61 protein-coding genes (1 of these 61 running past the window's edge) are annotated in these 54,998 nt (G+C 70.9%); 13 read left to right on the top strand and 48 right to left on the bottom strand.

Translation table 11 applies throughout. The annotated features are described in order from the left end of the window. From WMR31_RS18885 to ftsE, 3 genes are all read right to left on the bottom strand, one after another. On the bottom strand, nucleotides 1-358 hold the 5' portion of the coding sequence (locus WMR31_RS18885; protein ID WP_340540443.1) for a M23 family metallopeptidase. 914 nt of this gene lie to the left of the window's left edge; 358 of the gene's 1,272 nt are visible here — the first part of the coding sequence; it begins with the start codon at nucleotides 356-358; the stop codon falls past the left edge of the window. 54 nt (nucleotides 359-412) lie between these two features. Then, nucleotides 413-1,333: a permease-like cell division protein FtsX gene (gene ftsX / locus WMR31_RS18880; protein WP_340540442.1), complete on the bottom strand. Its 921-nt coding sequence runs from the start codon at nucleotides 1,331-1,333 to the stop codon at nucleotides 413-415. 84 nt (nucleotides 1,334-1,417) lie between these two features. Next, nucleotides 1,418-2,107, bottom strand: a complete 690-nt coding sequence (gene ftsE, locus WMR31_RS18875) for a cell division ATP-binding protein FtsE (RefSeq protein ID WP_340540441.1) — start codon at nucleotides 2,105-2,107, stop codon at nucleotides 1,418-1,420. Between the two features lie 60 nt (nucleotides 2,108-2,167). Between ftsE and WMR31_RS18870 the strand changes: the two genes are divergently transcribed. Continuing rightward, nucleotides 2,168-2,974, top strand: a complete 807-nt coding sequence (locus tag WMR31_RS18870; RefSeq protein WP_340540440.1) for a hypothetical protein — start codon at nucleotides 2,168-2,170, stop codon at nucleotides 2,972-2,974. A 321-nt stretch (nucleotides 2,975-3,295) separates the two neighbouring features. Here WMR31_RS18870 and prfB read toward each other — a convergent pair whose 3' ends face one another. Then, nucleotides 3,296-4,414, bottom strand: coding sequence for a peptide chain release factor 2 (gene prfB / locus WMR31_RS18865; RefSeq protein WP_340540439.1), 1,119 nt, complete (start codon nucleotides 4,412-4,414; stop codon nucleotides 3,296-3,298). Nucleotides 4,415-4,553: 139 nt separating this feature from the next. Between prfB and helR the strand changes: the two genes are divergently transcribed. The 3 genes from helR (at nucleotide 4,554) to WMR31_RS18850 (ending at nucleotide 8,151) form a co-directional block, all read left to right on the top strand. Then, on the top strand, nucleotides 4,554-6,731 hold the full coding sequence (gene helR / locus WMR31_RS18860; protein WP_340540438.1) for an RNA polymerase recycling motor ATPase HelR: 2,178 nt from the start codon (nucleotides 4,554-4,556) through the stop codon (nucleotides 6,729-6,731). Nucleotides 6,732-6,820: 89 nt separating this feature from the next. Then, nucleotides 6,821-7,348 (top strand): SigE family RNA polymerase sigma factor, encoded by a 528-nt coding sequence (locus tag WMR31_RS18855; protein WP_340540437.1) that lies wholly within the window; start codon nucleotides 6,821-6,823, stop codon nucleotides 7,346-7,348. After that, on the top strand, nucleotides 7,345-8,151 hold the full coding sequence (locus tag WMR31_RS18850) for a hypothetical protein (RefSeq protein WP_340540436.1): 807 nt from the start codon (nucleotides 7,345-7,347) through the stop codon (nucleotides 8,149-8,151). Before WMR31_RS18855 ends, WMR31_RS18850 begins: the two co-directional genes overlap by 4 nt. A 15-nt stretch (nucleotides 8,152-8,166) precedes the next feature. On the opposite strand, the gene WMR31_RS18845 is transcribed toward WMR31_RS18850, so the two are convergent. From WMR31_RS18845 to WMR31_RS18815, 7 genes are read right to left on the bottom strand one after another with little or no spacing between them, the layout of a single operon-like run. After that, entirely contained in the window at nucleotides 8,167-8,622 is a 456-nt protein-coding gene (locus tag WMR31_RS18845; RefSeq protein WP_340540435.1) for a pilus assembly protein TadG-related protein, read from the bottom strand. After that, nucleotides 8,606-9,061 carry a TadE/TadG family type IV pilus assembly protein gene (locus tag WMR31_RS18840; RefSeq protein WP_340540434.1) on the bottom strand — a complete coding sequence of 152 codons (456 nt, stop codon included), beginning with the start codon at nucleotides 9,059-9,061 and terminating at the stop codon, nucleotides 8,606-8,608. The genes WMR31_RS18845 and WMR31_RS18840 overlap by 17 nt, the downstream gene beginning before the upstream one ends. Continuing rightward, the gene (locus WMR31_RS18835; protein WP_340540433.1) at nucleotides 9,058-9,453 is read right to left on the bottom strand and encodes a TadE/TadG family type IV pilus assembly protein; all 396 of its coding nucleotides are present in this window, start codon (nucleotides 9,451-9,453) and stop codon (nucleotides 9,058-9,060) included. The genes WMR31_RS18840 and WMR31_RS18835 overlap by 4 nt, the downstream gene beginning before the upstream one ends. Beyond that, nucleotides 9,453-9,671 (bottom strand): hypothetical protein, encoded by a 219-nt coding sequence (locus WMR31_RS18830; RefSeq protein ID WP_340540432.1) that lies wholly within the window; start codon nucleotides 9,669-9,671, stop codon nucleotides 9,453-9,455. The genes WMR31_RS18835 and WMR31_RS18830 overlap by 1 nt, the downstream gene beginning before the upstream one ends. A gap of 31 nt (nucleotides 9,672-9,702) precedes the next feature. After that, entirely contained in the window at nucleotides 9,703-10,644 is a 942-nt protein-coding gene (locus WMR31_RS18825; protein WP_340540431.1) for a type II secretion system F family protein, read from the bottom strand. Continuing rightward, on the bottom strand, nucleotides 10,641-11,501 hold the full coding sequence (locus WMR31_RS18820) for a type II secretion system F family protein (protein WP_340540430.1): 861 nt from the start codon (nucleotides 11,499-11,501) through the stop codon (nucleotides 10,641-10,643). The genes WMR31_RS18825 and WMR31_RS18820 overlap by 4 nt, the downstream gene beginning before the upstream one ends. Before the next feature lie 2 nt (nucleotides 11,502-11,503). Beyond that, complete coding sequence (locus tag WMR31_RS18815) at nucleotides 11,504-12,241, bottom strand: TadA family conjugal transfer-associated ATPase (RefSeq protein WP_445321653.1); 738 nt, start codon at nucleotides 12,239-12,241, stop codon at nucleotides 11,504-11,506. A 315-nt stretch (nucleotides 12,242-12,556) separates the two neighbouring features. Here WMR31_RS18815 and WMR31_RS18810 point away from each other — a divergent pair, with 315 nt between their 5' ends. Beyond that, nucleotides 12,557-13,030, top strand: coding sequence for a hypothetical protein (locus WMR31_RS18810; protein WP_340540428.1), 474 nt, complete (start codon nucleotides 12,557-12,559; stop codon nucleotides 13,028-13,030). A gap of 82 nt (nucleotides 13,031-13,112) precedes the next feature. On the opposite strand, the gene WMR31_RS18805 is transcribed toward WMR31_RS18810, so the two are convergent. The 18 genes from WMR31_RS18805 to WMR31_RS18720 all read right to left on the bottom strand — a co-directional run bounded on the left by WMR31_RS18805 (nucleotide 13,113) and on the right by WMR31_RS18720 (nucleotide 28,732). Next, on the bottom strand, nucleotides 13,113-13,853 hold the full coding sequence (locus tag WMR31_RS18805) for a hypothetical protein (protein ID WP_340540427.1): 741 nt from the start codon (nucleotides 13,851-13,853) through the stop codon (nucleotides 13,113-13,115). Further along, the gene (locus WMR31_RS18800; protein WP_340540426.1) at nucleotides 13,853-15,814 is read right to left on the bottom strand and encodes a tail fiber protein; all 1,962 of its coding nucleotides are present in this window, start codon (nucleotides 15,812-15,814) and stop codon (nucleotides 13,853-13,855) included. Before WMR31_RS18800 ends, WMR31_RS18805 begins: the two co-directional genes overlap by 1 nt. A gap of 140 nt (nucleotides 15,815-15,954) precedes the next feature. Further along, complete coding sequence (locus tag WMR31_RS18795; protein WP_340540425.1) at nucleotides 15,955-19,767, bottom strand: phage tail tape measure protein; 3,813 nt, start codon at nucleotides 19,765-19,767, stop codon at nucleotides 15,955-15,957. 132 nt (nucleotides 19,768-19,899) lie between these two features. Next, entirely contained in the window at nucleotides 19,900-20,217 is a 318-nt protein-coding gene (locus tag WMR31_RS18790) for a hypothetical protein (RefSeq protein WP_340540424.1), read from the bottom strand. A 14-nt stretch (nucleotides 20,218-20,231) separates the two neighbouring features. Continuing rightward, a complete protein-coding gene (locus tag WMR31_RS18785) occupies nucleotides 20,232-20,558 on the bottom strand; it encodes a hypothetical protein (protein ID WP_445321652.1) in 327 nt (108 codons plus the stop codon). A gap of 77 nt (nucleotides 20,559-20,635) precedes the next feature. Continuing rightward, nucleotides 20,636-21,067, bottom strand: coding sequence for a hypothetical protein (locus WMR31_RS18780; RefSeq protein WP_340540422.1), 432 nt, complete (start codon nucleotides 21,065-21,067; stop codon nucleotides 20,636-20,638). Nucleotides 21,068-21,098: 31 nt separating this feature from the next. Then, entirely contained in the window at nucleotides 21,099-21,440 is a 342-nt protein-coding gene (locus WMR31_RS18775; RefSeq protein ID WP_340540421.1) for a hypothetical protein, read from the bottom strand. Next, complete coding sequence (locus tag WMR31_RS18770; protein WP_340540420.1) at nucleotides 21,437-21,700, bottom strand: hypothetical protein; 264 nt, start codon at nucleotides 21,698-21,700, stop codon at nucleotides 21,437-21,439. The genes WMR31_RS18775 and WMR31_RS18770 overlap by 4 nt, the downstream gene beginning before the upstream one ends. 26 nt (nucleotides 21,701-21,726) lie before the next feature. Beyond that, on the bottom strand, nucleotides 21,727-21,909 hold the full coding sequence (locus WMR31_RS18765; protein WP_340540419.1) for a hypothetical protein: 183 nt from the start codon (nucleotides 21,907-21,909) through the stop codon (nucleotides 21,727-21,729). Then, a complete protein-coding gene (locus tag WMR31_RS18760) occupies nucleotides 21,906-22,118 on the bottom strand; it encodes a hypothetical protein (protein WP_340540418.1) in 213 nt (70 codons plus the stop codon). Before WMR31_RS18760 ends, WMR31_RS18765 begins: the two co-directional genes overlap by 4 nt. Nucleotides 22,119-22,129: 11 nt before the next feature. Continuing rightward, nucleotides 22,130-23,860, bottom strand: a complete 1,731-nt coding sequence (locus WMR31_RS18755; protein ID WP_340540417.1) for a hypothetical protein — start codon at nucleotides 23,858-23,860, stop codon at nucleotides 22,130-22,132. Further along, the gene (locus WMR31_RS18750; RefSeq protein ID WP_340540416.1) at nucleotides 23,853-24,989 is read right to left on the bottom strand and encodes a phage portal protein; all 1,137 of its coding nucleotides are present in this window, start codon (nucleotides 24,987-24,989) and stop codon (nucleotides 23,853-23,855) included. The genes WMR31_RS18755 and WMR31_RS18750 overlap by 8 nt, the downstream gene beginning before the upstream one ends. Before the next feature lie 176 nt (nucleotides 24,990-25,165). Then, on the bottom strand, nucleotides 25,166-27,007 hold the full coding sequence (locus WMR31_RS18745) for a terminase large subunit domain-containing protein (protein ID WP_340540415.1): 1,842 nt from the start codon (nucleotides 27,005-27,007) through the stop codon (nucleotides 25,166-25,168). Next, complete coding sequence (locus tag WMR31_RS18740) at nucleotides 27,004-27,180, bottom strand: hypothetical protein (protein ID WP_340540414.1); 177 nt, start codon at nucleotides 27,178-27,180, stop codon at nucleotides 27,004-27,006. The genes WMR31_RS18745 and WMR31_RS18740 overlap by 4 nt, the downstream gene beginning before the upstream one ends. After that, a complete protein-coding gene (locus tag WMR31_RS18735; RefSeq protein ID WP_340540413.1) occupies nucleotides 27,177-27,434 on the bottom strand; it encodes a hypothetical protein in 258 nt (85 codons plus the stop codon). The genes WMR31_RS18740 and WMR31_RS18735 overlap by 4 nt, the downstream gene beginning before the upstream one ends. 344 nt (nucleotides 27,435-27,778) lie before the next feature. Next, nucleotides 27,779-28,093, bottom strand: coding sequence for a hypothetical protein (locus tag WMR31_RS18730; RefSeq protein ID WP_340540412.1), 315 nt, complete (start codon nucleotides 28,091-28,093; stop codon nucleotides 27,779-27,781). Beyond that, nucleotides 28,086-28,535, bottom strand: coding sequence for a hypothetical protein (locus WMR31_RS18725; RefSeq protein WP_340540411.1), 450 nt, complete (start codon nucleotides 28,533-28,535; stop codon nucleotides 28,086-28,088). Before WMR31_RS18725 ends, WMR31_RS18730 begins: the two co-directional genes overlap by 8 nt. Then, the gene (locus WMR31_RS18720; RefSeq protein WP_340540410.1) at nucleotides 28,532-28,732 is read right to left on the bottom strand and encodes a helix-turn-helix transcriptional regulator; all 201 of its coding nucleotides are present in this window, start codon (nucleotides 28,730-28,732) and stop codon (nucleotides 28,532-28,534) included. Before WMR31_RS18720 ends, WMR31_RS18725 begins: the two co-directional genes overlap by 4 nt. 92 nt (nucleotides 28,733-28,824) lie before the next feature. Here WMR31_RS18720 and WMR31_RS18715 point away from each other — a divergent pair, with 92 nt between their 5' ends. Both WMR31_RS18715 and WMR31_RS18710 read left to right on the top strand, forming a co-directional pair. Then, the gene (locus tag WMR31_RS18715; protein WP_340540409.1) at nucleotides 28,825-29,295 is read left to right on the top strand and encodes a helix-turn-helix domain-containing protein; all 471 of its coding nucleotides are present in this window, start codon (nucleotides 28,825-28,827) and stop codon (nucleotides 29,293-29,295) included. After that, on the top strand, nucleotides 29,292-30,386 hold the full coding sequence (locus WMR31_RS18710) for a tyrosine-type recombinase/integrase (protein ID WP_340540408.1): 1,095 nt from the start codon (nucleotides 29,292-29,294) through the stop codon (nucleotides 30,384-30,386). The genes WMR31_RS18715 and WMR31_RS18710 overlap by 4 nt, the downstream gene beginning before the upstream one ends. Nucleotides 30,387-30,398: 12 nt before the next feature. On the opposite strand, the gene WMR31_RS18705 is transcribed toward WMR31_RS18710, so the two are convergent. The 5 genes from WMR31_RS18705 to WMR31_RS18685 form a co-directional block, all read right to left on the bottom strand. Further along, nucleotides 30,399-30,944, bottom strand: a complete 546-nt coding sequence (locus tag WMR31_RS18705; protein WP_340540407.1) for a hypothetical protein — start codon at nucleotides 30,942-30,944, stop codon at nucleotides 30,399-30,401. Nucleotides 30,945-31,262: 318 nt separating this feature from the next. Then, the gene (locus WMR31_RS18700) at nucleotides 31,263-32,201 is read right to left on the bottom strand and encodes a DUF6282 family protein (RefSeq protein ID WP_340540406.1); all 939 of its coding nucleotides are present in this window, start codon (nucleotides 32,199-32,201) and stop codon (nucleotides 31,263-31,265) included. A 39-nt stretch (nucleotides 32,202-32,240) separates the two neighbouring features. Then, nucleotides 32,241-33,605 (bottom strand): MFS transporter, encoded by a 1,365-nt coding sequence (locus WMR31_RS18695; RefSeq protein WP_340540405.1) that lies wholly within the window; start codon nucleotides 33,603-33,605, stop codon nucleotides 32,241-32,243. A gap of 39 nt (nucleotides 33,606-33,644) precedes the next feature. Further along, entirely contained in the window at nucleotides 33,645-34,406 is a 762-nt protein-coding gene (locus WMR31_RS18690; protein WP_340540404.1) for an HpcH/HpaI aldolase family protein, read from the bottom strand. After that, nucleotides 34,403-35,317 (bottom strand): cupin domain-containing protein, encoded by a 915-nt coding sequence (locus WMR31_RS18685; RefSeq protein ID WP_340540403.1) that lies wholly within the window; start codon nucleotides 35,315-35,317, stop codon nucleotides 34,403-34,405. The genes WMR31_RS18690 and WMR31_RS18685 overlap by 4 nt, the downstream gene beginning before the upstream one ends. Nucleotides 35,318-35,562: 245 nt before the next feature. Here WMR31_RS18685 and WMR31_RS18680 point away from each other — a divergent pair, with 245 nt between their 5' ends. Continuing rightward, on the top strand, nucleotides 35,563-36,336 hold the full coding sequence (locus tag WMR31_RS18680; protein WP_340540402.1) for an IclR family transcriptional regulator: 774 nt from the start codon (nucleotides 35,563-35,565) through the stop codon (nucleotides 36,334-36,336). A 106-nt stretch (nucleotides 36,337-36,442) separates the two neighbouring features. Here the strand turns inward: WMR31_RS18680 and WMR31_RS18675 are convergent, their stop codons facing one another. The 7 genes from WMR31_RS18675 to WMR31_RS18645 form a co-directional block, all read right to left on the bottom strand. Further along, nucleotides 36,443-37,696: an MFS transporter gene (locus tag WMR31_RS18675; protein ID WP_340540401.1), complete on the bottom strand. Its 1,254-nt coding sequence runs from the start codon at nucleotides 37,694-37,696 to the stop codon at nucleotides 36,443-36,445. A gap of 171 nt (nucleotides 37,697-37,867) precedes the next feature. Further along, on the bottom strand, nucleotides 37,868-38,629 hold the full coding sequence (locus tag WMR31_RS18670; protein ID WP_340540400.1) for an SRPBCC domain-containing protein: 762 nt from the start codon (nucleotides 38,627-38,629) through the stop codon (nucleotides 37,868-37,870). Next, nucleotides 38,626-38,949 carry an ArsR/SmtB family transcription factor gene (locus WMR31_RS18665; protein WP_340540399.1) on the bottom strand — a complete coding sequence of 108 codons (324 nt, stop codon included), beginning with the start codon at nucleotides 38,947-38,949 and terminating at the stop codon, nucleotides 38,626-38,628. Before WMR31_RS18665 ends, WMR31_RS18670 begins: the two co-directional genes overlap by 4 nt. Before the next feature lie 66 nt (nucleotides 38,950-39,015). Then, nucleotides 39,016-40,086: a helix-turn-helix transcriptional regulator gene (locus tag WMR31_RS18660; RefSeq protein ID WP_340540398.1), complete on the bottom strand. Its 1,071-nt coding sequence runs from the start codon at nucleotides 40,084-40,086 to the stop codon at nucleotides 39,016-39,018. 43 nt (nucleotides 40,087-40,129) lie between these two features. Then, nucleotides 40,130-42,817: a M4 family metallopeptidase gene (locus tag WMR31_RS18655; protein WP_340540397.1), complete on the bottom strand. Its 2,688-nt coding sequence runs from the start codon at nucleotides 42,815-42,817 to the stop codon at nucleotides 40,130-40,132. 216 nt (nucleotides 42,818-43,033) lie between these two features. After that, on the bottom strand, nucleotides 43,034-43,531 hold the full coding sequence (locus WMR31_RS18650; protein ID WP_340540396.1) for an acyl-CoA thioesterase: 498 nt from the start codon (nucleotides 43,529-43,531) through the stop codon (nucleotides 43,034-43,036). 23 nt (nucleotides 43,532-43,554) lie between these two features. Then, nucleotides 43,555-45,204 (bottom strand): lysozyme family protein, encoded by a 1,650-nt coding sequence (locus tag WMR31_RS18645; protein WP_340540395.1) that lies wholly within the window; start codon nucleotides 45,202-45,204, stop codon nucleotides 43,555-43,557. Between the two features lie 181 nt (nucleotides 45,205-45,385). Between WMR31_RS18645 and WMR31_RS18640 the strand changes: the two genes are divergently transcribed. Further along, nucleotides 45,386-45,655, top strand: a complete 270-nt coding sequence (locus WMR31_RS18640; protein WP_340540394.1) for a hypothetical protein — start codon at nucleotides 45,386-45,388, stop codon at nucleotides 45,653-45,655. A gap of 34 nt (nucleotides 45,656-45,689) precedes the next feature. Here WMR31_RS18640 and WMR31_RS18635 read toward each other — a convergent pair whose 3' ends face one another. Next, a complete protein-coding gene (locus tag WMR31_RS18635; protein ID WP_340540393.1) occupies nucleotides 45,690-46,193 on the bottom strand; it encodes a gluconokinase in 504 nt (167 codons plus the stop codon). Nucleotides 46,194-46,406: 213 nt separating this feature from the next. Between WMR31_RS18635 and WMR31_RS18630 the strand changes: the two genes are divergently transcribed. Beyond that, a complete protein-coding gene (locus WMR31_RS18630) occupies nucleotides 46,407-47,132 on the top strand; it encodes a peptidoglycan-binding protein (protein WP_340540392.1) in 726 nt (241 codons plus the stop codon). Between the two features lie 13 nt (nucleotides 47,133-47,145). Here WMR31_RS18630 and WMR31_RS18625 read toward each other — a convergent pair whose 3' ends face one another. Genes WMR31_RS18625 through ligD (WMR31_RS18615) form a run of 3 tightly spaced genes read right to left on the bottom strand, consistent with a single transcriptional unit; the run spans nucleotide 47,146 to nucleotide 49,697 of the window. Further along, complete coding sequence (locus tag WMR31_RS18625; RefSeq protein ID WP_340540391.1) at nucleotides 47,146-47,835, bottom strand: response regulator transcription factor; 690 nt, start codon at nucleotides 47,833-47,835, stop codon at nucleotides 47,146-47,148. Between the two features lie 30 nt (nucleotides 47,836-47,865). Continuing rightward, nucleotides 47,866-48,777 carry a non-homologous end-joining DNA ligase gene (gene ligD, locus WMR31_RS18620; RefSeq protein WP_340540390.1) on the bottom strand — a complete coding sequence of 304 codons (912 nt, stop codon included), beginning with the start codon at nucleotides 48,775-48,777 and terminating at the stop codon, nucleotides 47,866-47,868. Then, nucleotides 48,774-49,697, bottom strand: a complete 924-nt coding sequence (ligD, locus tag WMR31_RS18615) for a non-homologous end-joining DNA ligase (protein WP_340540389.1) — start codon at nucleotides 49,695-49,697, stop codon at nucleotides 48,774-48,776. The genes ligD (WMR31_RS18620) and ligD (WMR31_RS18615) overlap by 4 nt, the downstream gene beginning before the upstream one ends. 91 nt (nucleotides 49,698-49,788) lie before the next feature. Between ligD (WMR31_RS18615) and ku the strand changes: the two genes are divergently transcribed. Beyond that, a complete protein-coding gene (ku, locus tag WMR31_RS18610) occupies nucleotides 49,789-50,757 on the top strand; it encodes a non-homologous end joining protein Ku (protein WP_340540388.1) in 969 nt (322 codons plus the stop codon). 38 nt (nucleotides 50,758-50,795) lie between these two features. Here ku and WMR31_RS18605 read toward each other — a convergent pair whose 3' ends face one another. Next, nucleotides 50,796-51,239 carry an FHA domain-containing protein gene (locus WMR31_RS18605; RefSeq protein WP_340540387.1) on the bottom strand — a complete coding sequence of 148 codons (444 nt, stop codon included), beginning with the start codon at nucleotides 51,237-51,239 and terminating at the stop codon, nucleotides 50,796-50,798. Further along, nucleotides 51,236-52,558, bottom strand: a complete 1,323-nt coding sequence (locus tag WMR31_RS18600) for a protein kinase domain-containing protein (protein ID WP_340540386.1) — start codon at nucleotides 52,556-52,558, stop codon at nucleotides 51,236-51,238. Before WMR31_RS18600 ends, WMR31_RS18605 begins: the two co-directional genes overlap by 4 nt. Nucleotides 52,559-52,636: 78 nt before the next feature. Between WMR31_RS18600 and WMR31_RS18595 the strand changes: the two genes are divergently transcribed. Then, complete coding sequence (locus WMR31_RS18595; RefSeq protein ID WP_340540385.1) at nucleotides 52,637-53,335, top strand: vWA domain-containing protein; 699 nt, start codon at nucleotides 52,637-52,639, stop codon at nucleotides 53,333-53,335. Then, on the top strand, nucleotides 53,332-54,348 hold the full coding sequence (locus WMR31_RS18590) for a PP2C family serine/threonine-protein phosphatase (protein ID WP_340540384.1): 1,017 nt from the start codon (nucleotides 53,332-53,334) through the stop codon (nucleotides 54,346-54,348). Before WMR31_RS18595 ends, WMR31_RS18590 begins: the two co-directional genes overlap by 4 nt. 308 nt (nucleotides 54,349-54,656) lie before the next feature. On the opposite strand, the gene WMR31_RS18585 is transcribed toward WMR31_RS18590, so the two are convergent. Next, on the bottom strand, nucleotides 54,657-54,998 hold a 342-nt coding region (locus WMR31_RS18585; protein ID WP_340540383.1), incomplete at its 5' end, for an HNH endonuclease signature motif containing protein.

The following is a 54,998-nucleotide window of genomic DNA, read 5'->3' as shown; positions in this document are numbered from 1 at the left end:
CGTAGGCGGCGTTGGCCGCTACCAGGGCAGCCTCGGCCCGGTCGAGCTCGACCTGGAGCTGGGCGTCACGCTCGCGCGCGTCGGCCAGGCGACCGCGGGCCGCGCGCAGGTCGGCGCGCGCGGAGGCCAGCTGCTCGCGCACCGCGGTCAGGTGGCGGTTGGCCCGGGAAGCCTGCTTGCTGGCCTCGTCGAGGGCGTGGCTGGCGTCGTCGATCTGGCTCTCGACGTCGCGATGGCGTTTCTTGAGGTCGTCCTCGTCGGCGGCGTGGGCCAGGGGGACGGTGAGGACCGCGAGCGAGACGAATCCGGCCGCGGCTGCGGCCAGGCGTCGACGCGCGGCGCTGGGGAAGGAGCGCACGTGGGGAGCCAAACTATTCGGGGAAGCGAACGACTCGACCGTAGGGGACGAGAGTCAGAATCTGAGGTATTTCCGGGTCAGTAGGAGTGTCGGAATGATCGTGAGCAGCGGACCCACGACCGCCAGCACGGCGACGGTGTAGCCCCACTCCGGCCATCCGACGAACGGGAACCCGTCGAACTTGGGGTCGATGCCCTTGATGATCCCCCAGCGGGTGAACGCCGCGAGTGCGCCGGCGGCGAGCGCGACGCCGACGATCGCGTTGAACAGCGCCTCCAGCACGAAGGGCAGGGCGATGAAGATCCGGGAGGCGCCGACCAGGCGCATGATCTCGATCTCCTTGCGCCGCGCGAGGGCGGCGAGGCGGATCGTGTTGGCCACCAGCATCACCGCGGCGAGCACCAGGATCGCGGCCGCACCCCAGGCGGCCCACTTGATGGCGTCGATCGTGGCGAACACGGGGCCGACCAGCTCGCGGGCGGTGGTGATGTCGCGGACGCCGTCGAGGTTCTGGATCGCGCTGACGACCCCGGCGTACTCGTCAGGGTCCTTCAGGGTGATCCGGATCGTCTTCGGGACGTCGGCAGCGGTGAAGATCGGGTTGTCGCCCTCGAGCTGCTTCTCGTCGATGACCCCGAGTTCCTTGATCTTCTCGAATCCCTCCTCCTTGGAGATCACCTCGTAGCTGCGCGCCTCGGGGTTCTCCTTGATGGCGGCGATGATGGCCGCCTCCTGCTCGGGTGTGACCTCGGCGACGCACTGTGGGAAGTCGGACTCGTTGGGCACGCAGAGGGTGACCGAGATCTGCAGCTCGTTGCCGATCGCCTCGGCGGTGAGGTCGGCCTGCTTGCTGAACATGATGCCGATGCCGGCCAGGCTCAGCGAGACGAACAGGGTGAGGATGACGGCGGCGTGCATCGACAGGTTGCGACGCAGGCCCTGGCGCAGGTTGGTGCTGACATGGCGCAGCTGCATGGAACCGGGTACTCCTGGAGCTCGGTGCGGGGAAGTGTGCGTTCGGTGTGGGTCGGTCGGGCCGGGTGGGAGGTCCCCGGTGCCTCAGTGCTCGAAGCCGTAGGCGCCGCTGGCCTCGTCGCGGACGACGGTGCCGTGGTCGAGCTCGATGACGCGCTTGCGCATCCGGTCGACGACGCCGTGGTCGTGGGTCGCCATCAGCACGGTGGTGCCCGAGGCGTTGATGTGCTCGAACAGGGTGAGGATGCCGACCGAGGTGGCGGGGTCGAGGTTGCCGGTGGGCTCGTCGGCGACCAGGATCATGGGGTCGTTGACCATCGCCCGGGCGATGGCCACGCGCTGCTGCTCACCACCGGAGAGCTCGTCGGGCATCCGGTTGCCCTTGTCGGCCAGTCCGACCAGCTCGAGGGTCTCGGGGACGGTCTTGCGGATGTCGCGGCCGGAGCGTCCGATCACCTGGAGGGCGAAGGCGACGTTCTCCGAGACCGACTTGGTCGACAGCAGGCGGAAGTCCTGGAACACGGTGCCGATCTGACGGCGCAGCCGCGGCACCTTCCAGGCGGCGAGGCGGTTGATCTCCTTGCCCGCGACGTAGACCCTGCCCGAGGTGGGTCGCATCTCGCGCATCACGAGCTTGAGCGCGGTCGACTTGCCCGATCCGGACGCGCCGACGAGGAACACGAACTCGCCCTTGTCGACGTTGATCGAGACCTCGTCGAGGGCGGGGGCGCCGGGTCCTGGATAGGACACGGTGGTCTTCTCGAAGCGAATCACTGACCCGACGGTACGCCACCGGCCCATGCGGCCCACGGACCTCCTCCGTATCGTGGCGGGGTGTCGTCCCGCGTCCGCCTGCTCCTGCTCGCCCTGGTCACCACTGCCGCGGTGGTGGCAGCGGGCGCCTGGTTCATCGTCGGCGGCGGGGACGACGAGGACTCCTCGAGCCCGCCCCCCACGCCGACCCCCTCGACGCCGACGAGCACCCCGCTCGCCGACGTCGACACCCGCACGCTCGCGGTCCCACGCACGTCGTTGTGCGCCGTCGCACCGCCGGAGGCACTCGAGCAGGCGCTGGGCGCCGCGCCGTCGGACCAGACCGAGTACGGCGACGGCCAGCCGGCGGTGGTGGCGCCCGGCGTCCGCGACGTCGTGCACGAGTACGGCTGCTCCTGGACCGCAGGGGGTACGACGGCGCGGGCCTGGGTCTTCGGGCCCCCGGTGACCGTGGCCGAGGGCCGCGGCCTGGTGAAGGCGGCGCGCTCGACCGAGGGCTGCACCGCGGTCGCCAAGGCACCGGCGTTCGGGCGGCCCAGCGCCGCGCTGACCTGCGCGAAGGGCAAGCGCACCGAGGTTTCTTTCCGCGGACTCTTCGGCGACGCCTGGCTCACCTGCACCCTGGAGGAGCGCGTTCCGCGCGCGGCTCGGGCCGAGGTGATCGACCGGGCCGGCCGCTGGTGCGGTGCGCTCGCGGTGGCTGCCTCCGAGCTGGCGGCCGAGCTGCCCGAAGCCCCGGCTACCGAGCAGCCGACCAACTCGACGCCGAGCGAGCCGACCTCCCCCACCGACGCTGCCACCGACGCCCCCACCGACGCCCCCACCGACGCCCCGAGTGAGCCGGCGTCGTCGTCGGAGACACCCTGACGCCGGTCCGGCCTGCACCGTTCGGCGCAATTGCGCCGTTCGGGTCACCCACCAGCCGCCCGACTGCACCATTCCGCGCAATTGCACCGTTCGGGTCACCCACCAGCCACCCGACTGCACCGTTCGGCGCAATTGCGCCGTTCGGGTCACCCACCAGCCGCCCGACTGCACCGTTCGGCGCAATTGCGCCGTTCGGGTCACCCACCAGCCGCCCGACTGCACCATTCCGCGCAATTGCACCGTTCGGGTCACCCACCAGCCACCCGGCTGCACCATTCCGCGCAATTGCGCCGAACGGGTCGGTGGGAAGGCGGCGGAAGACTAGTTGGCCTCGGCCTTCTCCGACCCGCGCCGCCAGCGGATGCCGGCCTCGAGGAAGCCGTCGAGCTCGCCGTCGAAGACCGAGGACGGGTTGCCCTCCTCGTAGCCGGTGCGCAGGTCCTTGACGATCTGATACGGGTTGAGCACGTAGTTGCGCATCTGGTCGCCCCAGCTGGCCTGCACGTCGCCGCGCATCGAGTCCAGGTGCGCCTTCTCCTCGGCCTTCTTCAGCGCGAGCAGCTTGGCCTTGAGCACCACCATGGCGCTGGCCTTGTTCTGCAGCTGGCTCTTCTCGTTCTGGCACGAGACCACGGTCCCGGTGGGGATGTGGGTGAGCCGCACCGCGGAGTCGGTGGTGTTGACGCTCTGGCCGCCGGGCCCGCCGGAGCGGTAGACGTCGACGCGGATCTCCTCATCGGGCACGTCGATCTCGTCGGTCTGCTCCAGCACCGGCACCACCTCGACGGCGGCGAACGACGTCTGGCGGCGGCCCTGGTTGTCGAAGGGGCTGATCCGCACCAGCCGGTGCGTTCCGGCCTCGACCGACAGCGTGCCGTAGGTGTAGGGCGCGTGGATGGCGAAGGTGGCCGACTTCAGGCCGGCCTCCTCGGCGTAGGAGGTCTCGAACACCTCGACCTTGTAGTCGTGCTGCTCGGCCCAGCGGATGTACATCCGCATCAGCATCTCGGCGAAGTCGGCGGCATCGACGCCGCCGGCGCCGGAGCGGATCGAGACCAGCGCCTCACGGGCGTCGTACTCGCCGTTGAGCAGGGTGCGGACCTCGAGCGACTCGACGGCCTTCTTGACCCGCTCGAGCTCGCGGTCGGCCTCCTCCAGCGACTCGGTGTCGCCCTCCTCCTGGCCGAGCTCGGCCATGATGCCGACGTCCTCGATGCGGGTGTTCAGCTCGTGGTAGCGGTCGAGCTGGCCCTGGAGCTCGGAGAGCCGGCCGGTGATGCGGGTGGCGCGGTCGACGTCGTCCCAGAGGTCGGGCGCGGCGACCTGCTCCTCGAGGTCGGCGATCTCGACGCCCATGGCGTCGAGGTCGAGCACCTGGCCGATGGTGCCCATCGTTGCCTGGAGCTGCTTGATCTCGGAGTCGAAGTCGGTGCCTGCCACAAGAGGCAAGGCTACTAGGCGTGGCTCGAGCCCCGAAGACGCCGATGGAGGCCCGGCCAAGGCCGTTCCTCCACTTCTAATCTATAGCCGACCCGGGGGCTTGCGGCAAGGCCCCGGTGAGGGCTCACAATCTCCGGCGATGACGACCTCCGCCTTCCCGCACACCTCCGCCTTCGCCCTTCCCGACCGCCTCGCCGCCAAGGCGGCCCCTGCCCTGATCGCCGCCGACGACGAGCACTTCCGCGCCATCGCCCACACCCTGGAGACCTCGATCGCCGACCTCGAGGAGCGGCTCGCTGCCACCCGCAAGGAGGCCGGCGGCATCGGCCAGGCCGCCATGGACCGCGACGCCGAGATCCACCGGCTGACCGCGCGACTGAAGACCCTGCGTCGCTTCGGGCTCGACCTGTGCCTGGGCCACCTGGTCACCACCGACGGCCACTCCCGGCAGTACGTCGGGCGCCTCGGCCTCACCGACGACGACGGCGACCGGCTGCTGCTCGACTGGCGCTCCCCTGCCGCCGAGCCGTTCTTCGCCGCCACCCACGCCCATCCGGCCGGGCTGGCGAGCCGGCGGCGCTACCGCTGGACCGGCGGCCGGATCACCGACTACTGGGACGAGGTGTTCACCGAGGACGAGCTCGCCGACCACGCCGCCTCCCTCGACGACCAGTCGGCCTTCATCGCCAGCCTCGGCGGCAGCCGCTCGGGCCGGATGCGCGACGTGCTGGGCACCATCCAGGCCGACCAGGACGCGATCATCCGCGCCGGCTCGCGCGGCGCCCTGGTGGTCGACGGCGGCCCCGGCACCGGCAAGACCGTGGTGGCCCTGCACCGCACGGCCTACCTCCTCTACTCCGACCCGCGGCTGGGGCACCAGCGCGGCGGCGTCCTGTTCGTCGGGCCGCACCGGCCCTACCTGGCCTACGTCGACGACGTCCTGCCGAGCCTGGGCGAGGAGGGCGTGCAGACCTGCACCCTGCGCGACCTGGTGCCCGAGGGCGAGGCGGCCGGACCCGAACCCGACGAGCGGGTCGCGGCGCTGAAGTCGACCGTGGCGATGGTCGAGGCGATCGAGCCCGCGGTGGCGCTCTACGAGGAGCCGCCGACCGAGGGCCTGGAGGTGGAGACGCCGTGGGCCGACGTGTGGGTCAGCACCGCCGACTGGGCCGAGGCGTTCGACGCCCCGGAGCCCGGCACGCCCCACAACGAGGCCCGCGACCAGGTGTGGGAGGCGCTGGTCGAGATCCTGTACGACAAGCTCGACGACGAGGAGGTCCCGTTCGACCGGTTCCGCCGGGCCCTGGCCCAGCACGCGGAGCTGACCGAGACCCTCACCCGCGCCTGGCCGCTGCTCGAGCCGACCGACCTGGTCGGCGACCTCTGGTCGGTACCGGCCTACCTGCGTCACTGCGCGCCGTGGCTCGAGCCGGACGACGTCAGGGCTCTCCAGCGCAGCGACCCGCACGCCTGGACCACCGCCGACCTGCCGCTGCTCGACGCCGCGCGGCGACGCCTCGGCGACCCGGAGGCCTCGCGGCGGCGTCGCCGTCAGGAGGCCGAGATCGCGGCCCAGCGCAAGGAGATCGGCGAGGCGGTCGACCGGATCCTCGAGGCCGGCGCCGACGTCGACGCATTGTCGATGCTGCACCAGAAGGATCTGCACGACCGGCTGCTCGACGGAGACGCCGTCGCGCCGGCCGTCAGCCCCGACGCGCTGGCGGGACCCTTCGCGCACCTGGTGGTCGACGAGGCCCAGGAGCTCACCGACGCCGAGTGGCGGATGCTGCTGGCCCGCTGCCCCTCTCGCAGCCTCACCATCGTCGGCGACCGGGCACAGGCGCGGCACGGCTTCACCGAGTCGTGGGAGGAGCGACTGGCCCGGGTCGGGCTCGACTGCATCGAGCTGGCCTCGCTCACGATCAACTACCGCACCCCGGAGGAGGTGATGACCGCCGCGGCGCCGGTGATCCTGGCCGCGATCCCGGATGCCAACGTGCCGACGTCGGTGCGCTCGACCGGCGTGCCCGTCGCGCGCCGCGCGGTCGACGACCTCGACCGGGTGCTCGAGGACTGGCTCGCCGAGCACGAGGAGGGCACCGCCTGCGTGGTCGCTACCGGGGCACTCGACAGCCGCGTGCTCGCCGACCCCGCGCAGACGCGGGTACGTCTGCTCACCCCCGAGCTCACCAAGGGCCTGGAGTTCGATCTGGTGGTGCTGGTCGATCCTGAGACGTTCGGGGAGGGTGTGGAGGGCGCCGTCGACCGCTACGTCGCCATGACGCGCGCCACCCAGCGCCTGGTGGTGCTCGACTGACTTCCTGAGGTTCTGGGGCGAACCCTCCAACCCTTTGCCCACGGCGTCCGGTCAGGTAGGTGTCAGGGCAATCCGGGGAGGAGCACCAGGTGAGCACACCGAGCAGGAGTCGCGTCGGGTTCGTCGAGTACGTCGAGGCACGCCGCCCACACCTGCAGCGTTCGGCGTACCTGCTGTGCGGCGACCCCGGGCGCGCCGAGGACATCGTCCAGGTGGCGTTGACCCGGCTCTACCTCAACTGGCCGAAGGTCCAGCGCGCCGACTCCGTCGACGCCTACGTACGCCGCTCGCTGGTGAACACCTTCATCAACGAGTCCAAGCGGCCGTGGCGACGGGAGCGGTCCGGGCTGGACGGCGTCGCCGATCCGATGGTTCCCGGGCCGAGCGAGCACGGCGAGCACGACGACGACCTGTGGTCGGCTCTCGGCGCGCTCTCCCCCGGCCAACGCCAGGTGGTGGTGCTGCGGCACTACTGGGGGCTCTCGGTCGAGGAGACCGCGGCCGACCTCGGGATCTCCACCGGCACGGTGAAGAGCCAGACCCACCTCGCCCTGACGCGACTGCGCGCGGCCCTCACGGGGCCCCCCGATACCGAATCGACGAGGAGAACCTCATGAAGCAGGACGACATCGAGAACTACCTGGAGCGCACCTCGGCCCAGGCCCACTGGGCCGGAAGCTCCGAGGACGACGTCCGCCGCGGCGCCCGCGCCCTGCGACGTCGGCGGCTGGCGACCGGCGGGGCCGCAGCCCTCGCGGTCGGTGCCATCGCCGGGGGTCTGGCGGTAGCCCAGCCGTGGGACGGCGACGGCGCAGGCGACGGCGGCACCGGCTTCGCGGGCCAGCCCACGGCGTCCGACTCCACGGCGGCCTCCCCGGCAACACCCGACGCGCCCGAGTCGGTCACCGAACCGCCCCCCTCACCCGACCCCGAGCCGACGGCCCAGGCCAACCCGTACGGCCCGCGGATCCCCGGGATGAGCCCGAAGTGGGGACGTCCGACCGAGGACCTGGTGCTGCACACCTTGGACCCGGACGCCGAGTTCGCCGGCTACGGCAGCAGCTATGGCTCCAGCTGGGGCACCGACGGCCGCCTCAACGAGTACGGGCCCGAGATCAACTGGCAGGCGCCGGGCATGAAGCGCCCCGGCTTCGTCGAGGTCCGCATCATCGCCGTCGAGGACCCGAGCTCGTCGGGCTGGCAGTGCTCCTCGCAGTGCGACACCTACAACCTCGACGGTCGTGAGGTGAACGTCGGTGTCACCGACGCCGGGGACTTCGCCTACCGCTACGTCCAGGCCGACGGCGAGATCATCGAGATCCACGCGAAGGAGTTCCCCGACGGCGTCGAGCTTCCCCGCCCGCGGGTGAACGAGCTGCTCACCAGCCCGGACCTGAACGTCCCCGACGTCACTCGCTGAGCGCCCGCGGGCCGGCTACTCGGGGTCGGCGATCGCCGACCCCGAGCCGGTCACGGTGGCGTGACCGTCGGTGCCGGGGAAGGTCAGCGGCAGCTCGACCCGCGCGGTGATGCTGACCTCGACCCGGTCGCCGCTCACCGTGACCGAGTAGCGCAGGCCGGGGTGCTCGGAATAGGCGCCGACGTCGGCGAGGTAGCCGCGCACGGCGGCGCGAGCGCGGCCCGGGGTGAGTTGGAGCGGGTCGGTGCCGAAGCCTCCGGAGTAGACCTCCTCGCCCTCGGCGGCGAGGTCGGCGGCCCGGAGCGCGGCGCCCTCGGCGAGGGTCGCCAGTGACTGCCGCTGCAGGAACGCCTGGCTCACGTCGACCACCATCGCGACGCCCAGGAGCAGGATCACCGCGAACCCCACGATGAGCGGACTGATCGACCCCCGCTCGCCTCCGCCGCGCGCAACCCTACTGCGGCGCGGCACCGGTGATCTCCTGGTACTGCCCGATCGGCACGGTGTGGGTGGCGTCGAGGGCGAACCGCGGCCGGCCGCTGCCGAAGACGTCGGGCACCAGCGGCAGGGTGACCGCGGTCTCGACGCGGACCGTGATCACCGACGTGCCGCTGTGGCACTGGCTCGGGAACGGCGTGCAGCTGATCTTCACGCTCACCGGCACACCGTCGAGGCCCTGGTCGTCGAGGGCCTGACGTGCTGCCTGTCGGGCGGCGACCTCGCCTTGGGCGTCGGTGGGTGCCAGGGCGTAGGCGCGTCCGGCCGAGCGCGCCGCCGTGGTCGCGGCGAACGCTCCGCTCTGTACCTCGAACAGGGAGATCACCATCCACACCAGGGGGATGAGCAGCAGGATGCCGAGCCACACGAACTCCACGAGCGCGGTGCCCCGCTCGTCGCGGCGCCAGCTCACGGCAGCTCCTCCACCGCGTGGCCCTCGACCTCGATCTCGACCCCGGGACCTCCGAGTCCGAGCGCCGGCACCTTGGCCCGGACGACGACCTCCACCGTCGGCACCCCGCCGATCACGACCCGGCGCACGGTGATGTCGTCGGCGAACCGCCCGGAGATCGCGCCGTCGATCTGACTGCGCGTGCGCGCCTCCCCCGCCGCCGCGCCCCGGTTCTGCGTGGCGGCGTACCGCGCACCCTCCGCGGCCGCGGAGGCCAGGGTGTTGCGCACGTGGAGGGTGAGAGCGAGCTGGAGGATCCCGAGCACCAGCGGCACCAGCACGACGAGCACGAGCACGAAGTCGACGACCGACGCCCCCCGCTCGCCGCGCCGGCCGTGCTCGGGACGTCGCACTACTGCACCTTGTTGAGCGCCGAACGCAGCATGCTGGTCAGCTCGGGCTTGGCGAAGGCGTACAGCGCGGCGACGATCCCAGCGCTCATCACCGTCACCAGCACCCAGCCCGGCACGTCACCACGATCGTCGCGCCGCCTGCGGCCGGGACGTGGCGCTGCGACGAGAAGGGCGAGCGCGACCTGGAGCCGCAGCAGGTGTTCGAGGACCTTCCCCATGATGTGCTTCCTTTCCGAGACACTGACGACGTCAGGAGACTGTGAGACGTAGGCCGATCAGGCCGGGCCAGAACGCGAACATGACCGTGACGGGCAGGATCAGGAAGACGACCGGCACCATCATCAGGACCTCCCGCCGCGCGGCGACCTCGATCAGCTCGCGGCGTCCGGCCTCGCGGACGTCGCCGGCTTGGGCGTGGAGGACGTCGGCGAGCGGCGTGCCGCGTTCGACGGCGATAGCCACCCCCTGGGCGAAGCGGGAGACCAGGGGCAGCCCGGTCGAGGCGGCTAGCTCGTCGAAGGCCTCACCGACCGGCTCGCCGGTACGCACGGCGGCGAGCACCCGGGCGAGGTCCTCGGAGAGCGCACCGCCGCTGCGCTGCACGACGCGGTCCAGCGCGGCGACGGGCCCCTCACCGGCGGCGACCGCGAGTGCCAGCAGCTCGGCGATCGTCGGGAACTCGGCGAGGATGCGGCGTTCGCGGGCCTTGACCTGGCTGCTCAGCCAGGTGTCGCGCGCCAGGACGCCGCTGACGAAGGCGACGACACAGATCAGCAGCGCGCCGAGGTGGCCGGGGCCGGCCGTCGGGTCGCTGAGCGTGCGTGCGATCGAGTACGCCGCCACGACACCGAAGGCGATCAGCCCCCACAGGACCTGCTCGATCCGGAACTCGTGGACCGTCTTGTCGATGCCGGCTCGGCGCAGCCGGCGTTGGATCGAGGGCGCGCCCCCGAGCACTCGTTCGACGCCGTCGGCGGCCGCGCGAAGCACCGGCCCGAAGACGCCCGCCGCGGCTGACGACGGCGCCTTCGCCGCCCGGACCGGGCCCGATGCCTGCGGCAGGTCGCGCACGTAGGGCAGGACACGCGGCCCGAGCGGTGGCCGCCGGATCGCGATCACCCGCCGGGCGACGAGCAGCACGCCGAACCCGGACGTCGCACCGAGCACCGCACCCCACGTCGCGGGGCTCACTGCAGGATCCGTTGCTCGATGGGAAGCCGTCCGATCCGCATCATCATCCGGTAGGCCGCCACGCAGATCGCAGATCCGACCACGAGGACGATCACGCCGGCCGGCGACTTGTAGCGCGTGATGACGTCGGGCTGGGTCGACATGAACAGCAGCACCAGCCAGGGCGCCGCCACCGCCAGCCGCGCCCCGTTAATCGCCCACGCTTGACGCGACTCGAGCTCGGACCGGGTACGCAGGTCGTCGCGGAGGTAGCCCGAGAGGTTGCGGAGCAGGCGACCGAGCTCGCCGCCGCCGACCTCGCGCGCGATCCGCAGACCTTCGACGACGCGGTCGCCTACCGGGTCTGCGAGGCGGTCCTTGAGCCGGTCGAGGCAGTCGCCGAAGCGACCGCTCACCTGGTAGTCGAGCGCGAAGGACTCGAACGCCGGACGCAGCGGCTCTGGCCCGCGGACCGAGAGACCGGCCAGCGCATCGGGAAGAGAGAGCCCCGCTCTCACCGCGGAGGCGAGGTTGTCGATCGCCTCCGGCCAGACCTCGGCGAACTCGCGGCGACGTCGTCGGGCCCGACTGGCCACCACCGTGACGGGCAGGTAGCCGGCCAGCACCCCGAAGCAGACCGCGACCGGCTGGGTGCCGGAGACGGCCTGCACCACGACCGCGGCGATCACGCCGCAGGCCACGCACAGGCCGAGGAAGCCGGCGACCGACACGTCTTGGAGACCGGCCGAGTTCAACAGCCGTCGCACCCGGCTCGGTGCACGAGCCGCGTGTGCGGAGGCATCGCTGCGCGGCAGCGCGAAGGCGGACCAGATCAGCAGCAGACCGATGCCGACGCCGAGCCCCACGACCGCGCCCATGTTCAGCGCCCGTCGTTCAGCAGCCGGTGGATGTCGACGCCGACCCGCTCGTAGAGCTCAGGTCGCGGCGGCATCCCCTGGGTACGGCTGAGCTCCTGGCCGTGCCGCACGAAGATCGGCTCGACCTCGATGATGTCGTTCTCGACCCGCCCCGGCACCCCGACGATCTCGTTGACCCGCCGGACCCCGCGATGGTCGATGCCCAGATGCACCACGAGATCGACCGAGGACGCGACGGTGGGCACCACGAACCGCGCCGAGATGTTCTCACCGGCCAGCAGCGGAAGCGTGCACATCTTCACCAGCGCCTCGCGCGCGCTGTTGGCGTGCAGGGTGCACATGCCCGGGAGCCCGGCGTTGAGGGCGAGCAGCAGGTCGAGGCACTCCTCGGCACGCACCTCCCCCACGATCACCCGGCTGGGCCGCATCCGCAGCGCTTCCTTCACCAGGTGCCGCAGCCGGATCTCTCCGGTGCCCTCGAGGCCGGACTGTCTGGTCTGGAGCGGCACCCAGTCCGGATGCGGGAATCGGAGCTCGAAGACCTCCTCGGCCGAGACGACCCGCTCGCCGCCGGGGATCGCGGCCGCCAGGCAGTTGAGCAGGGTCGTCTTCCCGGCCTGGGTTCCGCCGGCGACCATGATGTTCAGCCCGGCGCGGACGCTCGCCTCCAAGAACGCCGCCGCCCGCTGACTGAGGCTGCCGAGCTCGACCAGCTCGTCGAGGCGTCCGGCGCGGAGCACGAACTTGCGGATGTAGGCCGCCTGCGTACCCGACGTTTTCGGGCGTCTGCGGGAATGTGCCGCTGACCTGGGCTTTCCCCGAGCAGGCTTCCCGACACTTGCGGACCGAGCCGGACCGTCCTGAGGACCGGCTGAGGACTCGCGGCGGCCCGCAGGCCCGCGCCGCCGGCGAGGAGCAGCCCTTGGCCTAGGTCGTCGAGCGCGGCGGGACGCGTCCCGCAGAGCCACCGGCCGGCGCCTCGAAGCGTCGCCCGGACACGAAACAGCCCCGGTGCTGGAACACCGGGGCCAGGTCCCTCTGGAAAGGGAAAGTCAATGACTGACACCAACCGTACTACCCCTGCGCCCGAATCCGCCAGCGAAGCCGCCGTCACGAAGGCTGACCAGCTCGCCTGGGAAGCGCCGGCGCTCCGGCCGGTCTTCACCCCCGACACCGGCACCGAGGCGTGGTACTCCGACTGCCCGACCTGGTGCACGCACGTCGACGAGGGCCACCCCGCGAGCCACCGCACCCGGCGCCACCGCGGCGACGAACTGTGCATCCGGCTGGACCTCGCGTGGCCGTTCTACACCCGCACGCCGGAGGACGGCGTGAAGGCCGGGCACCTGACTGCGCACCTCGAGCGCGCAGACCGGTCGGGGTTCACGGGGATCCGGCTCGGGCTCCGCCAGGGCGACCCCAGCGGCGATGTGACGTCGACCCAGTTCCTGCCGGCCATGGGCCGCGATGAGGCCCTCGAGCTGATCGCCGTGTTGCAGCACCTGCTCAAGGTCGGCACGACGGACTAGAGGCACCGACAGCAACGGCCCGGGAAGCCGGATCCCCCGCAGAGCAGGGGTCGGCTCCCGGGCCGTTGTGCGCCCGAACGTATCAAGCGGCGTCCTCGGCTGCACGGCGTGCGGCTGCCCGCTTGGCACGACGCGCGTCGCTGCGCCGGCGCTCGCGGCTGCGCCTGCACGCCCGACAGATCCGCTTCTGGGTCTTCGGGTCGCGGAATGTGTGGGTGGCCCGATCGTGGCCCCACGTACACACGTCGTCGGACTCCGACCGCGATCGGCGACGGCGCGGCGTCTCGGGGGCATGCCAGGCTGCCGTGAGCACCTCGCGGGCCGCCGCGACCCGGGCGTGGAGCGTGGTCATCTTGAGCCCAAGCGACTCAGCCGCGCTGATCAGGTCGCCGTGGACCGCCAGCGCAGCGACCGCCTCGTACTGCTTCGGGGTAAGCAGGCTGAGCAGCTGCGGTAGCGCCAGGCGCTCGACGACCCGATCGGTGAAGTCGGGCGGCGGGGCCGTGATCGCCAACCAGTACATCTCGGCGTTGGCGCCAAGCTCGTAGGTCGTGTTGCGTACGCCATGGTGGTGCAGCTCCTGGTTGATCGCGGCGTCGATCGCGTTGGCCCCGGCGTTGATGAGGCTGTACCGGGTCGGCCGCTCGCTCGTGGTGTAGAGGAGTTCGATGATCGCGAACCACGCGACCTCGTGCCGGTCACCCCAGTCGAGCATCGTCGAGAACCGGCGTCGCGACGCCGCGGCACGTGTGAAGTGTTCGACGTCGGCCATCGAGTAGCCGTGGGCGAGGGTGGCGATCTCGCCGGTGGTCGCGGTGCGCATCACACGGCCCGGACGATGAACCAGATGGACCGCCACGGGTTGAGCACGCTGATCGAGGCAGCGCCACCAGAGCCGACAGCGCCGGTGAAGTCGATGTTTGAGAGGCGGTTGCCGCCACCTGTTCCGGTCGGCACGGCGGCGAAGGTCTTGGAGACCGCGAAGGTGTCGGGGTGGGTGTGGGCCGGGACATTGGCGGTGGGGGAGCCTCCGACCGTTCCGAGTGCCTTGGTGCCGGCGCCGATCGGGAAGCGGTCGGCCATGTTCGGCAGCGTGGTGCTGTTGCCGTTGAGGGCGTAGAGCTTCGGGTACTGGGTGGCTGAGAAGGTCGAGCCGTCCAGGGCCAGCCAGCCCGCTGGGATATCGGCCTTGGCGCCCATGAACATCGTGACCTCACCGACCGGGCGGAGCAGTTGGCCGATGGTCTTGCCGTCGTTGCCGGTCGGAGGCGAGGGGGTGAACTGCGGGGAGGCCACCGAGCCCTCTGCGACGAAGCCCAGGACGATCTGCCACTTGTCGGGGGTGATCTTGTGCTCGATCGAGGCGACGCGGGCCGGAGCACGGTCCGGCTGCCCGGTGACGCCCTTGACGGTGATGAGGTCGTAGAGGTCGACCAGGACCCTGGAGGGCAGGCCCTGGGCGGTGGCCTCGTCCACGATGACGGTGGTGCTGTTCACCCGGATCTTGGGTGTGCTGTTGGCGTCGAGCACGGCCTGGGCGAAGGACGCGAGAGCGCTGCTCTCCTCGGCGATGCCCTGGACGGTGAACTCGGCCGACCGCACGCCCCACTCGAGGATCGAGGTCTCGTTGCGCCACGGTCCGTAGGGGATCTCCTCGGTCTCCCCGGTGACAGGGTTCAGCCGGAGGTACTTGATCGTCACCTCGTTGATGCACCGCTCGGTGTCATAGTCCACGTCCAGGTCGGTGTACTCGGTGGCGAGCAGGGGCGAGGACGCCGTGGGCATCTTGGTGCGGCTGCGGACCTGGAGGACGCCGAGGCGATCCACCCACGCGAAGCCGTGGGCAGAGTCGCGGGCGATGCTCACCTGGTCGAGCGCCGAGGCGTTCTCGTTCTTGGCCACGATGGTGGCGGTGCTCACCTGGTCGCCGTTGCCGTCGATGTTCCACGGCACGCCACAGCCTTCGAGCAGGTAGGGGAGCTCGGCCAGGGACGAGACGCCATCGCTACGGTTCTGGGCCGACAGCGGTGTGGCGTTGTCGGTGGCGGTCAGTTCGATCTTGGCCCGTCGACTGTCCGGGACGTCGGGGTCCTTGAGCTCGTAGGTCACCTTGCCGTTGGAGATCTTGCCGGTGAAGACCGGCTTCCACGGGTCGGCGGTGCCGTCATCCACCTTGGCCATGAGCCGCACTCGCCTGCCTGGCCGGATCAGGGTCGAGGTCGAGGGATCGATGCTGGCGTCCCTGATCGAGGCGGACAGGGTGCCTACGTTGAGTTCGTCGCGGCTGGTGTTGATCGAGAGCGCCGGTCCGATCACGTCGACGTACTGCACGGGCGGATAGAAGACCATCGAGCCGACCTGATCGAGGCTGGTTCCCGTGGCCACACAGACCTCGTTGAAGTCGATCTGATCGAAGGCCTGGGGGGTGCCGGTATTGCGCACCAGGTCGATCCGCAGCGCCACGAACGCGGTACCAGCGGGCATCGTGCCCAGGCCCCCACCCTTGTAGCCGGTCGTGAACTCGCCGGCCGACCAGTACTGGCTCGATGAGATCAGGGCGCGGGAGGCGTTGTAGAAGTCGAACCGGACCTTGTAGCCCACCGAGGAGTTGAGCCCTGCGCCGTCGTACCCGCCTCGAAACACGAGTCGCCAGCCGACAGAGGGATGCCCGGCCTTGACGCGCATGAGTTCGGTGGTGGCGTAGGCGGTCGCCTGGGCCACAGCGGTGTAGATCGTGAGCACATGGCGCGGTGGGGTGAGCCACGAGCCGACAGAGCCGAACATGTTGACCCCTGCTTGCGGCGTAAGCCATCCCCAGCCACCCAACTCGCCGTTGGGGTTCTGGACGAGGTTGACCAGTTCCCCGGGTGCGGGGTCCCTCTCGATCTCCAGGCGGAGGACATCGGCGGTGCTGAATCCCTGGCTCACTTGGCGAACACCAACTTCGCGGAGGTGGCTCCGGCAGTGCGGGCCTTGTCGATGCGGCGGATGATCTTCTTGCCCTGGGCGACTTCATCGGCGGCGTCTGCCGAGAGGCGGATCTCGATGACGTCGGGCTGGGTCTTGGTGCTGGAGTGGCCAAAGGTCCGAGCGGCCTGGTAGCGCTCGGCGTTGCGGTCGGCCTTGTCCTTCTTGTCCTTCGGGCCGATGCCTGCCTCTCGGAGTTCGGCGACGATCGAGCGGGCGATGCGTCGGCCCACCTTGTCCAGGCGCTTCTCCTCGCGCTCCAGTTCGTTGACGACGCCCTGGGCAGCGCGGATGCCAGCGGCGTAGAGGGCGTTCGCGCTGGAGGTGCCGAGTTGGCTACCGGCGCGGTCGATGTCAGCGGTGAGTCGGTTCACCTCGGCGATGGCAGCCTTGCCGCCCTGGGCGATGGCCTCGGCGGTGGCCAGGCCTCCCTCCACTCCGGCGTCGAGCAGGGCCTGGATCTGGGTCTGGTTCAGCCCGTCCTTGCGCAGCTTCTCCACCAGTGAGGTGAAGCGCTGGGCCTGGATCTTGCGCTGCTCCAGTTGCTTGAGGAGGTCCTTGATCGAGACGCCCTCGCCGCCCTCGCCGATGATGCCGAGGCCGACTGCTGAGCCGAAGTTCCGGAAGCCGGTGCGGATGTTCGCGGCGTAGGCGGCAGAGGTCGCCTGGAGGTTCTTCAGTGCGTCACGGGCAGCGATCAGCTTCTGGTTGTTGGCGTCCTGGGCCTTGCCGTTGGCCTTCAGTTGGGTGAACTCGGCCTTGAGCCCTCGCAGGATCGCGGCCTCTCGTTGCCGCTCCTTCTTGTCGTCCTTGAGGTCGATCGACTTCTCGACCAACTTGGTGATCTTCGAGAGCGCGTTCTCGATCGCGCCGGAGCCGCCAGCGATCCCGGCCAGGGCAGCAGCCACCAGGTTCTTGCCGCGCTTCTTGGCCAGGGCCTCAGACTCGGCCAGGCCCTTGGCGAGGCCTTCACCCATCATGCGACCCATGTAGTGGGTCTCCCTGGACGGCGACTTGATCCCGGCCTGCTGACGACCCGCTCGGATGGCAGCAGCGACCGCGCTACGCACCGAGGAGGACCAGAGCCCGTCGGCGCCGGAGAAACCGGAGGTGAAGCCCTGCTTGATCGCGGCACCGATGCCGACTCCACCAGAGCGGGCCTGGGAGGCGGCGCTGTTCAGGCCGCTGTTGGTGGTCTGCTGGAGGTTGCCGAGGTCGGCCCTGGTCTGCCGGACCGGGTCCTCGGCGTTCTTCTTGATCTTCTTGCCGCCCCGGTCGGCAGCGTTGGCAGCGTTGCGGGTGCCGGTGTCGATGCCTCGGGAGAAGTCGCGGAGGTTGGGCCGGACGTTGTCGACGGCGCCCATCTGGTCCAGGACGCGCCGGACCTGCTTCACGGTGATGTCAGTTCCGGTGACCTTGATCAGCGAGCGGATCTGCTTGCCGTCCAGCAGCTTGTACCGGTCGGCCACCTTGGCGATGCCGCGCACGGTGGGCACCACGCCGGTCTGTTCGATCTTGGAGACCACGCGCTTGGGGATCTTCTTGTAGAGCGCGGTCATGTCCTGGGTGGCAAGGATCTCTTGGCGCTTGGCCTTGGTGCTCGCCCTCCAGGCGTCGGTCTCTCGACCGATGAAGTTCAGCAGCCCGGACTTCGCCGGGTTGACCTTCGAGATCTTGTCGACCTCGATGCCTTGAAGCGCGAGTTCGCGGGTGAGGTTGTCGGCCTCGGCCTGGGTCTTGACGGTCTGGACCTGCAACTGGCCCTGCGCGTCCACGTAGGAGAGTGTGATGTCTCCGGACTTGGCCATCTGGTCGTTGATCCGGCGCATGGCGCCCTCTTGGCCGAGGATCGCACCGACGACGTCGCGGGTGCCCACGCCGAGCTCCCTGGCCCACGACAGCGCGCCGGAGTTGACCACCTGCTGGTAGACGGCGGCTCGGGTGGCCTTGGTGGTGGCGCCGGTCAGTTCGTCCAGGGTGGCGGCGTAGTCGGCAGCGGGGCGCTCGGCTTGCTCCATCGACTCGGCAGCCTCGTCGGTCCGGTCGGCGAAGATCCCCATGGCAGCACCGGCCGCACCGCCGATGAGGGCGCCCCACGGGCCACCGACAGCGAAGCCGGTGGCGGCGCCGCCGAGGGTTCCGAGCAGGATCCCGGTCTCGCGGTCGGCCTCCTGGGCACTCGCCGAGAGGGCCAGCAGCCCACCGATCCCGGCAGCGGTCTTTGCGGCTCCACCCATCGCGCCCATGGCGCCCTGGACCCGCTGGGTTCGGGTCTCCAGGTAGGTCATCTCGGCGCGGACCTGCTGGACTCTGGCGCGCATGGTGCCGAGTGCTCCGGTGGTCGCCGAGACCGCTCCGGTCAGTCGGGGCAGCAGCAGGGCAGCGGCACCGGCCTGGATGCCGAGGGTCAGCACGTCGTCGGGGACGGCCTCCAGGACGTCGGCGACGGTGCCCAGGACGTCGTCCACCAACTTCAGCGGGGCGGCGAGTCCCTCCATGCCGTCAGCGGCGTCCAGGGCAGCGGGGCCTACCTTCTTGGCGATGCGCTCCACGGCGTCGAAGGCACCCTCGACCTGGTCGAGGATCGGGGCCAACTTGCCCCCGGTGCCGGTCAGTTCCTCGAACTCGGAAACCGCTGAGTCGAGCCCACCGGAGCGGAAGGCGTTGGCGACCTTGGTGCCCTTCTCAGCCAGGTCATCGAGGACAGGCAGGGCTCGCTTGCCGACCTCCTCCACGAAGGTCTGAGTGATCGTCCGCTTGAACTCGGTGATCTTGGCCTTGGTGTTGTCGTTGAGGGTGTTCCCGGCTCGCTTGGCTGAGCCCTCGAACTTGCCCAGGCCTCCCTCGGCGTTGGCTAGGGAGCGGAGGAAGTCGGGGATGCCGTTGACGCCGAGGTCTTCGAGCGGGGTGCCGAAGAGAGCGATGCTCGCGTTGGCTCGCTTGGCCGGGTCCTTGATGCCCAGGAGGCCCTTGACGATCTTCTGGGTGGCGTCCTGGGCACGGTTGCCACCGGCCAGGAGGTCGTTGGCCATCTCGTTGGCGTTGAGGCCGATCGCGTCGTAGGCAGCCACCGAGCTGGTCGACATGTCGGTGGCCCGGATGCCGAACTCCTTCACCGAGTCGCCGGCCTTGTCGATGCCGATGCCGCCCTGCTTGGCCGAGTCGGCGAGGAGCGCGAAGGCCTGCTCACCACTCAGGCCGAGGTCGGCGAAGTACGGGGAGTACTCAGCCACCGAGTCCAGCAGGTCCTGGCGAAGAGCAGCCGGAACCTGCTGGCTGGCAGCGGTGATCAGGTCGAAGGCCTCGGTGACGTCCCCGGCCAGTCCCGACTTCACCACGGTGGCCGCTGTGGACACGGCCCCGGGGAGGTCCACCTCGAAGATCGAGGCCAGGTTCATCGCGTCCTTGGAAGCCTGCTCCAGTTGCTTCTCCCCCAACTGCGGGAAGGAGGACGCCACGGCCTCCACGGAGCGGGTCACGTCACCGAAGGACTCCCCGTAGGCCTGGGCGTAGAGGCGTCCAGCCATCTGCCCGGCGCGCTTCTGTGCGGCCGGGTCGAGGCCGCGGGCAGCCGCTGCGCGGGCAGTCTCGGCCGACTGGTCGGCTGCCTCCATCGCGGCAGCTGTGACGGCAGCCAGACCAGCAGCTGCGACGGCGGACGCGGCCTTGATGGCGTTGCCCATCTTCTCGGCGTTGCTGCCGACGTCGTTGAGTGCCCGATTGGCGTTGGCTCCGTCGCCAAGGATGCTGATGACGATTGGCCCGGTCATCTCAATCTGCCTCTCGCTAGCGGAGCCGGTTGGCGGCCTGGGTGAACGCGTTTCGCTCCATGAAGGTCAGGGAGCGGTAGACCTCCGGGGTCTGGCCGGTGTGGACGCACCACTCGGCCAGGTCGGTGGCTGCTACTCGGAGGGCTCGGAGTCTTTTCCCGACTCGGTCTCGGGGTTGTCCGGATCCAGTTCCGGCTCGGGCTTGTCGAAGTAGTCGCGGGTCTCCTTGAACGACATCTCCAGGACCGACTTCTTGGCGTCGGCGTCGGTCATCCCCTCGCGCTTCTTGTGGACGAACACGAAGGCCCGGGTCTCGGCGACGATCGAGTGATCCCCGGTGTAGACGTCGAAGCCGAAGGCTCGTTCGATCGCGATCTCTTCGTAGCCGGTGAGGCTCTGGAGCATCTCGGCCTGGGTGATGCCCGCCTTGCTGCTGGTGCTGGTGGTCATGGCGGTGTGTCCTTTCATCGGCCGAGGCCGAGGCGATGGATGAGTTGGTCGATCTCTTCTTCGAGCAGGTGCACTGCTCGCGGTTGCATCACGCGGTCGCCGCGCTGCATGTACTGAGCCGGCTCGATGTTGCGTTCGGCCCACCCGTAGTTGATGGCGCCGGCGTATGGGACGGCCCGCTTGGAGCCAGCCCGGACCACTGCCTTGCGTTGTGCGCGGTTCCCTCGCACCGAGGCGGCGAGAGCACCGCTCTTCTTCGGGACCAGGCGCTGGATCGTCGCGGCACCTTCGGCCGAGATCTTCTGCATGGCGTCCTTCAGGTCATCGACCTCAACGCCCATCCGCTTCAGGTTGCGGATGGTCTCGTTGAGGCCGACGACCCGGACGCCGCCCTGGTCCCTGGCCACTGCTCAGCCGATCAGGCCCGGGCGAAGACCGGCTTGGCCTCGAAGGTCCACGAGATCTCCATGGTGAAGCGCGCCGTGGTGGAGGCGTTGGCCTCACCGCCGAGGATGTCGCCGTCGGGCTCGGTGATGACCACGTTGCCGGTCACCTTCGGGGTGGTCGCCGAGACGGCGGTGCCGCCGTTGGGCATGAGGACGACCGGGACGGTCTCCCCGGCGTTGTTCCACACCATGTCCCAGATCGAGCCCTCGGCGACGTTCTGGACCACGGTGCCGACCAGCGTGTAGACGCGCTTGCCGCCCGCCTTGGCGTCGGCGAAGGAGGTGAAGTCGGAGTCACCGGCTGCGGAGGTGATCCGGCAGTTGGAGATCTCGGCGGTGAACAGGTCGCCACCGATGTCGAGGGTCAGGTCTCGGGTACCGAGGAAGGTCTGAGCGACGGGCATGGGTCTTGCCTTTCGGTTGGTGTAACGCGGGTCAGTCGGCTTCGCGGTGGCCGTTGAAGAAGGCGACGGGCAGGACGCCCACGCCGTCGAGCTGGAGCCGCTGCGGCTCCACGGAGGTGATCGGGAGGACCGGGGCCAGGGCCTCGATCAGAAGCGGCTGCATGCGCTCCAGGTACTGCTCCGCCTCGGCGAGATCCTGAGGAAGAACCAGCACCACGCTCCAGTGCGCGATGCCGCCGAAGCGGTTCGGGTAGTCGGTGCGGGACAGGCGCGGGTAGACCGTGCCGGGTTCGAGGTCGGGCACCACGTAGGTGTGAGCAGTGATCTCCTCGACCGCGTTGGCGGCCTCGGCGATCTCGGTGCGGGTGCTCATCCGACCACCAGCCTGCGGAAGGGACCCTCCAGCCGGCGCACCTCAGGGTCAGTCGAACCGATCCGGGTGGAGCCGAAGTCGTCTACCTGGATGCCGAGTGGCACGTTGCGCATCGCAAGCGCACGTGCCACTCGGCGCACCAGGGCCTCGGCCAGTGCGTCGTTGTACGGGTCGACGCGGCATCGGGCCTCCTGGTCAGCGACCTCAGCGCGGTAGGTGGCCTCGATCGACTCGGGATCCTTCTTGAGTCGGGAGGCCACCTCCTCGACTCCAGGCCACACGACGCTCACTTGACCGTGACCTCCACGCCGTCGATGACGTAGACGCCAGGGACGTCGAGCAGGGTCTGACCGCCGTAGACCGTCCGCTCGATCGAGGACCCTGGACGGCAGACCGTGGCAGCCTTCACCAGGTCGCCGACCTTGGCGGTCTTGGCCTTGGGAGCGGTGCTCTCAGTGCTCTCGGTCACGACACGGCCTCCTTCACGGTGACGGTGGTCTCGGTGGTCTTCCCGTCGGCGCCGGTCACGATGAACACGTGCTTGCCGACCTGGCGCGGGGTGTAAGTGCCGCGCCAGGTGGCGACGGTCCCGTCCGGCAGGCGGACCAGGCCCGAGTGCCCGTCGACCTCGAGGGGCTCGTCAACCTCGACCATGTGGGCTTTCGACTTGGTAGCCATCACAGACTCCCTCAGGCCGTCGGGTCGTAGGAGATCTTGCGGAGGCCGTCGAGGTCGTAGACGACGCCGGCGAAGTAGCCGAAGACGCCCATGTCCCAGCCCTCGACCTTCTCCTGGAGCTTGTCGAGGCGCTGGAGGCCCGAGTTCCACACGTGCACCGCGGTGGGGTCGGCCACCAGCGAGTTGCTGGCGTTGGCCGAAGCGGCGCCGAGAGAGTGCGCGGGCTCCATGCGGTAGCCGGCGATGTCGAGGAAGGAGTACTTGCTGCCCGCCACGCCGTCGCGGTTCTGCGGGTTGACGATCGGGTAGCGCTTCTCGCCGTCGGCGTTCTCGTAGGTCGCCAGGGTGGTGTAGAGGTCCACGTGTCCGAAGGCCTTGGTGAACCGCGGGCCGTCGGCGAGGAACTGGAGGCCCAGCAGTCCCTTCTCGACCGCGAGGCCAGCCACGGCACCGTTGGCGCCCGCCGGGATCGCGGCGGTCAGGCTGGCGATGTTGGCCATCGCGGCGGCGATCAGCGCGGCGGTGCGCTGCTCGAGCGAGATCTTGTAGGACCGCTCGAACTCACCCCACACCATCCCGGACACGTTCGGGTTGCCGCCCTGGTCGGCGACCTCGCGCGTGATGTGGACCTTGCCGCTGACCGGCACCGGTGTGACGGTGACGCCGACGACAGTCTTGATGTTGTCGGGGTTGGGCTCCACACCCTCGACGTGCGGGTGTACGTCGAGGGTCGTGTTGGCCCGGTCCAGCTTGGACCAGAAGAACGGCTGGACGCTGCTCAGGCTGCCCTTGCGGAAGGTGTCGTACAGCGGGCTGGTGGGAACCGGCGCCTGGCCGAGGAACATGTCCGGGCGGTAGGTGGGCGGGTTGACCTGCGTGGTGTCGCTGGTCGTGATGAAGTCGGGCCGGTCGAGCGCCGCGGCGGTGAAGTCCTGGATGCGCTTGAGCGCGGCCTGGTCGCCGTCCTTGCCGGCGGCGAGGAGGTCGGTGGCGAAGTCGAAGCCGGACGGGGCGGGCTCGGACCCGGCGAACCGATAGATCGGCTCCTCGCGGACCTGAAACTGCGCCGAGCCGGGCCCGACAGGGATCTTGATCTTCTCGAGCTCGGCGAGCTTCTCGGTCAGGCCCTGGACCTGGCTGAGCAGGGCCTCGCCGCGCTCCTGGGTGAACGCCGGCGCCTGCTCGGTGGCCGTCGCCGTCGTGGTGGTCTTGGTGGTCTCGTCGCCCACAACGGGCTCCTCTCCGGTTGAGGCGGCAGACGCCGCCACGCTGGTGATGTGCGCACCCGTGAATGCGGGCTTTCGGACGACGGCGCCGCCCGTGATGGTGGAGGTCTTGGCGTGCCGGACGCCGTCCTTCTCCTCGAACTCGCCCTCGACCTCGGCGCTGAACGCGCGCAGCACTCTGATCTCGGGGTCAGCGAGCGCGAGGATGCGGTCGCCCTCAGGGGTCTTCGCGATCCGGAACGCGGCATGGATGCCGTCGTCCTCGGCTCGCAGCTCGGTCGCAACGCCGACCTGCGCCCCGAGCGACTCGGTGTCGTGGCCGTAGTTGAGGACGACGTCGCCAGGGTCGGGGAGCGCGACCGTGCCGGCGGCGAACGAGAAGCGCGCGACCTTCCCGGTCGCCCGGTCCCGCGCGGGTCGCGACACCGCTCCGAACGGCAGCAACACACCCCGGAGCGTCCGGGTCTCCCGGTCGACAGCGAACGCGGCCGACTCGAACTCGATGACCTCAGCCACGGCGGGCTCCTTCCTTGGCAGCCTCGACGGCCACAGACGCGGCGACCGCCGTGCCGATCTCGGCCGGGTCGACGGGTGCGGCCTGCTCGCCGCGGGGCTCCAGGCCACGCTTGACGCGGGCCTCGTCGGGGTCGAGCACCTTGGCCGAGATCAGCACCGCGTCGGTCTGCGCGGCGGACAGGTCGTCGAGACGCAGGTACCCGGACGTGTCGAACGCCGCGGTGTAGCCGTGGGGCGAGACGTCATCCATTGACAGCCGGCCCTCGATCGCGGTCATGTACGGGCCGAGCACGTCTTCGATCCGCTGGCGCCGCCGGTCCTGGGCGTTGAAGTAGGTCCGGCTGGTCGTCGAGACCGACAGCTCCTCGGCGTCGATGCCCGTCAGTCGCGCCACCTCGGTGATCGCGAACTCACGGGCCTCGGCCAGCTGGAGCTTCTCCGGGTCCCAGCTCGGGATGACGTACTTCACGCCGGCCGGGACGTAGCCGGTCGATCGATCGCGGCGCGATTCCTCCCACGGGTCAAGCAGGCGCGCTTTCGCGTCCGCCGTGCTCTCAAACGGGTCGGCATCGCCGTCTGGGGTGAAGAATGCGATGGGCGGGGCGCCGTCGACAGCGTTGAGCGCAGCGCGCTCGAGCGCGATGCACGCACGGATCGCGGGGCCGCCGTCGAGTAGGCCGGTGTTCGGGGAGTCGACGCGGATCAGGTCGGGCACCTCGGGCCACACCTTGACCGAGCCGTGCGGGAAGTAGCGATACTCCGGCTGCACCGTGACGCTCTCGGGCTCCAGGCGGTGCACCTGCACGACGCGGTTGTGCCAGCCGAGCGCGTGGTGCTGGAGCCACGACCGCTCGAACAGCAGCATGTCCTCGACGACCCGCGTCCACGTCACCGACGGAGCTAGGCCAGGCTCTGGCTGCTGGAACAGGTTCGGCGAGAAGTTCTCGGCCGGCTTGCCGTTCTGGTCGTAGAACCGGAGCGCGAACTGGCCGATCGCGCCGCAGATCAGATCACGCGCCCGCTTGACCGGCGGCACCCGCAGCGCCTCGGCGCGTGTGATCCGCCCCGTCCGGAAGATGTAGTCGTCCAGCGTCGGCGCCCCGTACAGCACGCCCGGGTCGACGCTCACGCTGGGTGCAGTTGGTGCCAGCGCATCGGCGAAGACGGGGTCGGGGCGACCACTGAACACGCCCCGCCAGAAACCCGCCACAGGGCCAAGGGTGAGGGCAAGTCAGCGGGATCGCAAGCGTGACACGAATGCAATCGCATTCTCCGTACGTATCAGAAAGCGTCACTAAGAGCCCCCTAGGCACCGACGCCCGACGGCTGCACGAATCCGAGGCTCGGCCGGTGGGCCCGCGCCGAGGTCGCCGCCCATGCCGCTGCCTTGACGGCGTCCGCGCGGCCCTTCGACACCAACCGCGGACCGTTGGCGCCGGGCGCCGTTCGGACCTCGAGCACCTGACCGGCCAGGTGCTCGCCGCCGTCGTGCAGCAGCTGGCCGGCGGCAAGGAGCCGCCCGAGCTCGACCGCGGCGGCCGCGGTGGGTCCCGTCTTCGGGGCGCGCCGGACCCGGGCGAGCGCGGGGTCCTCGTCGAGCGAGGCGCCGACGGTCACCCGGCCGCGGAACCGCGATCGCCTGAGTTCTGCGACCGCCCCCGCCAGGTCGCGGTGGTCGCTGACCGACACCACGGCGGCGTCGCCCTCGCGCCAGGCCAACGCCAGCGACACGCCCTCGCTCGACCAGGCCTCGATCGCCGCGGCGCTCGGTGCTCGGCCGTCGTCGACGAGCGCGGTCTGCGCTCTCCAGATGTCCTCGTCGACGAGCTGCGCACCAGGTGTGGCTCGCTCCTTCAGCAACCACGCGTTGGTGTACTGCGACCGGAAGCCCGCCAGCGGGTCCGGGTCGTCGAACTCGGGGTCCTGCTCGCCGCGCAGCGCCTTGGCGTACTTCCGCGTCACGTAACGCTCGCGCTCCGGCGACCAGTGTGGTGACGCGGCCCGCCAGGTGCTCAGCGCGCCGAGCTCGGCCGTCGGCTGCGCAGCCCACAGCAGGATCAGGGTACGGTCGGCGTCCTCGCCGGCCAACGCGCTGGAGATCCGGTTCCGCATCAAGCTGGTGGCGCGCCGATGGGCGGTGCTGATGAGCACCAGCTGGGGCGATGCTCGCTCGAGCAGGGACGGCTCCAGGTCGTCGTCGACGACCTCGGGCTTGGCCTCCCACGCCTCGTCGATGACGCCCATGTTGGTGTCCAGCCCGGCGGTGTTCTCGACGGGCAGCACGATCCACCGATGCCCGCCCTCAGTGTCCTCGATCGCGTAGTTGTTGTTGTTCGTCGAGACCTTCAGGTGCTCCTGCCTGCGCGCCCAGGCGCTGGCGTAGCGCATCGGCTCCTTCGCCACGCGTAGGGTGTTGGCGCTGTGCACGACGAGCTGCACCTCGCCGAACAGCGCCGGCGCGAAGACGAGGCGCCACAGCGCCAGGAGCCGGAGCACGACGGACTTGCCGGCTCGCCGGGAGCAGCTGATCAGCACCTCCTCCCAGCACAGCGATCCGTCCTCGCGGTGCTCGAGGATCCGCACCAGGCTCAGCCCCTGCCACCACCGCACGGTGATGCCGAGCGTCTCGCGGGCCCACTCAATGAGCTCGGGCCCGTAGCTCCCGACCGCCTCGGGGTGCGGGGGGTTCATCGCGGTCGGCTCGTGGGCCACGTCCTGGGGGACCTCGACGTACGGGGCCAGCCACGACGGGGCGTCGCGGGTCGCTGTGGGCCACGTCAGGGCCTCGTCGACCCTGAACGGCGCGAGCGGGGCCGGACGGGCAGAGAGAGGGAACGGAAGGGGCGGGGGCTCCACGAGGTCGTCTCGGTGGGAAGAAAGGCCGGCTCGAGCTGCACGAGCGCCGTCGAGACGAGCGCGCTCGATCACCACGGCCTGACCGGAGGCGTCGGAGCAAGACCGGTGCTCGGGCTGCCAGTTGCTCAACACCCACGTCAGCCGCGGGTCGATCGCCCGCGCCACCTTGTGCCCGACCACCCAATCGTCGTCGCCCGTGACGGCGCCGCCGCACTGACCACACTGAGCGGGCAGCCAGGTGGCCACGATGGCGCGGGCCTGTTGCACCCGTCGGCCTGCCCATTTCGTCACACGTCCTCCTCGATGCTGGTGCTGGACGACACCACAGCCTGGATCAACGCTGCGCTGTGCCGTGTGCGTACGACGTGCAGCGCGGTGATCGCGTCAACGATCAGTGCGTCAAGGCCGGCCTCGCCCATGGTGTCGTCGAGGTTGAGGTCGACGGTGATTCGCATCGTGGTCATCGACATGGTCCCTCGTGCCCGGCCCGCGCAAAGCAGGGCGTGCCGTCGGCGACCGGCGCGCGGCACAACCTGACTACCTCGCCCGCCCGGCGCACCCGGCCCGCCGTCTCGACGAGCCACACCGTGAGCTCGGCAAGCAGGGTCTCGGTGTCCTGCTCACCGAGTGTGCGGATGCGCTCGGTGATATGCGCCGCCACCTCGTCGAAGACCCGGTCAGACTCGGTCGTGGTGCACCGCTTGCTGGCGTAGCCCACCGCGGACACCAACGCGCGGTACGCCACGTCGGCACGACCCCGAGCGGTGGCGGCAGCGTCGAGCTTCCGCTGCCAGACCTGCGCCCAGTTAGGTGGGCACCCCTCCGGCCGGACCAACCGGGGTGACAGGTTGACAGGTTGAGGGGTTCGGTTTCCCCCTGTAGCCATTAGGGGCACTTCTACAAAAAGTTCTTCCGGATTTTCTTGTAGAAGTTCTCTCTTAGCAGCCTCACTGGAAACCGAACCTGTCAACCTGTCACCCTCGACGGAATCTTTGGGGTTGACCTGCGAAAACTCAGGTGACGGATACCCCTGCGAACCTGTCACCCCTTCACCCCAACCCGTCACTGTTGCGCTCCGCTCTTGAGGCGAAGGGCGCGGCAGCTGCCCTTCGCGGTGTGCTTGGCCGGGAAGTCGTGGTCGAACGTCAGTGCGCGCCCCCACGCGGTGACGTTCGGTGTGTCCGCGAGTGACAGGTTGAGGCCCGGCTGTGACAGGTTCCAGCCCTGGTACTGCGCGCGGAAGTAGGCCACGAAGTCGGCGTAGAGCTCGGCGCTCGCGGTCCATCCGCGGTGCGGGTCGTCGGGGTCGTTCTCGAAGTAGTCGGTCCGGTCGAAAAGCCACGACATCGACGTCCAGACCGCCAGCGGCTCAGGCATCGGCGGCCCCCTCGAGCTGGAGGCCGGCGCTGGCCAGCGCGGCGTTTCGCTCGTCGAGCAGCCGATCGAAACGCCGGTCATACAGCGCCAGTGTCTGGGGGCCCGCGCCGCGCTGCGCGTGAACCTCACGCCTGCACCAGGCGACCGTCAGCTCGTCGTCGATTCGCTCGACGAGATCGGCCATCTCGTCGACCAGGCCTGCATCGCCGGTCGTCGTCACGCCCGCCACCCCGCGCCGGCGGACCGCGTCAGCGACACGGCGCGCTATCGCCGCCGGATCCGACCCGCCTCGCAGGTTGACGTGGATCCGCGCAGCGCGGTCGAGGTGCTCGCGGTCCGCCAGGTGGAGACGGCGCGCCGTCCGGTTGAGCCGGATGTTCGCGACGAACAGCGCCCCGTTCCCGATCGTCAGCACGGCCCAGGCCCAGTAGGCCGCGCTCACGCCGCACCGTCCCCGACGGCCTTGGCGAACTGAGCCTCGAGCCACGCGTCGATGTCGGACTCGCGGTAGGCGATCTTGCCGCCGATCTTGGCTGACTTGGGACCGGTGCCCTTGTAACGCCAGTCGTAGAGCGTGGCGACCGGCCGGTTGAGCCGCTCGGCGGCCTGGTTGATCGAGAGAAGACGGGACGCAGTCATTCTATCCTCCGTAGGATGCGGGGTGATACCTGACTAGTATGCACTTGGTCGGACGACTACCGCAATCCTCTGAGAGATGTTTAGATATCCCGGTGACTACTGACGCGGCACGAACGGCCGAAGACCGGTTTGGCACTGCAGTGCGGCATGCCCGCGCGGCTCAAGGCCTGACGCAGCGACAGGTCGCCGAGCAGATGATCAGCCGAGGGCACGACTCTTGGCGCCAGTCGACCGTCGCGAAGACCGAAGTGGGCGGGCGTCCACTGAGGCTCAACGAGTTCGTCGAGCTCTGCCGGATCTTGGAGATGGATTCGTTTGTGACCCTCACGATGGTCACAGCCGAAGACGACATCGAGGCCACCATCGCTGAGCGCCGTCTCGCCGTGCAGTATGCGCGTGAGCGCGCTAGCGAGGCCAGTGCGCTGGCCGAAGTCGCCGCCGCGGAGTTCGCGGGGGCTCAGCATCGGCTGCGGTTGGCCGAAGCCATGCGCACAGGTACGGCAATCGACACCAGCAGCGCGCTCAAGGGCTTCCTCGCGTCCGACGAGGAGCCGGGCGCGTGATCAAGAAGCTGCCCAGCGGCCGATGGCAGGCCCGGCACCGGCCTGTGCCCGGCGGCAAGCAGGTCGCACGGAACTTCGACCGCAAGCTCGACGCCGTCCGGTGGCTCGACGCGCAGAAGGCCGCTGTCCTCACCGGGACCTACGCCGACCCAGGCGCCGGCCGGATCACCTTCCGCGAGTACGCCACGGCGTGGCAGGCAGCGCAGACGCACCGGCCGAACACCGCGGCCGCCGTCGACAGCGCGCTGAGGGTGCACGCGCTCCCCCGCTTCGGCGATCGGCCCATCGCCTCGATCCGGCCGACCGAGGTCCAAGCGTGGGTCCGCGACCTCAGCAGCACCCTGGCGCCCTCGACCGTCCGTGTCACCTACCAGCACCTGCGCTCGGTGTTCCGGGCCGCCGAGCTCGACCGCGTTATCAGCCGCACGCCGTGCGAGCAGGTGAAACTCCCCCGGGCCGCACGCCCCCGCGTGACACCGCTGGCGACCGAGGTGGTGCTGGGCGCCGCCGAGCGGATGCCCGACCGGTGGCGGGCCCTCGTGACCCTCATGGCTGGCACAGGGCTGCGACCGGGCGAGGCGGCTGGCCTGTGCCTCGAGCAGGTCGAGATGCTGCGCAAGACGCTCCACGTCGACCGGCAGCTGCTCCTTCGGCCTCGCGTACTCGGACCCGTCAAGACCGAGTCGTCGGATCGCTTCGTGCCGTTCGGCGAGGTGGTGGCTCACGCGCTGGCGGCGCACATGGCCACCTACCCCCCGGGCGAGCACGGCCTGGTCTTCACCGACGTGTTCGGCGCCCCGGTCAACCGCGACGAGGTCGGTCGCGCGTTCAAGGCCGCGGCGGTCGCCAGCGGTGGACCCGCGACGGCGCGACTGCACGACCTGCGGCACTACTACGCCTCGCTGCTGATCCGCGCCGGCGAGGACGTGAAGGTCGTTCAAGACCGACTCGGCCACGCCTCGGCGCGCGAGACGCTCGACACGTACAGCCACCTGTGGCCGGACTCTGAGGACCGGACGCGCTCAGCGGTCGACGGTGTGCTCGGCGCGCGGACTGAGGACTCGCTGAGGACTGAGGACGGCCCCCGATGACGTCTATGCAGGTCAGAGGCGGTGTGGCCGGTCCCTCGCGGACTTGCGGATGTTGACCGCCGAGAAGCCGCGACTGATGCCCTCGAGCACGACGTGGAGGCGATGCCCGTCGGGCAGCATCGCGTCCACGAACGGCGTCGACACGTCGAGGCGGCGTCCGCTGCTCTTGAGCATCCGCTCGACCAGCTCGCCGACCTGGGCGGGTGTGAGCATCAGGTTGGTCAGCTCGTGCCGGCCCAGCCGAGCCACGAACACACGCGAAGGGTCGTTGATCCAGATCTCCTCGACGCTCGGGTCGTCCAGGAACGGCTGGAGCGGCCCGAACCCGGAGACTCGCGCGACCAGCTCCCCGACCAGGGCGTCGACGTCGCTGATCGGCGCCACCCGGCCGGTCAGGCTCCGCTCGTCGTGCTCGCGCACCAGCGACTGCGCGATCCGACGCACGGCATCGGCGTCACGCTGCGGGTCCAGGCCCTCGCGACGCACGACGTCGCGCACCTGCAGGTCGAGCTGTTCGACGACGGACCGGACGTCGTCGTCGGTCTCTGCCAACGACACCTCAGGCACCCCCTTCCCGAGTGAGGACCTGACCCGAACGTAGGCGAGCCGCGCCCCCGCCGCCAGAGGCCCACCCGAATCTGTGGACAAAACTCGACCGGAGCCATCCGCCATGGCGCTCCGGAGGGCAGGGCGCCCGGGATAGTTTGAGGCGTTATCAACCTTCTCGCGGGCTCTGGAGGTTGATAACGCCTCAAACTATCCCCGCCCGTCCGCGGGTCGAGACAGACGGAGATCGGGCTTCGAGGTCGCACCGTCGCCCGGCTGGGGAGTTCACCGCGGCCGGCGGCGCGACGAGGAACGGCAGGCGAGCGAGGTCTACGCCATCGAGTGGGCCGACTGAGCCGAGCCGGCGGCGGCGTCATCCGAGGTGTCGGTGAGCCCGAGCAGGCGGCGCGGGTTGTCGTGGACGATCAGCCGCAGGTCCTCGCCGCTCAGGCCGAGGTCCATCAGCCCCTGGCCGACGCGGCGGAACGCGTCGACCGGACGCGGGAAGCCGGCCTGGCCGAGGTCGGAGCCGATGAGGGTGTTCTCGGGTCCGAGGGCGCGGATCCACTCCAGCAGCTGCTCCAGCGGCCAGCGCATCTTGGCGCCGGGGTCGTACATGTGCAGCTCGTGCTCGATCATCGCCCCGTTCTCGACGAACTGCGCGCACTGGCTGGGCTCGGCGCCGAGGACGAAGTCGGGGTGGGAGACGACGAACTTGGTGACGCCGCGCTCGCGGGCCGCGGCGAAGCAGACGGCGATGTCCTCGGGGTGGAGGTGGCCGCCGTTGAGGACGGCGTCGTGAGCGGCGATCTCGTCGAAGATCGGCAGCAGCTCGGGCACGACCTCGCCGTCGCGGACGACCTCGATGCGCTCGGCGGTGAGGGTGACCGTCGGGGTGGGGAAGCCGAGGTTCTCGGCGTGGCAGTCGATGTGGCGCCCGGAGGAGACGGTCGGCAGGTAGACCACCTTGCCGCCGAGGCCGAGGCACAGCTGCACCTGGGCGAGGTTGAGGCCGCCGACGGTGGTGTTGAGCGCGACGGCGCCGATCACCTCGGTCGGGATATCGGCCAGCAGGCTCTTCTGCGAGAGCACGTCCATCTGCGTGTTGTGGTGGTGGCACTTGGCGACGAGGGCGCGCATCCGCAGCCGGTCCCAGCCGTCGCGGGCGCCTTCGGCGTGGTCGAACTCGCGCGGCATCGGCGAGGGGCCGGAGTGGCAGTGCATGTCGACGAGACCCTCGAGATAGGTGTCAACGGGAAAGTCGGTCATCGGGAACTCCTTGGGTGGCACAGGATGGGAAGGAACGGGTCACTTCGTCATGTCGACGTCGCGGGTCTCGGGGCCGAACCAGGCACCGACGGTGATCAGGACGCCGCCGATCACCACGAGCGCGGCGGGCGCGAGGGCGACGCCGACGATGTGCTCGAGACCGATGCGGTAGTAGGCGTAGAACGCCGGGATCAGCAGCGCCAGGCTGTAGCCGACGCCGTACCCGGTGGCCCGCAACGCGGCCGGGAACCGCTCGGTCATGTAGGCCGCGATCGGGCCGAAGGCGAGGATGCCGACGGTGAAGGCGACGCTGAGCAGCGCGATGGCCGCGCCGTAGCCCAGACCGGTCGAGCGGGCCAGGACCGCGACGGTGACTCCGTCGACCACGGCCACCAACACACCCACGAACAGGTAGACCGGACGACGTCCGTAGCGCTGGCTGGCGATCCCGATCAGCGGGTAGCTGATCGCGCTCACGATCGAGGCGATCGCCAGGGCGACGGTGAGCTGGCTCGCGGTGAGCCCGCCGGCCGCGCTGGTCAGGCCGGGCACGACCGAGACGGTCACGTTGAGCACGAGCCACACGCCGGTCATGAACACGAAGACCTGGAGCAGGGCGCCGCGCTGCGAGCCGAGGAAGAGCTCCTTGAGCGGGGAGACCTTCTTCTCCGGGGGCGTGCCCTCCTGGCCGCCCTCGGACTCCGGCACGTACTTGATGAAGTAGTAGAGCGTGATCGCGGCGAGCAGGGCACCGACGACGAACGGGATCCGCCAGCCCCACACCGCGTAGGCCGAGTCGGCCGAGCCGGCCGGGAAGATCTGGAGCAGGCCCAGCGTCATCAGCGAGATCAGCGCGAGCGCGACCGGGGCGCTCATCGTGATCAGTCCGCTGGCCAGTCCGCGGCGCTGCTTGGGCGACCACTCCATGGCCAGCGGGATCGCGGCGGTGTACTCGCCGCCGAGGAAGACCCCGTCGAGGAGCCGGAGCAGCAACAGCAATGCCACCGCCCCGAGGCCGATGTCGGAGTGGCCGGGCACGAAGGCGATCGCGAGCGTGGTGATCGCGATGCCGATCATCGCGATGATCGTGGCGCGACGTCGTCCGGTGCGGTCGGCCAGCAGCCCGAAGATCACCGCGCCGATGGGCCGGCCGATGAGGGTGGCGGTGAAGATGAACGCGCCGATGATGGTGGCGGTGCCGGCGTCGAGGTCCTCGGGCACGAAGTAGGCCATCGCGGGGGCCAGTGCGATCACCGGCACGTAGATGTCGAACTGGTCGACGAAGTAGCCGGTGATGCCACCGGTGAGGGCACGGCGGCGATCGCGGGCGGTGCCGGCTGAGTCGCGGGGTTCTGCGGTGCTGGTGTTCACACCATCGGGCCGATCGGCGAGCTGCGCGGACATGGGGACTCCATTGCGGGAAGAGGTGGAAGGGCGGTGCGGTCAGGCCTCGCGGATCGCCGCGACGGCCGAGCGGGCCGCCGTGGCGAGGAAGGTCGTGTCGTTGGAGGAGAGGGCGAAGTCGTTGCCGGCGGCGAAGCCCTCGGCGACGGCCGCGGGCGAGGCGCCGTAGGGCAGGCCGAAGAGCAGCCCGGCGTGGGCGGCGGCCTTGCGGGTCGCGGCGATCGCCTCGCCGAGGGCGGGGTCGGTAGGCCCGACGCCGAGGTCGAAGGAGAGGTCGGCCGGCCCGAGCAGCAGCCCGTGCAGTCCGGGTACGGCGGCGATCTGCTCGGCGGCGGCGACGGCGGCCGCGGACTCGATCTGGGCGATCAGCAGCGCCCGGTCGCGACCGTCGGCGACGTAGTCCGAGCTCGCGCCGGTCCCCCAGAGACCGGCGCGGCTCGTGCTACCCGCGCCACGTACGCCGTGCGGCGGGAAGTGGAAGGCACGCGAGACGGCGCGCGCCTGCTCGGCGTCCTCGACGTGCGGCACGACGAGGCCGTGCGCGCCCATGTCGAGGACCTTCTGGATGGTCGACGGCGCGTGGTCGGGCACCCGCACCAACGGCGCGAGACCGAGCGCGTCGGCCAGGGCGATCGAGGCGTAGGTGGCCGACAGGTCGAGGGGCGCGTGCTCCAGGTCGAGGACGACGAAGTCGAAGCCGGCGTGGGCCATGATCTCGATCGTCTCGGGGCCGGCGAGCTTCACCCAGGTGCCGAGTGCCTTGCCGCCGGGCCGGAACGTGTCGCGAGGGGAGGTCTTCACGGCTGCGGGTACTCCTCGGCGTTGAGGACCCAGCCGGGCTGCTCGGAGAAGTCGACCCGGGGCGGGCTGAAGATGTCGACCAGGGCGTTGCGGCCGGCCGAGCTGCCTGCCGAGGTGTGCACGGTGGGGGGCGGGATCAGCGCCAGCGAGGGACTGCCGACGGCGACGTGGTCGTCCTCGCGCCAGGTGGTCTGGTCCTTGGTCCACGGCGTGCGGATGTGGTGCACGAACTCGCCCTGCACGGCCAGCGAGTACTGCTCGAAGTCGTCGTGGTGGTGCGGGGAGAGATTGTGCGGGTCGCGCGGCCCGTCCTGTGCGGGCACGAAGTTCACCATGAAGGAGCGGCTGCGGAAGATCCAGCCGAACCGGCCCTCCTCGGCCGGGTGGTCGGCGACCAGGTGGACGCGGACGGCGTCGGCTCCCACCGGCTCCGGCCACGGATCGGCGGGCGCGACCCGCGGTGCGGGCTCGGCGTAGGCGGCGTCGTTGACCGCGCGGCCGGCCCAGCCGGGCTCGTCGGCGCGGACCAGCAGCGCCAGGTCTCCCGCGCCGGTGGCCTCGACCCGGACCCGGCCGGGCGGGATGATCGCGACGCCCTGGGCGGGCAGGGTGGTCTCGACGCCGTTCCAGGTGATGGTCGCGGCGGAGTCGTCGGTGACGGCGACCAGGAGGACCTCGTGGGTCACCTCGGTCTCGACGGCGAGGCCGGGGCGCTCGACGGCGACATAGTGCACCAGCGCGTTCTGGCCGCGCGCGGTCCAGGCGGTGCCGGCCTCCACCGGGGCGGTGCCCGCGGCGTCCGGCGTGGAGAAGTCGAGGTACTGCGGGATCGCGATCGCTCCCACGCGGTCGATCCCGGCCGTGGTGGTGGCCATCGATCGGCGCGGATCGGCGGTGGTCGTGCTGGTCATGTCGTTCCTCCCGTGCTGCTGCTCTGTGATCGCGGCCACGTTCATATGACGAATATGCAGTTCACGATCCGACCAGTCAAGACCACTTGGCGTCACATAATGTTCGCGATCCGGTCACACTCGGCTACGGTTCGGGGACCGGCGGCGCGGTGCGCTTCGCATCACGAACATCGCCCGCACCGGGCCGCGAGAAAAAACTCACCGAGTTCGACTAGATCGACGGGATCGACGAGAAGGAGCGCACAGTGGCGGAGGAGACCAGCAGCGGCGACATCCAGGCCGTGGCCCGGGTCGCACAGATCCTCGGCCTGTTCACCCCGCAGCGCCCGACGGTGACCGCCGCCCAGGCCGCCCAGCTAATCGGCCTCAACCGCTCCACGGCCTCGCGCTACCTCGCCTCCCTGGAGTCCGCCGGGCTGCTGCGCCGCAACGCCGAGACGTCCTCGGCCTTCGAGCCGTCCCTCGGGCTGGTGCAGCTCGGCGCCTTCGCGCTCGGCCGGGCCCCGGTGACGACCGCCGCTCCCCCGGCCATGCGACGCCTGAGCCTGCACACCGGACACACGGTCTCCCTCACCGTCTGGGGCACGTCGGGGCCGGTCGTCGTCCATACCGAGAACAGCGCGGAGTGGCGCGCCTCGGTGAGCGTCCGCATCGGCGCCCAGCTGCCGATGAACGCCGCCCAGACCCGGGTCTGGCTGGCCTTCCTCGACGACCCCGGCCTGGCCGAGCAGTTCCTCGACACCCTCGACGACGACGCCGAGCGCGAGCGGGCCCGCGCCGACCTCGACCGGATCCGCGAGGGCGCGATGATGCACCGCGTCGCCAACAACGGCGTCAGCGTGTTCGCCGCCCCGGTGTTCGACTCCCGCGGCATCTGCGCCTGCCTGGGGCTGCTGGCCACCACCACCGAGATGCCACTGGAGGGCTCCACCGCGCAGGCCGAGGCCCTCGAGGCCACCGCCCGCGGCCTGACCGACCAGCTCGGCGGCCGGTGGGCGCCGGGGATAGTTGAGGCGTAATCAACCTCGGCAGGGTCCGAAAAGGTTGATAACGCCTCAAACTATCCCGGCCCCGAGCTCAATCCGGACGCTCGCCGGTTCGCGTGGCTTCGGAGCGAGAGGAGGCTCAGCCGGCTCCGTCCGCGTAGTCGTAGCGCAGCCGCCGGATCGGCGAAGCGAGCAGCATGAGTGGTACCGCGGCGAAGATAGCCGTCGCCACAACCAGGGCGGTGCGGTTGGTGGTCGCGACCGCCAGCAGACCCCCGAGCGGAGCGCCCACCACGATGATCGCGCGATTGAAGGAGCGCATCGTGGTGATCGTGCGGGCCCGGAGCGCGTCGGGGGTGATCGCCTGGCGGTAGGCCGACTCGTGGGAGTTGCCGAAGCTGAGGCCGATCCCCCAGCACGCCTGCCCGACGGCGAGCACGGCAACCGCGGCCCAGCCGCTGGTGCCGAGACCGGCACCCACCATCACCAGCGCACCGAGCGCGGTGAGCGCGTGGGAGCCGATGATCACGCCGCCGGTCCCGAGGATCCGGCCGCCGGCGGTCGAGGCGAGCGCGCCGAGGACTCCCCCGATGCCCGCGCATGCCGTCGCGAGCCCGAACTGGAACGGGCTCAGACCCAGCGTGACGAGCACGTAGGGGGCGAGCACCGCGCCGAGGATCGCGTTGGCGACGAACCAGACGTGGGTGGTGACCGCGAGCACCAGCAGCCCGGAGCCCCGGTAGACCCACCGGACGCCGTCGCGGATCTCGCGTAGGACGTGCGGGCGCGGACCCGGCGTCGGGGACGCCTCGGCGACCCGGATCCGCAGCACCAGCACGGCCGAGACGACGTAGCTGAGCGCATCGACCAGGACCGCGACCGGCGCCCCGGCCACCTTGATCAGCAACCCGGCCAAGGCCGGTCCCCCACTCTGCGCGACGGCGTCGGTGGCGTCGATCCGGGCATGGGCGCGCTGCAGGTGCACCGCCGGCACCACCCGCGGCAGGAACGACATCGCCGCCGCGTCGCCCACCAGCGAGGCGGTGCCGAGACCGAGCGTCAGGGCCAGCAGCAGCGGCAGGGTCAGCAGGTCGGCGGCCCAGGCGATCGGGATCACGGCCAGCAGCAGCGCTCTGGCCAGGTCGGCGCCGATCATCAGCGGACGGCGCCGGTACCGGTCGACCAGCGCCCCGACCAGCAGGCCCACCACCAGGTAGGGCAGCCAGCGCGCCGAGTTGAGCCAGCCGACGTCCTGCGCGGTGCCGTCGAGGGTGAGCACGACGATCGTCGACAACGCGAGGAGGGTGATGTTCGATCCCAGCGTCGAGACCGACTCGGCCCACCACAGCCGGGTGAAGTCGCGGGTGGGGAACGACGGGGCGCGCTCGGCCACGAGAGGAACGACCGTCCTCAGCCGGGCTGGTCGCGCTCGGAGACGAGCACCTCGACGACGGCGCCCGACGCATCGACGATCTCGAGCGGCCGGGTGCGCAGTACGCCAGGATCGCTCATCCACCGATCCAACCATCCGGCCCTCGGACCGAGTCACCCCTCACCCCGCGAGTCACCCCGCGAGCGCGACCTGCCACGGCCGCACCCGGACGTCGAGCAGTCCGGCGACGACCGAGCCGTCGTCGCGCTGGGCGGCGACCACGACGTCGGCGGCCGTGGCGGCGTCGGAAGCGCGCACGATCGCCATGCCGTTACCGGGCTGGTCGGGAAGCGGTCCGGCGGCGACGAGCAGGCCGCGGTCGGCGAGGGTGCGGAGGAAGGCCAGGTGCCTGGGGAAGTCGGGGTCGGCGAAGACCGTCCCGGCGCGGCCGGAGGCGGCGGTGTGCTCCAGGACGAGCCAGAGCTCTCCTCGCGCAGGATCCGCAGGTCCCGCTTCGGCGAATCGATCCAGGACGCCGAGCCACCCCCCGGCGTACTCGGCGCGCGCGGCGGCAGGATCGGCGTAGACCTCCCAGCCGTCGTGCTCGAGGGTGACCAGCGTGGCGTCGCCGGCCGGCGCGAAGGCGACCGCCACCCGGCTCGCCCGATCGGCGTCCCTGCCGGGGTGCCAGGTGAAGGAGACGCTGCGCGGTTCGTCGGCATCGATCAGGGTGCCCCACACCGCGGTCTCGCCGGTGGGGCCGGTCTCCACGATCCGATCGCCGTCGAGCGCCACCGACGAGCCGGCGCCGAAGCAGCCGAGCGACTCGATGGGCCACCAGGCTCCGATATGGCGCCAGAACAGGTCGTAGGCGGCCGCCGGGTCACACGACACCAGCACCTGACGCCGGATCGCGGGAATCGCAGGTGTGGTCGGACTGGTCGAGGTGTTCACGTGCTCTCCTGATCGTTGGTCGCGGACTCCTCCACGTAAGCGGCGAAGGCGGCCAGGGCCTGGTCCCACTGCTCGGTGAGCCAGACCTGGACCGGAGCGAGGCCGCCCGGGGCCAGCGCGTAGAGGTTGCGGGTGCCGGCCGAGCGGTGCTCGACGAGGCCGGCACCTTCAAGCACCTTGAGGTGCTTGCTCACCGCGGGCCGCCCCACGGGGAGCCGGTCGGCAAGGCCGCCCACCGGGCATGGGCCCTCCCGCAGCACCTCGATGATCCGCCGTCTGGTCGGATCGCCGAGGGCATCGAACGCAGCGTCCGCCGCCATGATCGCCTCCGTCACTCTTGGGTGACGGTTACTCTATGGCAACCGTTACTCAAGGGCAACCATCGATCAGACCCAGCCTCGCTCGTGCGCCTGAACGCCGAGCTGGAAGCGGGTGCTCACGCCGAGCTGATCCTGGAGCCGGGCGACCCGGCGGGTCACCGTGCGGGTGCTGATCGCGAGCTCGTGGGCGATCGCCGCGTCGGTGAGGCCGGCGAGGAGATAGCGCAGCAGCACCCGGTCCTCCGTGCCGGGCTCGACCCGGATCCCACCGGCCGGGCGGCCGGGCGCGTCACGGTGCGCCCCGTCGCGATCGGGGAGCGCGACCCCGAGCCCCCAGAAGATCTCGAAGGTCTCCAGGAGCAGGTCCAGCAGGCCCGAGGGCCGCACCAGCACCGAGTGGAACTCGTCGTGCCGGGTAGCCGGATAGCCGACCACCGCGACCTGCCGGTCGGCGATCGTGAGACTCACCGGGACCCGAGCCGCGACCCGCACCTGCTCGCCCGCGCGCATCCGGTCGAGCACGGCGAGCCGCGATCCCGGCGTCCGCAGCATCTCCTGGGCGTAGCAGGAGCGGAACTCGACGCCGCGCGCGCGGCTGGCGCGGAAGGCCTCGGTGAGCTCCTGGGGTGGCGTCCTCTCCGACGGCGGCTCGTCGACCGAGGCACCCGCGCTCGTCAGCGAGAGCACCTCGGAGCGAGCACCGCTCACAATACTTTCCTCGGCGGTGCGACAGGCCTCACCGCTGCGCAGGAAGTCGGCGTAGCCGACGCCGCTGTGATGGCGCGACCACCACGACGTCAGCTCCTGCGCCATCGCGGCGCTGTGACGGGCGGCGCGGGCCTGCTCCTCGGCCTGCTGCTCGAGGACGACGGCGGCCGGGAGCGCCACCGCCGCCCCGTCGCGCAGCCGGACCAGCCCACGCGCGACCAGCTCCTCGACGGCGTCGGACACGGCGGCGTCGGCGTCGGCGTGCCGCGTCGCCAGCTCGGCCTGCGGCACCGGGCCACCTTCGACCAGGTCGATGTAGACGCGCTCGGCCAGACCGTCCACGCCCAGAGGTTCGAGCAAGCCCATGGCCGGAGTCTCCCACCACGGCGCGACGTCGATCCGGTCGCGGGTGGCACCGACGTCGATCACCTGTCGGTCACTCGGCCGGTCACTGGGCCGGTCACTGGGCCGGTCACTCGGCCGGGCACGTCCAGCGTGGCTTCGGGCGCGACACCAGCCGCGGTGTGGTGCTCGTCGCGTCGATCCAGGCGACTGCGTCACCGCGTCCCGGGACGGGCATGGTCTGGTCGCCGACGCTGCACGACAGCCGGCCGATCCGGCGACTGGTCAGGTCCATCACCAGCACCTTGCCCGGGTCGTCGATCGAGAGCAGGTTCTCCCAGGCCGCAAGCCTCCGACCGATGTTGATGTGGTTGCCGAGCACTGCCTGCTCGGAGTTCTCCCGGATCAGGGTCCGCACCCGCCCCCCGGCAAGTGGCATCCGGCGCAGGCTGGTGCGCAACCGGAACTGGGCGTCGGCGAGGAAGTAGAGGTACTTCCCGACCACCTGTGGTCGCAGCACGTACGCCGTGCTGTCCCGCTGGGGCCGTACCGTGGCCAGCGTCTTCGTGCGACCGGTCCGCAGGTCGTAGCGGCGCAGCTTCGCAACGGCCTCCTGGTCGGACCCGGCCGGCCCGTCTCCGTAGTAGACGTAGCGGCCGCTGATCTCCGGGTCCACGAGCGAGCGGCCCGGCGCGACCGGGATCTGCCGGATGCGGCCGTCGGTCGTGCGGACCCAGATGCCATTGCGCCAGTCGGGGAGGCTCTGCAGCCACGCGACGTTGCCGGCGTCGGTGTCGATGCCCCAGATGTAGGCCCCGCCGAGGTCGGCGAGGGTGCGGATCCGCGCGCCGCCTGCCTTGCGATGCTGCAGCTTGACGGTGAACCCGCCGCCGCTGCGGGCCATCGAGGCGAACCAGGTGGCGCCGGTCTGGTCGAGCGACGCCGGTCCGTAGTCGACGTCGGGACGCCGCGGCGCGATCTCGCGGGAGCCCGGTCGTCCGATCCGTCCGGTCTGCAGGGTGCTGACGAAGTCCTGCAGGTCGATGGCGTCGCCGATCCAGCGGTCGCCGCGCATCGCGAGGCCGTTCACGCTCAGCATCGGGGTGACCAGCGTGGACGCGTCGACGCCGCCGAGCCGGTTCTCCCACCGCGGGAAGATGCCGTGCCGCGTGAACGCCTCACGGATCCGGTCGAGGTCGCCGGCGGAGACGCCGTGCTGAGCCGCGGCGGCGAGGACGCTGTCGCGCAGGTCGATGAACTGCGAGAGCGGGGTGAGGTAGTTCGTCATGACGTCGTAGACGATCGGGTCGGCGACCTCGGCGCCGAGCCCGGCGCGGACCTCCCACAGGGCTCCGGAGGCGATCGGGCTGTTGAGATGGACGCCGCCGTTGTCGTTCGAGGTACGCCGCAGCTCGAGCGTGGTCATCAACGAGCGCAGGTCGCGCAGTGCGCAGTCACGCGGCGCGGTGTCCCCGCAGAGATCCTCGCCCAGGAGGCCGTCGTCGGGGCCCGCCGGGATCTGGAGGGTCTCGTTCTCGATCGCGTTGCCGAAGTAGTCGGCCAAGGCCTCGTTCAGGGCGCCGGACTGACCGATGTAGATCAGGTCGGAGGTGTGGTCCACCACGCCGTGGGTCATCTCGTGCCCGACGACGTCCAGCGCGGCAGCGAACGGGCGGAAGCCGTCGCCGCCGGTGCCGTAGACCATGGTCCGGCCGTTCCAGAAGGCGTTGGCATAGGGCCGTCCGCCGGAGGTCACATTGACCACCGAGCGGATCGCGCCGCCCCGGCCGTCGAGCGAGTCACGCCCGAGACCGCGGTAGAAGTCATAGACCTTCGCCGCGCCCCAGTGGGCGTCGACGGCGCCGGCGCCGTTCACCGACTCCGGCACCGGGATCGCGTCGGAGGCGACCAGCGGGGTCCCGGCCGGGAGGTCGGTGGCGAAGCGGTCGATGTCGCCGCCGTCGGCGTCGTAGGTGAGGATCTCGGTGGCACCCGGGGTCTGCCCACGGCTCAGGTCCCGGAAGTCGTAGCGATCCCCGACCTGGTCGAGCTCCAGCGGCATCGCCGGACCGTGGAACCCGGCGCCGGTCGTGCTCACCGGCCCATCGGTCTGGATGTCGTCGTAGGCCAGGACCGGCACCGTCCGCCCGGCGGCGAGATAGAGCTCGCGGCGCAGCGGCAGGCCGCGTTCCCGGTCGAGCCCCACGACGGTGACATGACGGGTCAGGACCCCGGGGCCCTGCGGCACGACGACCTCGCCCCGATCGATGACGTCGCGCACCTGTGCCGCAGGCTCGGCGGCGAGCAGCTGCCGGGCCACGCCGCGCGCCGCCGCGAACGGCATCCGGCGCCGCAGATCGACACGCAGGCCGGTGAAGTAGTCACCGCTGGTCCCCTCGACCTGGAACCTCCCGCCGTGCTCGCGGACCCGCACCACGTACTCGGCGCCCAGGACCGGGATGCCGTGGTAGCGCTGGGCGAACCGTTCGGCGGTGCGGCCGGCGGCATCGGCGACGGCGGGACGCACCGCTACCAGGTCGCGGCCCGCCGCGATGCCGAACCGCTGCTCCCGCTCGGCGAGGTAGGTGCGTGCCGCGGCCGCGGCCGAGCGCGCTCCGGGGACCGCCGCTCGGTCGTCGGTCAGGGCCGGCGTGCGGGTCCGGGTGAGCGCGTCGAGCGGCCCGGTCGCGGCGCCGTCCTCGGCGCTGGCCGCCGGAGCACCCGAAGGGCCGCGTGCCGGGGCTCCCGCACGCTCCGCCCCTGGCGCCACGGCACCCGCGGACGGGGCGGCCGGTACCACCATGAGGGCGGTTCCCATCACCCCGATCCCTGCTGCCGCGATGGCTGCGACCGATCGTGTACGCACCGACATCCGGATCCTCCCGCTCGTCTCGGGCGACGACGTCGACTCGCCGCGGCCCGCCGCAGGCGAGTAGAGCAGGCTCCGAGCGGCAGCGATGACCGTCGAACGCCAATGTCCTCAGGTCGCCACCGAACGCTGGACCAGGGCCGGCCGGGACCGGTCGCGGGAGGATCAGCGCAGCCCGAGGGCGCCTCCGGCGCCGGCGTCCCATCCGAGCGCGCGATCGGCCGCCAGGCGGGTGTCGATCGCTGCGGCCGCCGACGTGTCGAGGGCGGTCGGGCGGCGGGTGTCGAGATCGACGAGCAAGGTCACCAGCTCGAGGGTGCTCGCCAGCTCGCCGGTCGACTCGTTGACCAGGTACGACATCACGTGCAGGGCCTTGTCGGTGCGACCGAGCAGTCGGTGATGCACCGCCACCTGCTCCCCCAGTCGGGCCTCGTTGAGATAGCGCACGTGGTGCTCGAGGTCGAAGAAGTTGCGCCGCTCCGCCTCGATCTCCTCCGCGGAGTAGCCGAGATCGGCATAGAACGCCCAGCCGCCGTCGTCGTGGAGGGCCATGTGATGGCGCACGTTGAGATGGCCGTTGGCATCGACGTGCTCCTCGGCCACGACAGTCGTCAGCGAGACGGGCAGAGCCCGCACGTCGGAGACCTCAGGGACACTCACCATGACCTCACCATGACGACATGGTCTCAGCCTCGGTCGGTGCCGCCCATCGAGCCTGAGCCCTGCTCACCCTGGCCCTGCTGGCCCTGCTGGCCCTGCTGGCCCTGGCCCTGCTGACCCTGGCCCTGCTGGCCCTGACCGTTCTGGCCCTGGCCCTGCTGGTCGCCCTGGCCGCCCTGGCCGTTGGAGTCGTCCTCGCCGTCCTCGCCGGCCGGGTCCTCGGCGTCCGGGTCCTCGGCGTCGGGGTCGGGCAGCGGCTCCTTGACCACGACCACCGGGAGCTCGACCTCGGCGGAGGCCTCGGCCTTCGCCACGTCGTCTGCGTAGGCCTGGTCGATCTTCAGCACCTCGTCGGCGTAGCCGGTCAGGTCGCGGTGAGCCCCAAGGGCCCGGCGCAGCGCGGCGTCGTCGGTGAGGTCGCGCTCGGTGGCGCACAGCTGCACAGCGAGGGCCAGCGCGGCGTCGTCGATGTCCTGGACGTCGCGGCGCCCGTCGCCGTCGGCGTCGACGCCGTAGACCGCCCAGTCGGTCGGCAGGAACCCGAGGGGACCGGCGGGCCGGTCGAAGCCGCGCAGGTCGTCGACCTTCCCCTTGTCGGTGTCGCGCACCTTCGCGCGGCCCTTCTTGCCGTCCAGCGTGGCGCCGTACACGGCCGGGGAGGCGGCTCCGGTCTCGTCGAGGTCGCCGCCACCTCGGCGGCCGTGGTCGGACTCGACCCGGGCGACCGCAGCCAGCGTCGTCCACCGCAGGTCGCAGCCGATCTGGGAGTCGCTCATCACCGTGACGGCGCGCTGGTAGGCCGCCACGGCGACCTCGGGGACCTCGGAGACGTCCTGGTCGGCTACCGCGGACTGGCGGCGCGGCTTGAGGGACTTCTCCCGCTCGGGGATCACCGCGGCCGGGGTGTAGCCGGCCTCGGTCTCCTCCTCGGCGACCGGCTCGGTCGCGATCGGCGCGGCCGACTTGGCGACCGGCGGCCGCGGCGGCTCGGACCCGGCGTTCGCCGAGGCGACCAGCCCGGTGGCCAGGGCCGTTCCGGCGAGGACGCTGCACCCGCCGACCAGCAGCAGGCGCCGCATCGGCACGTAGGGCATCGACAGCCCGGAGAACGAGGGCAGCGCGAAGGCGGGGCGCGAGAAGCGCGAGAGTGGGGAGGTCGGGGCGGGCTCGAGCTCCGCGCCGGGCGCCGAGGCGAGCTCGTCGGCCGCGACCGTCGCCGCCGCCGTCTCCGCTGCGGCCGGGACGGCCGGGACGACGGGGGCCGGCGAGATCGCCGGCGCCGGCGTCGCGAGCGCCGCTACCGGCTCAGGAACGGCGCTGCGCGCAGGCTGCAGAACAGGGTCGACGTCGATCGGATCGAGGGCCGCCAACAGCTCGGCGGCAGGTTCCGGCTCCGCCTTGGCGGGAACGGCGGCGTGGAGTGCCGCGGGGGTCGCAGAGGCTGCCTGCGCCAGCGCGGCGGACTCGATCTCGGCGGCCGCCGCGGCCAGCGCGGTCTGCTGAGTCGAAGAGCCCAGGGAAGAAGGGGCCGCGGAGACGGCCGGGCTCGCGACGTCGCGGGACACCGTCTGCGCCCGCGGCGCCGCATGCTTGGGCGCCGCCGGAAGCGCCGGCAGCGGCTCGAACGAGTAGCTCCTGGGTGCAGGAGGCTGGCTCGGTCCGCGGTGCTTGCTCATCGTCTAGGTCCTGGGGGTCGCAATGGAGCGGCGCCATGGCTGCGTGGCCCTCCGCACCTCATCTATCGACGCGCACGCGGGCCGAGTTGAGGACCGGTACGGACCAGTGACCGTGACGGTCCCCACCTTCGGGACCCGAGCAGGATCAAGTACGCGAGCCCCACGGCCGATCTGATCGAGCATGATCGAGTCCAAGAAGCGCGACGCCGGCCTCGGCATCCTGGGTGGGATGGCGACCGGACTCCTCAGCACCGCGTTCCACCTGCAAGGCGGTGCTCGAATGCCCGCGATCATGCTCGGGGCTGGCCTGTACGCCTGGGGCGCGATGAGCCTGGCCGAGGCGAAGGGCTACTCGCAGTGGTGGGGCCTGCTCGCCCTGATCACCGTCGTCGGCATGCTGGTTCTCGTGTGCCTGCCCGACCGACGACGTGGCGCGCTAGTCGATCTCTGATCGGGCCCGCCATCCGTGGGCCGCTAGGGAATCACTATGAACCACTCATTCCCTGGTCGACCTCGTCGACGATCTGGTCGATCGTCTGGGCGACGTCGACCACCAGGCCGTGCTCGTCGGGAGCGAGCGGCTCGAGGGTGGCGAACTGGGAGGCGAGCAGAGAGGCCGGCATGAAGTGTCCGGGACGGCTGGCCTGCCGAGCCGCGATGAGCTCGTGGGAGCCCTCCAGGTAGAGGAAGCGCACGTCGGCGACGTGACGGCGAAGTTGGTCGCGATACTTCCGCTTGAGCGCCGAGCAGCTCATCACGCCGCCGGTGAGCACGTGGCCGGCGAGCCACGCGCCGATGATCTCCAGCCAGGGATAGCGATCCTCGTCGTCGAGCGGATGCCCGGCGCTCATCTTGGTGATGTTCGCCGGTGGATGCAGGTCGTCGGCGTCCTCGTAGGGCACCCGAAGCCGCTGCGCGAGCGCGGCCCCCACGACCGACTTCCCCGAGCCGGACACACCCATGACGACGATCAGTGGCCGTGCGCTCATCGCGCTCCCTCACCCGCGTGGGCGTGCGGCCCACTCGTGACCGACCGGTCCGCGCAGCACCCCGCCGCTTCGGTATCTCAGCATGGCTACTCCCCCGACGGGCCGTCGTCAAGGCCCGAGTGGGGGATAGGAAGCCGCGTTTCACGCCTCTACCGTCGAGTGACACCTCCCGGGCCGACCCCCACTACGCCGAAGGAGTGCCAGAAAGTGCACGTGACGACCGCGTTCGACCTCACCTTGGCCAACCCGCTGGGAAAGGCCTTCACCGGAGGCCTCGGGGGGCCGGGGATCGCACCGCACACCGGACCCGACTGGCGCGTCGGTGCCGGGATGGACCTCGCCGCGGGCGCCGGGAGCCCGGTCGTGGCCACCTTCGGCGGGCAGGTGGTCGCGGTCGCGGCCACCGGAGTGACCGTGCGGGAGGATAGGGGCCGGGTCCTCGCCTGCCACCAGGGCCTCGCCGATGTGCCGGGGCATCTCGACGTGGGGACGAGCATCGCGCAGGGCGAGCCGATCGGCGTCCTCGGGCAGGGCCATCTGCACCTGGCCCTGGCCGAGGTGGTGGCCGGGGTCGCGATCCCCATCGACCTCTATCGCACCTATCTCGCCCTGGGCACCAGCCTGGAGCCGTCGGTGGTCACCTTCTTCCAGGACGGCGACGTGCGCCCGGTCCCCGTCGGGGAGGACCTGCTCGGGCCCGCTCCCGCCGCAGACCGACGCGTCGACGTCGGCAGCCTGGCCGGCGTGCAACGCGCGTTGATCTCGCTCGGCTTCGATCCCGGGCTGCCGACCGGCGTCGACGACGTCCGCACCCAGCATGCGCTGCGCGGCTTCCAGGCGGCGTCCGGCCTTCGTCCCAGCGGCGTGCTCGACACGGCCACGCGATCGGCCTTGGCCGCCACGCTCGGCGCCGCCGGCATCACCGCGACCGTCGCCTGACGCGGCTGCCGGCTCACGACGCCGGAGCGGGGACCTCCAGCCGGAAGCCGACGCCGCGCACCGCGACGACGCGCTCGGTGACCCCGACCTCCTCGAGCTTGTGGCGCAGCCTTCCGATGGTGACGTCGAGGGTCTTGGTCGACCCGTACCAGTTCTCGTCCCACGCCTCGGCCATCAGCCGGCCGCGCGAGACCACCTTGTCGCGGTGCGCCATCAGCACCGACAGCACCTCGAACTCCTTGCCGGTCAGCGACACCTCGACGTCGCCGGCATAGACCCGTCGCGACGCGAGGTCGATCCGCAGCCCGTCCACCGAGCCGGGGTCGTGCGCGCTGCCGCCGGTCCGGCGCAGCAACGCACGGACGCGGGCCTGGAGCTCGGCGAGGCCGAAGGGCTTGGCGAGGTAGTCGTCGGCGCCGTAGTCGAGCCCCACCACCCGGTCCAGCTCGCCGGCGCGGGCGGTGACGATCATGATGGCGCCCTCGAAGCCCGCCGAGCGCGCCTGGCGGCACACGTCGAGGCCGTCGATGTCCGGCAGCCCCAGGTCGAGGATGACGACGTCGGCCGACCGCCCGGCGAGCTCCTCGAGGGCCCCGCGACCGGTCTCGACCCACTGCACGTCGTAGCCCTCGCGCTCCAGCGTCCGCACGAGAGGGAACGCGATGTCCTCCTCGTCCTCGACGACGAGCACACGGTGGCCCATGGAGGGGAGCATAGGCGCTGCCCGTATGGCTCAGGTCGCGAACAGGTCACCTGAGCGGGCGACCCGCTCGAGCACCTGGTCGAAGCGCAGCTGCTCCAGCCCCCACGGATCCTCGGCTCCGTCCGCGACCTCGTCCCACGAGACCGGGGCGGCGACATAAGGCTGCTCGCGCCCGCGCAGCGAGTACGGCGCGATCGTGGTCTTCGAGGCGGCGTTCTGCGACCAGTCGAAGAACACCTTCCCCTGCCGCCGCGACTTGGTCATCGTCGCGGTGACCAGGGCCGGGTGCTCACCCTGGAGCTCCTCGGCCACCTCCTTGGCGAGGGCCGTGGTGTCCTCGCTCGGCATCCGGCGCGGCAGGTCGGCGTACAGGTGCAGGCCCTTGCTGCCGCTGAGGACCGGTTTGGCGATCAGGTCGCGCTCGGCGAGCCGGTCGCGGGCCAGGAGCGCCACCTGGCAGCACTCGTGCAGGACGGCCGGCTCGCCGGGGTCGAGGTCGACCACGATCCGGTCGGCGTTGCGCGGGCGGCCGTTGCGGCCCACCCGCCACTGGTGCACGTGCAGCTCGAGCGCGGCCAGGTTGGCCATCCAGGTGAGGGTGGCGAGGTCGTCGACCACCGGGAAGACCAGGGTGTCGCCGTGGCGCGAGGCGCCTCGGGAGCCGGTGGTCGGCACGGTGACGGTGCGCACCCACGACGGCGTGCCGGCCGGCGCGTTCTTCTCGTAGAAGCTCTCGCCCTCCACGCCGTGGGGCCAGCGGATGCGGGTGACCGCGCGGTCGCGCAGGTGCGGCAGCATCACCGGCGCGATCCGCGCGTAGTAGTCGAGCACCTCCCCCTTGGTGGTGCCGGTGCGCGGATACATCACCTTGGCGAGGTTGCTCAGGGTCAGGGTGCGGCCCTCGACGTCGACGTGGACCTCCTCGCGGGCCGGGGGGCTCACAGGTCCTCCGGCCGCAGGTCGGTGCGCAGGCCGCGGTAGGACGGTTGCCGCAGCCGCTGGTAGCCGACGCCGTGGGTGTCGACGTCGACGACGAGCACCGGCTCGCACCAGGTGGTGCCCAGCGCGTCCTCGCGGGGCACCTCGTCGGCGAACGGACTGTCGGCGCGCGTGAGATCGGCGACGGCCGCGCCGAGCAGCCGGCTCTGGACGGCGGCGATGCCGCTGCCGACGCGCCCGCGGTAGACCAGGCCGCCGGGCGTCATCTCCCCCACCAGGAGCGCGGCCAGCCGGTCGGTGGTGCCCTCCTGCGGTCGCCAGCCGCCCACGACGTACGAGCGACGGTAGCGGTGGGCGAACTTGAGCCAGTGCGGCGAGCGCTCGCCGGGCCGGTAGGGCGAGCGGAGCCGTTTGCTGACGATCCCCTCCAGTCCCTGCTCGCGGGTCGCCTCCAGCAGCATCGGCCCGTCGTCGTAGGAGACCGGCACCTGCCAGGTGGTGCCTGCGAGGAGCTCGGTGAGGATCGACCTGCGGGTGGCCAGCGGCTCGGCGGTGAGGTCGCGGCCGTCGAGACGGAGGAGGTCGAAGACCATGAAGGTCACCGGCACCTGCTCGACGAGCCGGGCGACCGACGTCGCCTTGCGCACGTGCATCCGCTCCTGCAGGACCCGGAAGTCGGGGACGCCGCGCTCGTTGAGCGCGATGATCTCGCCGTCGACGAGATGATCGCGACCGGCCAGCGGTCCCGCGGCGACGTCGGGCCAGGCTGCGGTGACGTCGTTGTCGTTGCGGCTGGTGAGCCGGGTCCGCCCCGTGGCGGCGCGGGTGTCGGCGAGGATCCGCATGCCGTCCCACTTGACCTCATGGGCCCACTCCTCGCCGGTCGGCACGTGGTCACCCTTGGTGGCCAGCATCGGACGCATGGGGCCCATCCTGCCGGGCACCGATGACTTTCGCCCGCATCACCCGTCACACTGGTGGCAATACGGTCGATCCGATCTGAGAGGCTTCCCCATGCGTGCGATCTGGAAGGGCGCGGTGTCCTTCGGACTGGTGAGCGTGCCGGTCAAGCTCTACTCGGCCACCGAGAGCCACGACGTGTCGTTCCGGCAGGTGCACGCCAGCGACGGCGGACGGATCAAGTACCAGCGGGTCTGCTCGATCGACGGCGAGGAGGTGCCCTACGCCGACATCGCCAAGGGCTATGAGACCGAGGACGGCGAGATGGTGATCCTCACCGACGACGACCTCGCCCAGCTCCCCTCGGCGTCCTCGCGGGAGATCGCGGTCGAGAAGTTCGTGCCGCGCGAGCAGATCGACCCGATGCTGTTCGAGAAGTCCTACTACCTGGAGCCGGAGAAGTCGGGGGTCAAGGCCTACGCCCTGCTGCGCCAGGCCCTGCTCGACGCCGACCGGGTCGCCGTCGTCACCGTCGCCCTGCGGCAGCGCACCACCGTCGGCGTGCTGCGCGTGCGCGACGACGTGATCGTGCTGCAGACGATGATGTGGCCCGACGAGATCCGTACCCCCGACTTCTCGATCGAGCCGGGCGAGGTGAAGGACTCCGAGGTCGCGATGGCCACGATGCTGGTCGAGACCCTCGCCGGCGAGTTCGATCCGACCGAGTTCGAGGACGACTACGCCGGTGCCGTCCACGACCTGGTCGAGGCCAAGATCGAGGGCGGCGACCTGAAGCGCACCCCCACGTCGACGAAGTCGTCCGGCGAGGTCGTCGACCTCCTCGCGGCCCTGCAGCGCTCGGTGCAGAACGCCAAGACCGCGCGCGGCGAGGACGCCGACACCGACACCGACACCGAGGCCGAGGACGCCGACACGAAGGACGCCTCGAAGCCGGCCAAGAAGGCCACCACGAAGAAGGCAGCCGCCAAGAAGACCACCAAGAAGGCGGCTTCGGAGAAGCCGGCCAAGAAGACCACCACGAAGAAGGCAGCGGCGAAGAAGACCGCCAAGAAGGCCAGCTGAGATGAGCCGGCGCTCGAGCCGGCTCGTCTCGATCTGGGTCAGTCGTGGCCGATGCTGGTGGGCCAGATCGGGGACTCCGGCGCGACCGGGACGTCGACCGGCGGCGGCGCCGAGGAGATCTCGGTCGGGGGCGAGGACGAGCGCTGCCGTTCGCGGGTGATGACACCGCTGGGCTGACCGACGTCCTCGAGGGCGACGGTGAACGACGAGCCGTCGGCCTCCGGCCCGCATTGCACGAGGGCCGGCTGGCCGACGCGGTGCTCGCGGATCTTGACGCCGTCGACCGACGTTCCGTAGTGACTGCCGGCGTCGACGAGCATCCACCCGTCGTGGAACGGCCGCAGCTCGGCGTGGTGGCGCGAGGCGGACGCGGCGGTCAGGACGACGTCGGCATCGACCGAGCGGCCGACGCGCAGCAGGCGTGGCTCGCTGAACCGCAGGGTCCGCTCGCCCATGGTGACGATCAGCACTGGCGTGGTCATGGAAGCCCTCCCGAGGCGTTGGGGCGGCGGACGACGACCGTGCTCGCGCCGACCTGGATGCGGGCACCCTCGGCCAGTTCGACGGTCCGGTTCGGTTCGAGACGGACACCCGTGCCGTCGAGGTAGGTGACCATCCAGGCGGCCGGGGACACGTTGCGCAGGCCCCACCGTGCGGGCTCCTGCGGGTGCTGGCGCACCTGGCCGAGCACCGTCGGGTCGTCGATCCCCGAGGTCAGGTGGTCGTTGCGCAACGTGAGCAGCGGGCTGACCGCGAGCGTGCGCCGGCCGATCTGCATCACGTACGGCGGGGTGATCGGGGTGCTGCACGAGCGGCACGGACGCGCGTGCTCGGTGGGATCCCAGAAGTTCGTGGTCCCGCACCGCGCGCAGCTCACCATGCCGTCACGGAGCCGGTCGAACGCCTTGATCCACTGCCCCTCGGTGACCCGCGCCGAGGGGCGGGAGAGGCCCTCGACGAAGGCCTGGGTGAACAGGTCGCGGATGAAGCGCGGGTAGATCGACCAGTACTGCTCGACGATCGCGGCGGGTCGGTTGCGCGCGTCGTCGGGGTGCATGCAGAAGATCGCATCGGTGCCGAAGTGCCGGGTGAGCCATTGGGCGTCGCGGAGCCCGGCGTCGGTGTAGGCGCCCTCGAGCGGATGCCCGAGGAAGAGCGAGTAGAACAGCAGCACCGCCAGCGAGTGCCGGTCGGTGTCGGTGCTGGGCAGGGTGTTGTAGGTCAGGTCGCTCACGACCTCGGGCGCCATGAAGTACGGCGTCCCGAGGACGCGTCCGGTGCCGTCGTCGACGCCGACGTTGTCGTTGTCGCAGATCAGCACGTCGCCGTTGCCGGGATCGAAGAAGACGTTGCCGAAGGAGATGTCGCGGTAGCAGAGCCCGCGCGCGTGGAGGCGCAGGAAGCTGAAGCTGAGCTGGCGGCACAGCTCGATCGTCGAGGCGAACGAGACGTCGAGGGTGTTGCCGTCGCGGTCGAGGTTGGACAGCAGGTAGCTGAGCTCGAGATAGCGCTGGTCGCGCAGGTTCATGACGTAGCCGAAGCCCTCGTGGCCGCCCGAGCGCGCCATGCTCAGCGGCCACAGGAACCGCTCGTGCGGAGAGCCGAACTCGACGAGTTGGAGGATCTCGTGGAACTGGGTCGTGGTGGCGCTCTCGGGCCGGTACCACTTCAGCGCCAGCGGCTCACCGGAGGCGCGCTGCACCTCGAACACGTACCCTTGGCCACCCTGCCCGAGCAACGAGACGACACGCGCTTGACCGAGGGCACCGAGGTCCACCTCGGTTCCGTTCGCCAATACCATCGTCGCTGTCGGCTTTCGTCCGGGACACTGGCCGAAAGCGTAGCCGCCGTGGATGAGCCCCGAGTGGAGGTGCCTTGAGTGAACGACCGACTGGGTGGGGCGGTCGCCCGTAAACCGCTGCACTTCATCTTCGTGCTCGACGTCTCCGGCTCGATGCTGCGCGGTGGCCGGATCCAGGCCCTCAACAACGCGATCTCCGAGGTGCTCCCCCACCTGCGCGACGAGGCGAACGCCAATCCCCACGCCGAGCTGCTCGTGCGCGTCCTCGCCTTCGCGAACGAGCCGCAGTGGATCGTCGAGCACCCCACGCCCGTGGCCGACCTGCACTGGTCGCGACTGGAGGCGGTCCCCAAGGGCTTCACCGAGCTCGGCAGCGCGTTGCGCGTGCTGGCGCAGACCATGACCGAGCTCGAGGCCGCGGGCACGTCCTATCCCCCGGCGATCATCCTGGTCTCCGACGGACGACCCACGCAGAGCAGCGGCGTCAGCTTCGCCGAGGGGCTGCAGGAGCTGCTCGCCACCCGCACCGGCGAGGCGGCGGTCCGCCTGGCCCTCGGCGTGGGACGGGACGCCGACCTGCACTCGATGCGGCGCTTCATCGGCAACGAGGAGGTCCCGCTGCTGCGCGCCGACAACCCCGAGCAGCTCGTCGAGTACATCGTCTGGGCCTCGAAGGCGGCCAGCAAGCTGGCCTCCCGCCCGGCGCTGGGTGACGGCGCCCCCTCGGTCGCGCCGCCCACCGCCGTCGGCGAGCCGATCTGGAGCTCGCTTGCATGAGCACTCCCGATGGCCGGCCTGGCCGTGGATCAGGCGATGGAGCAGGCTGGGACGTCGCCTCGGCGAGCGTCATCGGCTCTTTCCACATCCGTGAGCAGCTGGTCAACCAGGACTCCGTCCGCACCTGGGTCTCCGACGACGGGGCGAGCGCCGTCCTCGCCGTCGCCGACGGGCACGGCCACCACCTGCACTTCCGCAGCGAGGTAGGAGCCGCGCTCGCCACCCGCTGCACCCTCGACGTCCTCACCGCGATGGCCGAGTCCGACCCCGACCTGGGCCCCGAGACCGCTGCCGCGCGGATCGTCGAGCGCTGGCTGGCCGCGGTCGCCGACCACACCCAGGCCGAGCCGTTCCGCCCCGACCAGTACGTCACCGACCCGCTCCTGCCGTACGGCGCGACCCTCCTGGCGGTGCTGGTCACCGGGTCCCGGCTGCTCGCGCTGCAGATCGGGGACGGCGACACGGTCGCCGTCCACGGCTCGGGCGAGGCGTTCCGGCCGATCCCCGAGGATCCCAGTCTCGACGGGATCCACACCGCCTCGCTGTGCCAGCCCGACCCGCTCTCGTCGTTCCGGTTCGCCGACATCGACCTCGGCGACGACCCGGTGCGGCTGGTCTACCTGTGCACCGACGGCTTCGGCAAGGCGCGCGTCGACCCGGTCGGCTGGTGGCGCCAGACCGGCGAGGAACTCGATCGCTTCACCGCGGACCGCGGTGCCGCCTGGGTGGCCGAGCAGCTGCCGTCCTGGCTGGCCGAGCCGGCCGAGATCGGCGGCGACGACACCACCTTGGCGCTCGCGAGTCGTCGGACGGCGGGGACGCCGTCCGCTGCTGCCCCGGCCCCGCTGCCCGACACCGTCGACGTGCCGGTACCCACGCCCGGGGCGTGGGACGAGCCGACCGATGCGCACGCCGACAACGTCACGCCGACGACGTCCGACCGGCCTGCCACGGGCGCTGAGGCCGCACCGCGCCCCGATGAGGCCGACACGCTCGACGTCCCGTACTCCTAGTGGGCATCTCCGGGAGTTCGTCGGGGGTCGCTGATCCAGGCGGTGGGATCGCCGAGGTAGTGGCCGCAGGCGGTGTCGAGGGCTTCTTCGGGGGTGCCTGAGGGCGAGCGATCTGGGGCCACCGCTCGCCGGCACGAGCCCGGAGTCGTTGCCGCAACGAGGTCTGCGTTGAGTCCGGGATCTTGGCCACCTGGTCATCGACCACCCGACCGGCTTCGTTTCGCGGTGTCCTCGGCGCGGCGACTGGTAGTGGCGATCGCGACCGGCGACTTCGCCGACCTCAACGACCTGGCCAACCGGATCCTCGCCTACGCCCGCAGTGGATGGGCCTGACCGGTGGCGTGGATCTGGTGGTGGTGGAAGGGGCAGTGGAGTCGGGCGTCGTGGGTGTTGGTGTCGCCTCCGTCTTGCCACGAGTGGGCGTGGTGGGTGTGGCAGTAGGCGGCGGCGGTGTCGCAACCGGGGGTCTGGCAGTGGGTCTGTTCGAGGCCGATCGCGATCCGTTGGCCGGGGGTGTGGAAGCGGCGGGTGCGGCCGAGGTCGAGGACCTCGCTCTTGCCACCCAACACCACTGGGATGATCCCGGCTTCGCACGCCAGCCGCCTGGCCTGGCCGGGTGAGATCGCAACACCGGTGTCGAGGTGGGCCGC

It is taken from the genome of Nocardioides epinepheli (assembly GCF_037936805.1).
GTDB lineage: Bacteria > Actinomycetota > Actinomycetes > Propionibacteriales > Nocardioidaceae > Nocardioides.
The sequence above is the reverse complement of the archived record's forward strand: the minus strand, read 5'-3'. Positions and strand labels throughout refer to the sequence as shown.

Excerpts from the sequence above, each read along its gene's own strand:
- ftsX (WP_340540442.1), bottom strand. The coding sequence starts at position 1,333 with ATGCAGCTGCGCCATGTCAGCACCAACCTGCGCCAGGGCCTGCGTCGC.
- helR (WP_340540438.1), top strand. The coding sequence starts at position 4,554 with ATGACGACCTCCGCCTTCCCGCACACCTCCGCCTTCGCCCTTCCCGAC.
- WMR31_RS18850 (WP_340540436.1), top strand. The coding sequence starts at position 7,345 with ATGAAGCAGGACGACATCGAGAACTACCTGGAGCGCACCTCGGCCCAG.
- WMR31_RS18830 (WP_340540432.1), bottom strand. The coding sequence starts at position 9,671 with ATGGGGAAGGTCCTCGAACACCTGCTGCGGCTCCAGGTCGCGCTCGCC.
- WMR31_RS18820 (WP_340540430.1), bottom strand. The coding sequence starts at position 11,501 with ATGGGCGCGGTCGTGGGGCTCGGCGTCGGCATCGGTCTGCTGCTGATC.
- WMR31_RS18810 (WP_340540428.1), top strand. The coding sequence starts at position 12,557 with ATGACTGACACCAACCGTACTACCCCTGCGCCCGAATCCGCCAGCGAA.
- WMR31_RS18805 (WP_340540427.1), bottom strand. The coding sequence starts at position 13,853 with ATGCGCACCGCGACCACCGGCGAGATCGCCACCCTCGCCCACGGCTAC.
- WMR31_RS18800 (WP_340540426.1), bottom strand. The coding sequence starts at position 15,814 with ATGTTCGGCTCTGTCGGCTCGTGGCTCACCCCACCGCGCCATGTGCTC.
- WMR31_RS18795 (WP_340540425.1), bottom strand. The coding sequence starts at position 19,767 with ATGACCGGGCCAATCGTCATCAGCATCCTTGGCGACGGAGCCAACGCC.
- WMR31_RS18790 (WP_340540424.1), bottom strand. The coding sequence starts at position 20,217 with ATGACCACCAGCACCAGCAGCAAGGCGGGCATCACCCAGGCCGAGATG.
- WMR31_RS18785 (WP_445321652.1), bottom strand. The coding sequence starts at position 20,558 with ATGGGCGTTGAGGTCGATGACCTGAAGGACGCCATGCAGAAGATCTCG.
- WMR31_RS18780 (WP_340540422.1), bottom strand. The coding sequence starts at position 21,067 with ATGCCCGTCGCTCAGACCTTCCTCGGTACCCGAGACCTGACCCTCGAC.
- WMR31_RS18775 (WP_340540421.1), bottom strand. The coding sequence starts at position 21,440 with ATGAGCACCCGCACCGAGATCGCCGAGGCCGCCAACGCGGTCGAGGAG.
- WMR31_RS18760 (WP_340540418.1), bottom strand. The coding sequence starts at position 22,118 with ATGGCTACCAAGTCGAAAGCCCACATGGTCGAGGTTGACGAGCCCCTC.
- WMR31_RS18740 (WP_340540414.1), bottom strand. The coding sequence starts at position 27,180 with ATGACCACGATGCGAATCACCGTCGACCTCAACCTCGACGACACCATG.
- WMR31_RS18730 (WP_340540412.1), bottom strand. The coding sequence starts at position 28,093 with ATGCCTGAGCCGCTGGCGGTCTGGACGTCGATGTCGTGGCTTTTCGAC.
- WMR31_RS18720 (WP_340540410.1), bottom strand. The coding sequence starts at position 28,732 with ATGACTGCGTCCCGTCTTCTCTCGATCAACCAGGCCGCCGAGCGGCTC.
- WMR31_RS18700 (WP_340540406.1), bottom strand. The coding sequence starts at position 32,201 with ATGACCGACTTTCCCGTTGACACCTATCTCGAGGGTCTCGTCGACATG.
- WMR31_RS18695 (WP_340540405.1), bottom strand. The coding sequence starts at position 33,605 with ATGTCCGCGCAGCTCGCCGATCGGCCCGATGGTGTGAACACCAGCACC.
- WMR31_RS18685 (WP_340540403.1), bottom strand. The coding sequence starts at position 35,317 with ATGACCAGCACGACCACCGCCGATCCGCGCCGATCGATGGCCACCACC.
- WMR31_RS18665 (WP_340540399.1), bottom strand. The coding sequence starts at position 38,949 with ATGGCGGCGGACGCTGCGTTCGATGCCCTCGGCGATCCGACCAGACGG.
- WMR31_RS18655 (WP_340540397.1), bottom strand. The coding sequence starts at position 42,817 with ATGGGAACCGCCCTCATGGTGGTACCGGCCGCCCCGTCCGCGGGTGCC.
- WMR31_RS18650 (WP_340540396.1), bottom strand. The coding sequence starts at position 43,531 with ATGGTGAGTGTCCCTGAGGTCTCCGACGTGCGGGCTCTGCCCGTCTCG.
- WMR31_RS18645 (WP_340540395.1), bottom strand. The coding sequence starts at position 45,204 with ATGAGCAAGCACCGCGGACCGAGCCAGCCTCCTGCACCCAGGAGCTAC.
- WMR31_RS18640 (WP_340540394.1), top strand. The coding sequence starts at position 45,386 with ATGATCGAGTCCAAGAAGCGCGACGCCGGCCTCGGCATCCTGGGTGGG.
- WMR31_RS18635 (WP_340540393.1), bottom strand. The coding sequence starts at position 46,193 with ATGAGCGCACGGCCACTGATCGTCGTCATGGGTGTGTCCGGCTCGGGG.
- WMR31_RS18625 (WP_340540391.1), bottom strand. The coding sequence starts at position 47,835 with ATGGGCCACCGTGTGCTCGTCGTCGAGGACGAGGAGGACATCGCGTTC.
- ligD (WP_340540389.1), bottom strand. The coding sequence starts at position 49,697 with ATGCGTCCGATGCTGGCCACCAAGGGTGACCACGTGCCGACCGGCGAG.
- ku (WP_340540388.1), top strand. The coding sequence starts at position 49,789 with ATGCGTGCGATCTGGAAGGGCGCGGTGTCCTTCGGACTGGTGAGCGTG.
- WMR31_RS18605 (WP_340540387.1), bottom strand. The coding sequence starts at position 51,239 with ATGACCACGCCAGTGCTGATCGTCACCATGGGCGAGCGGACCCTGCGG.
- WMR31_RS18600 (WP_340540386.1), bottom strand. The coding sequence starts at position 52,558 with ATGGTATTGGCGAACGGAACCGAGGTGGACCTCGGTGCCCTCGGTCAA.
- WMR31_RS18590 (WP_340540384.1), top strand. The coding sequence starts at position 53,332 with ATGAGCACTCCCGATGGCCGGCCTGGCCGTGGATCAGGCGATGGAGCA.